44 protein-coding genes and 3 tRNA genes are annotated in these 44,129 nt (G+C 64.1%); 25 read left to right on the top strand and 22 right to left on the bottom strand.

Features of this window, described 5'->3' with window-relative positions; genetic code table 11:
- Nucleotides 1–663 precede the first annotated feature (663 nt).
- Nucleotides 664–1,617: a hypothetical protein gene (locus tag EWU68_RS11080; RefSeq protein WP_129316194.1), complete on the bottom strand. Its 954-nt coding sequence runs from the start codon at nt 1,615–1,617 to the stop codon at nt 664–666.
- A 549-nt stretch (nt 1,618–2,166) separates the two neighbouring features.
- Here EWU68_RS11080 and EWU68_RS11075 point away from each other — a divergent pair.
- The 3 genes from EWU68_RS11075 (at nt 2,167) to EWU68_RS11065 (ending at nt 5,830) form a co-directional block, all read left to right on the top strand.
- On the top strand, nt 2,167–2,934 hold the full coding sequence (locus EWU68_RS11075; protein WP_129316193.1) for a hypothetical protein: 768 nt from the start codon (nt 2,167–2,169) through the stop codon (nt 2,932–2,934).
- Nucleotides 2,935–3,011: 77 nt separating this feature from the next.
- The gene (locus EWU68_RS11070; RefSeq protein ID WP_129316192.1) at nt 3,012–4,562 is read left to right on the top strand and encodes a PepSY-associated TM helix domain-containing protein; all 1,551 of its coding nucleotides are present in this window, start codon (nt 3,012–3,014) and stop codon (nt 4,560–4,562) included.
- 209 nt (nt 4,563–4,771) lie between these two features.
- Nucleotides 4,772–5,830, top strand: a complete 1,059-nt coding sequence (locus tag EWU68_RS11065; RefSeq protein ID WP_129316191.1) for a Gfo/Idh/MocA family protein — start codon at nt 4,772–4,774, stop codon at nt 5,828–5,830.
- Between the two features lie 500 nt (nt 5,831–6,330).
- Here EWU68_RS11065 and EWU68_RS11060 read toward each other — a convergent pair whose 3' ends face one another.
- The 5 genes from EWU68_RS11060 to EWU68_RS11040 all read right to left on the bottom strand — a co-directional run bounded on the left by EWU68_RS11060 (nt 6,331) and on the right by EWU68_RS11040 (nt 11,819).
- On the bottom strand, nt 6,331–7,137 hold the full coding sequence (locus tag EWU68_RS11060) for an enoyl-CoA hydratase (protein WP_129316190.1): 807 nt from the start codon (nt 7,135–7,137) through the stop codon (nt 6,331–6,333).
- Nucleotides 7,134–8,030 (bottom strand): 3-hydroxyisobutyrate dehydrogenase, encoded by an 897-nt coding sequence (mmsB, locus tag EWU68_RS11055; protein ID WP_129316189.1) that lies wholly within the window; start codon nt 8,028–8,030, stop codon nt 7,134–7,136. The genes EWU68_RS11060 and mmsB overlap by 4 nt, the downstream gene beginning before the upstream one ends.
- 12 nt (nt 8,031–8,042) lie before the next feature.
- The gene (locus tag EWU68_RS11050; RefSeq protein ID WP_129316188.1) at nt 8,043–9,125 is read right to left on the bottom strand and encodes an enoyl-CoA hydratase/isomerase family protein; all 1,083 of its coding nucleotides are present in this window, start codon (nt 9,123–9,125) and stop codon (nt 8,043–8,045) included.
- Nucleotides 9,126–9,213: 88 nt separating this feature from the next.
- Nucleotides 9,214–10,725, bottom strand: a complete 1,512-nt coding sequence (locus tag EWU68_RS11045; protein WP_129316187.1) for a CoA-acylating methylmalonate-semialdehyde dehydrogenase — start codon at nt 10,723–10,725, stop codon at nt 9,214–9,216.
- 122 nt (nt 10,726–10,847) lie between these two features.
- Nucleotides 10,848–11,819: an SDR family oxidoreductase gene (locus tag EWU68_RS11040; RefSeq protein ID WP_129316186.1), complete on the bottom strand. Its 972-nt coding sequence runs from the start codon at nt 11,817–11,819 to the stop codon at nt 10,848–10,850.
- 146 nt (nt 11,820–11,965) lie between these two features.
- Between EWU68_RS11040 and EWU68_RS11035 the strand changes: the two genes are divergently transcribed.
- Nucleotides 11,966–12,772 (top strand): exodeoxyribonuclease III, encoded by an 807-nt coding sequence (locus EWU68_RS11035; protein WP_129316185.1) that lies wholly within the window; start codon nt 11,966–11,968, stop codon nt 12,770–12,772.
- Nucleotides 12,773–12,889: 117 nt separating this feature from the next.
- Here the strand turns inward: EWU68_RS11035 and EWU68_RS11030 are convergent, their stop codons facing one another.
- Nucleotides 12,890–13,576, bottom strand: coding sequence for a hypothetical protein (locus EWU68_RS11030; protein WP_129316184.1), 687 nt, complete (start codon nt 13,574–13,576; stop codon nt 12,890–12,892).
- Nucleotides 13,577–13,833: 257 nt separating this feature from the next.
- Here EWU68_RS11030 and EWU68_RS11025 point away from each other — a divergent pair, with 257 nt between their 5' ends.
- On the top strand, nt 13,834–14,556 hold the full coding sequence (locus EWU68_RS11025; RefSeq protein WP_129316183.1) for an ASCH domain-containing protein: 723 nt from the start codon (nt 13,834–13,836) through the stop codon (nt 14,554–14,556).
- On the opposite strand, the gene EWU68_RS11020 is transcribed toward EWU68_RS11025, so the two are convergent.
- Entirely contained in the window at nt 14,543–14,749 is a 207-nt protein-coding gene (locus EWU68_RS11020) for a hypothetical protein (RefSeq protein ID WP_129316182.1), read from the bottom strand. The genes EWU68_RS11025 and EWU68_RS11020 overlap by 14 nt on opposite strands.
- 1,258 nt (nt 14,750–16,007) lie before the next feature.
- Here EWU68_RS11020 and EWU68_RS11010 point away from each other — a divergent pair.
- Nucleotides 16,008–17,393, top strand: coding sequence for an NAD-dependent succinate-semialdehyde dehydrogenase (locus EWU68_RS11010; protein ID WP_129316180.1), 1,386 nt, complete (start codon nt 16,008–16,010; stop codon nt 17,391–17,393).
- A 30-nt stretch (nt 17,394–17,423) separates the two neighbouring features.
- Here the strand turns inward: EWU68_RS11010 and EWU68_RS11005 are convergent, their stop codons facing one another.
- A complete protein-coding gene (locus EWU68_RS11005) occupies nt 17,424–18,281 on the bottom strand; it encodes an aldo/keto reductase (protein WP_129316179.1) in 858 nt (285 codons plus the stop codon).
- A 320-nt stretch (nt 18,282–18,601) separates the two neighbouring features.
- On the opposite strand from EWU68_RS11005, the gene EWU68_RS11000 reads away from it, so the two are divergent.
- Genes EWU68_RS11000 through EWU68_RS10980 form a run of 5 tightly spaced genes read left to right on the top strand, consistent with a single transcriptional unit; the run spans nt 18,602 to nt 21,982 of the window.
- A complete protein-coding gene (locus EWU68_RS11000; RefSeq protein WP_129316178.1) occupies nt 18,602–19,315 on the top strand; it encodes a hypothetical protein in 714 nt (237 codons plus the stop codon).
- Nucleotides 19,316–19,337: 22 nt separating this feature from the next.
- Nucleotides 19,338–20,066: a hypothetical protein gene (locus EWU68_RS10995; protein ID WP_129316177.1), complete on the top strand. Its 729-nt coding sequence runs from the start codon at nt 19,338–19,340 to the stop codon at nt 20,064–20,066.
- A gap of 52 nt (nt 20,067–20,118) precedes the next feature.
- On the top strand, nt 20,119–20,832 hold the full coding sequence (locus EWU68_RS10990; protein WP_129316176.1) for a hypothetical protein: 714 nt from the start codon (nt 20,119–20,121) through the stop codon (nt 20,830–20,832).
- A gap of 51 nt (nt 20,833–20,883) precedes the next feature.
- Nucleotides 20,884–21,471, top strand: a complete 588-nt coding sequence (locus EWU68_RS10985; RefSeq protein WP_129316175.1) for a T6SS immunity protein Tdi1 domain-containing protein — start codon at nt 20,884–20,886, stop codon at nt 21,469–21,471.
- Nucleotides 21,472–21,499: 28 nt separating this feature from the next.
- Nucleotides 21,500–21,982 (top strand): SMI1/KNR4 family protein, encoded by a 483-nt coding sequence (locus EWU68_RS10980; protein ID WP_129316174.1) that lies wholly within the window; start codon nt 21,500–21,502, stop codon nt 21,980–21,982.
- 50 nt (nt 21,983–22,032) lie between these two features.
- On the opposite strand, the gene EWU68_RS10975 is transcribed toward EWU68_RS10980, so the two are convergent.
- A complete protein-coding gene (locus EWU68_RS10975; RefSeq protein ID WP_129316173.1) occupies nt 22,033–22,455 on the bottom strand; it encodes a VOC family protein in 423 nt (140 codons plus the stop codon).
- Nucleotides 22,456–22,827: 372 nt separating this feature from the next.
- Here EWU68_RS10975 and EWU68_RS10970 point away from each other — a divergent pair, with 372 nt between their 5' ends.
- Genes EWU68_RS10970 through EWU68_RS10955 form a run of 4 tightly spaced genes read left to right on the top strand, consistent with a single transcriptional unit; the run spans nt 22,828 to nt 27,236 of the window.
- Complete coding sequence (locus tag EWU68_RS10970) at nt 22,828–24,282, top strand: sugar porter family MFS transporter (RefSeq protein WP_129316172.1); 1,455 nt, start codon at nt 22,828–22,830, stop codon at nt 24,280–24,282.
- Nucleotides 24,283–24,337: 55 nt separating this feature from the next.
- Nucleotides 24,338–25,357, top strand: a complete 1,020-nt coding sequence (locus tag EWU68_RS10965) for a Gfo/Idh/MocA family oxidoreductase (RefSeq protein ID WP_129316171.1) — start codon at nt 24,338–24,340, stop codon at nt 25,355–25,357.
- Nucleotides 25,358–25,372: 15 nt separating this feature from the next.
- Nucleotides 25,373–26,152 carry a TIM barrel protein gene (locus EWU68_RS10960; protein ID WP_129316170.1) on the top strand — a complete coding sequence of 260 codons (780 nt, stop codon included), beginning with the start codon at nt 25,373–25,375 and terminating at the stop codon, nt 26,150–26,152.
- Between the two features lie 31 nt (nt 26,153–26,183).
- Nucleotides 26,184–27,236 carry a LacI family DNA-binding transcriptional regulator gene (locus EWU68_RS10955; RefSeq protein WP_162421498.1) on the top strand — a complete coding sequence of 351 codons (1,053 nt, stop codon included), beginning with the start codon at nt 26,184–26,186 and terminating at the stop codon, nt 27,234–27,236.
- A gap of 32 nt (nt 27,237–27,268) precedes the next feature.
- Here the strand turns inward: EWU68_RS10955 and EWU68_RS10950 are convergent, their stop codons facing one another.
- The gene (locus tag EWU68_RS10950) at nt 27,269–27,772 is read right to left on the bottom strand and encodes a GNAT family N-acetyltransferase (protein ID WP_129316168.1); all 504 of its coding nucleotides are present in this window, start codon (nt 27,770–27,772) and stop codon (nt 27,269–27,271) included.
- A 149-nt stretch (nt 27,773–27,921) separates the two neighbouring features.
- On the opposite strand from EWU68_RS10950, the gene EWU68_RS10945 reads away from it, so the two are divergent.
- Nucleotides 27,922–28,260, top strand: a complete 339-nt coding sequence (locus tag EWU68_RS10945; RefSeq protein ID WP_129316167.1) for an ArsR/SmtB family transcription factor — start codon at nt 27,922–27,924, stop codon at nt 28,258–28,260.
- 22 nt (nt 28,261–28,282) lie between these two features.
- Nucleotides 28,283–28,768 carry an SRPBCC family protein gene (locus EWU68_RS10940; RefSeq protein WP_129316166.1) on the top strand — a complete coding sequence of 162 codons (486 nt, stop codon included), beginning with the start codon at nt 28,283–28,285 and terminating at the stop codon, nt 28,766–28,768.
- A gap of 48 nt (nt 28,769–28,816) precedes the next feature.
- Here EWU68_RS10940 and EWU68_RS10935 read toward each other — a convergent pair whose 3' ends face one another.
- Nucleotides 28,817–30,334 (bottom strand): aromatic amino acid lyase, encoded by a 1,518-nt coding sequence (locus EWU68_RS10935; protein ID WP_129316165.1) that lies wholly within the window; start codon nt 30,332–30,334, stop codon nt 28,817–28,819.
- A 105-nt stretch (nt 30,335–30,439) separates the two neighbouring features.
- Here EWU68_RS10935 and EWU68_RS10930 point away from each other — a divergent pair, with 105 nt between their 5' ends.
- Nucleotides 30,440–31,096, top strand: a complete 657-nt coding sequence (locus EWU68_RS10930) for an IclR family transcriptional regulator (RefSeq protein WP_129316164.1) — start codon at nt 30,440–30,442, stop codon at nt 31,094–31,096.
- Nucleotides 31,097–31,163: 67 nt separating this feature from the next.
- Nucleotides 31,164–32,480 carry an MFS transporter gene (locus EWU68_RS10925; RefSeq protein ID WP_129316163.1) on the top strand — a complete coding sequence of 439 codons (1,317 nt, stop codon included), beginning with the start codon at nt 31,164–31,166 and terminating at the stop codon, nt 32,478–32,480.
- A gap of 40 nt (nt 32,481–32,520) precedes the next feature.
- On the opposite strand, the gene EWU68_RS10920 is transcribed toward EWU68_RS10925, so the two are convergent.
- Complete coding sequence (locus tag EWU68_RS10920; RefSeq protein ID WP_129316162.1) at nt 32,521–33,381, bottom strand: alpha/beta fold hydrolase; 861 nt, start codon at nt 33,379–33,381, stop codon at nt 32,521–32,523.
- Between the two features lie 68 nt (nt 33,382–33,449).
- Here EWU68_RS10920 and EWU68_RS10915 point away from each other — a divergent pair, with 68 nt between their 5' ends.
- From EWU68_RS10915 to EWU68_RS10905, 3 genes are all read left to right on the top strand, one after another.
- The gene (locus tag EWU68_RS10915) at nt 33,450–33,959 is read left to right on the top strand and encodes a CGNR zinc finger domain-containing protein (RefSeq protein WP_129316161.1); all 510 of its coding nucleotides are present in this window, start codon (nt 33,450–33,452) and stop codon (nt 33,957–33,959) included.
- Nucleotides 33,960–34,211: 252 nt separating this feature from the next.
- Complete coding sequence (locus EWU68_RS10910) at nt 34,212–35,453, top strand: MFS transporter (protein WP_129316160.1); 1,242 nt, start codon at nt 34,212–34,214, stop codon at nt 35,451–35,453.
- A 326-nt stretch (nt 35,454–35,779) separates the two neighbouring features.
- Nucleotides 35,780–36,853, top strand: coding sequence for a 2,3-butanediol dehydrogenase (locus EWU68_RS10905; protein ID WP_129316159.1), 1,074 nt, complete (start codon nt 35,780–35,782; stop codon nt 36,851–36,853).
- A gap of 136 nt (nt 36,854–36,989) precedes the next feature.
- Here EWU68_RS10905 and EWU68_RS10900 read toward each other — a convergent pair whose 3' ends face one another.
- The 3 genes from EWU68_RS10900 to EWU68_RS10890 all read right to left on the bottom strand — a co-directional run bounded on the left by EWU68_RS10900 (nt 36,990) and on the right by EWU68_RS10890 (nt 38,608).
- The gene (locus EWU68_RS10900; protein WP_129316158.1) at nt 36,990–37,481 is read right to left on the bottom strand and encodes a DinB family protein; all 492 of its coding nucleotides are present in this window, start codon (nt 37,479–37,481) and stop codon (nt 36,990–36,992) included.
- Nucleotides 37,482–37,522: 41 nt separating this feature from the next.
- Nucleotides 37,523–38,311, bottom strand: coding sequence for an NAD-dependent epimerase/dehydratase family protein (locus EWU68_RS10895; protein ID WP_129316157.1), 789 nt, complete (start codon nt 38,309–38,311; stop codon nt 37,523–37,525).
- A gap of 84 nt (nt 38,312–38,395) precedes the next feature.
- The gene (locus tag EWU68_RS10890; protein ID WP_129316156.1) at nt 38,396–38,608 is read right to left on the bottom strand and encodes a 2-hydroxymuconate tautomerase; all 213 of its coding nucleotides are present in this window, start codon (nt 38,606–38,608) and stop codon (nt 38,396–38,398) included.
- 115 nt (nt 38,609–38,723) lie between these two features.
- Here EWU68_RS10890 and EWU68_RS10885 point away from each other — a divergent pair, with 115 nt between their 5' ends.
- Entirely contained in the window at nt 38,724–39,050 is a 327-nt protein-coding gene (locus EWU68_RS10885; RefSeq protein WP_129316155.1) for a winged helix-turn-helix transcriptional regulator, read from the top strand.
- Between the two features lie 86 nt (nt 39,051–39,136).
- Here the strand turns inward: EWU68_RS10885 and EWU68_RS10880 are convergent, their stop codons facing one another.
- Nucleotides 39,137–39,415 (bottom strand): helix-turn-helix domain-containing protein, encoded by a 279-nt coding sequence (locus EWU68_RS10880; RefSeq protein ID WP_129316154.1) that lies wholly within the window; start codon nt 39,413–39,415, stop codon nt 39,137–39,139.
- A 183-nt stretch (nt 39,416–39,598) separates the two neighbouring features.
- On the opposite strand from EWU68_RS10880, the gene EWU68_RS10875 reads away from it, so the two are divergent.
- Nucleotides 39,599–39,850, top strand: coding sequence for a type II toxin-antitoxin system Phd/YefM family antitoxin (locus tag EWU68_RS10875; protein WP_129316153.1), 252 nt, complete (start codon nt 39,599–39,601; stop codon nt 39,848–39,850).
- Entirely contained in the window at nt 39,847–40,104 is a 258-nt protein-coding gene (locus tag EWU68_RS10870; protein ID WP_129316152.1) for a Txe/YoeB family addiction module toxin, read from the top strand. The genes EWU68_RS10875 and EWU68_RS10870 overlap by 4 nt, the downstream gene beginning before the upstream one ends.
- 584 nt (nt 40,105–40,688) lie before the next feature.
- Here EWU68_RS10870 and EWU68_RS10865 read toward each other — a convergent pair.
- The 5 genes from EWU68_RS10865 to EWU68_RS10845 form a co-directional block, all read right to left on the bottom strand.
- A tRNA-Phe gene (locus EWU68_RS10865) sits at nt 40,689–40,761 on the bottom strand.
- A 72-nt stretch (nt 40,762–40,833) separates the two neighbouring features.
- A tRNA-Asp gene (locus EWU68_RS10860) sits at nt 40,834–40,907 on the bottom strand.
- 69 nt (nt 40,908–40,976) lie between these two features.
- Nucleotides 40,977–41,049: transfer RNA gene (locus EWU68_RS10855), tRNA-Glu, on the bottom strand.
- A gap of 156 nt (nt 41,050–41,205) precedes the next feature.
- Nucleotides 41,206–42,231, bottom strand: a complete 1,026-nt coding sequence (locus EWU68_RS10850) for a universal stress protein (RefSeq protein WP_129316151.1) — start codon at nt 42,229–42,231, stop codon at nt 41,206–41,208.
- A 262-nt stretch (nt 42,232–42,493) separates the two neighbouring features.
- A complete protein-coding gene (locus EWU68_RS10845; protein WP_129316150.1) occupies nt 42,494–43,915 on the bottom strand; it encodes an FAD-dependent oxidoreductase in 1,422 nt (473 codons plus the stop codon).
- Between the last annotated feature and the right edge of the window lie 214 nt (nt 43,916–44,129).

The following is a 44,129-nucleotide window of genomic DNA, read 5'->3' as shown; positions in this document are numbered from 1 at the left end:
TGAGGGCGGTGAGGTGGCACTTTCGTGCGCCCGGCGTCGCGAGGTGGCAATCCTGAGCACCCCGCGCCGCGAGGTGGCACATTCGTGCGATTTTCGGCCCGATTTCGTCCCAAAACTGCCACCTCGCCACGAAATACGCACACCACTGCCACCTCGCCGGACGACAGGCCAATTCAGACCGACGAGGCGGCAATTTCGTGCAGCCGGACCCGACGAGGTGGCATCCCCGTGCGCCCGACCCCGCGAGGTGGCAATCCTGAGCGCCCGACCCCGCGAGGTGGCAATCCTGAGCGCCCGACCCCGCGAGGTGGCACTTTCGTGCGGTTCCCGGGCCGATTTCGTCCCAAAACTGCCACCTCGCGACGAAATACGCACACCACTGCCACCTCGCCGGACGACAGGCCAATTCAGACCGACGAGGCGGCAATTTCGTGCAGCCGGACCCGACGAGGTGGCAACCCCGTACGCCCGACCCCACGAGGTGGCAATCCTGAGCACCCGGCCCCGCGAGGCGGCAATCCTGAGCACCCGGCCCCGCGAGGTGGCACTTTCGTGCGATTCCCGGCCCGATTCCGTCCCAAAACTGCCACCTCGCGACGAAATACGCACACCACTGCCACCTCGCCGGACGACAGGCCCCGGACGCACCTCGGTCGCCGGTTTTCAGCCGACTCGCCCATGGAGGGCTTGATCGATGGCCTGCCGAAGGAGCGGGATCAGTCTCGGAGTCGTGTTCCGCCCGAACCGGTCCACCGTCACCAGGTCTTTCGCGTAGATCCGCAATTCGCGGTGGCCCGCTCTCTCGGTGCGTCTGAGCCGCTCGATATCCCGTTCGACTTGGAACGATTCGTTGTGATGAGCGCCTTCGTACTGGACGAACAGGCCGCTCCGCCGATGCCGCAAGTCCGGTTGCACCAGCCTTCCGTCCACCTCGACGGCGACATCCAAGTCCCACCCCTCAATCCCGTAGTCCTCAGCGATCAACCGCATCCGCGTTTCCATGACCGAGTCCGACCCCACTCGAACCCGGCTCAGAGCCCGACGGGCCAACGCGACCCCGCGGGCTCGCCGATGCGCGGAGAGAAGCGCTTCGATCTGCGGAATCGTGCTCATCGGCGGGCGGCCGGCGTAGATCCCGAATCGGTGGGAGCATACGATGCCGTCCCCGATCGCCACCAATTCCATGGGACTCACCATTCTCGCGAGATCGAAGAAGGTGCGTTCGGGGGTCGTGATCCGGACGCCGTCGTACTCTGCGACTTCGCCGGGAAGGAACGACGCCTTGGCACCTTTGACCATGACTCTTCGGATTCGGTCTTTGCCGCCGGTCGAGGCGAGGTGGACCCGTGGCGCGTGTAGCAGGCGAGTCGGCAGTCTCAACCCATGCCATTGCGCGGCCGAAACGCCGTAGACCACGACGTCGTCCAGGCCACGAGCGAGCTCCGTCGCTATGTCCACCGACGAGACTGCGTCGGGGTCCGTGGTGTACATGCCTGGTCGCAACCGGGTCATGTCCGCGGCGCGGAAACGAAACCGGGTCAGGTCGGTGTTCTCGAGCGTTCGTTCGGTCAGGACCCGACGTCGTAGGTGCGGCGGAATGCTCTTGCTGGGAGTCATGCAGAAGGTTTTAGCGAAGATCGGGCCGCAAGCCGGCTCGGCCCGACTGATAAACACACGATTTGTGGACGACCGCACGCGCGAGCTGAGGTACTCGGCGCCTCCCGCGAGGTGGCAGTGGTGTGCGTGTTTCGTCGCGAGGTGGCAATTTTGGGACGGAATCGGCCCGAGAATCGCACGAAAGTGCCACTTCGCGGCGCCGGGCACTCAGGATTGCCACCTCGTGGGCCATGGTTGCACGAATGTGCCGCCTCGTCGGTCTGGATTGTCGTGCTGTCCCGCGAGGTGGCAGTGGTGTGCGTATTTCGTCGCGAGGTGGCAGATTTGGGACGAAATCGGGCCGGGAACCGCACGAAATTGCCACTTCGCGGCGCCGGGCGCTCAGGATTGCCACTTCGCGGCGCCGGGCGCACGGGGTTGCCACCTCGCGGCGCCGGGCGCGGCGGGTGCGGCGCCGGGCGTGGGCGGGGCGGACGCCGCATCAGGGCGGGGCGCGGAACACGGGCTCGGCGTCGAACCGGATCACCCCGACGCATATAACCTAGTGGGGTGACCACGACGGAGACCGCTGCGGGCGTGGACTTTCGGTCCACAGGCTGGCGGCTCACGCGTACCTTCATGCTGGTTGGTGTGACCGCGTGGCTCGGTTCGGTCTCGCACGTCGTCGGCGGTGGCCATATCCCGCGCTCCGGGCTGGCCCTGGCGCTGTCCTTGCCTTTGATCGGCGTCGTCTTTGCGCTCACTCGTTTCCGGCTCGGTTTCTCGGCCTGCGTGCCTCTGCTCGGTGCCGGGCAGTTTGCCGTGCACCAGCTCCTCATGCTCGGGTCGGCCAGCCACGGCTCGCGTGCGTCGATCCTCGAGGGCGCTCCCGCCGGTTCCAGTTCGGCCCATCACGACGCCGCACTGCATTCGGGCCACGCCTCCGGCGGGGGAACCCCATCGATGCCGGCCGCAGCCTCACCCATGGACTCCCCGTCGATGGGCGACATGCCCATGGGCACCGTGGACATGGGCACCATGGACATGGATTCCATGCATATGGACTCCATGCACATGCACGACGGATCGTTGCCGATGCTCGTGGCGCACGTGGTCGGGACGCTGCTCGCGGCCGCCGTCGTCGGTGCCGTCGACGCCGTGCTCTGGGCCCTCACGGTCCTTCTGCTTCCGTGGGTGGCCCGTCTGCTCCGGGTTGCGCTCGGGATCCCGGAATCGACCGCGACCTGCCCGGAGGGCGAGCAGCTCGTCCCCCGCTGGCGGAAACCCCGAGCCAGGGAACCCGTCCGGGGCCCGCCCCGATACCTCGCATTCGACTGAACCCAACGCCGGTCCGACCCCAGGTCCCGGCGCCATTCTGCGTGCCCTTCGAGCGCGCATCGAACGTGAGGAACACAATGAAAACCTTGAATACACCGCACCCGACATCGGGTCACGAAACCACCTCTCCACCCCGACGTCGGACCGGCTGGTTCCGGGACATGACCCGTCGGCTTCATTTCTTCGCCGGGCTGATCGTCGGCCCGTTCATCCTGGTCGCCGCATTGTCGGGCGCCTTGTACGCGCTCGCTCCACAATTGGAGGGCATGGTCTACTCCCATGAGCTGCATGCCGGCTCGTCCGAGCAGAATCTGTCCCTGGACGAACAGGTTCGGCGCGCGACGGACCACGTCCGAACCGAGGTGAAGGATTCCGAGCCTCCGGCGCTCGTGGCCGTCCGGCCCGCGCCCGAACCGGGAGCTACGACCCGCGTGATGTTCGCCCCGCCCGAAGGGTCGTCCGAGTCCGACCAACGCGCGGTCTTCGTGAGTCCTGCGGACGGCGAAATACGGGGCGACCTGATCTCCTACGGTTCGTCGGGCGCGCTTCCACTCCGTACATGGATCGACCAGCTCCACCGCGACCTCCACCTGGGCGAGCCCGGACGTCTGTATTCCGAGTTCGCGGCGTCGTGGATGTGGGTGATCGCCGTCGGCGGCCTCATTCTTTGGGTACCGCAGCTGACGCGTCGTCTGCGCGCCGGTCACGCACGACGACGCGCGATCCGGGAAGCCGCCTTGCCGTTGCCCGACGCACGTGGGCGGACGCGGCTGCTGAGCTGGCACTATTCGGCCGGTTTGGGGCTCATGGTCGCCATGGTGTTCCTCTCGGCAACCGGTATCACGTGGTCGGCCCATGCGGGCGAGCACGTGACCCAGTTGCGGGCCGCGCTGAATTGGTCGACGCCGAAGGCCTCGACGTCGTTGTCGGGTGAGCAGGCCCCCACCGACGAACACGCTGGCCATGCGGGGCACGCTGGCCATGCGGGTCATGCGGGACATGCCGGCCACGCGGGTGCTTCTTCCCATGACGCCGCCGCGAGCATGCCCGTGGACTCCGGACACGACGCCATCCTGCGCGCCGCCCGTCGTCTCGGTATCGACTCGAACCGCGTCGAGATCCTGCCCTCGGCCTCCAAGGACACGGCGTGGACCGTCCAGGAGATCGACCGGCACTTCCCCACCCAGGTGGACAGCGTGACGATCGACCCGGTGACGTACAACCAGGTCGACAAGGTCTCCTTCCAGGACGACTACTCCCTGCCCGCGAAGTTGGCCCGGTGGGGAGTCGACATCCACATGGGCCTCTGGTTCGGTCTGCTCAATCAGGTGGTGCTGTTCGTGATCGCGATCGGCATCGTCGGCATGGTCGTGACCGGGTATTGGATGTGGTTCAAGCGGCGCCCGACGTGGCCCCGTCTCAAGACGCCGACTCCTGGTCTTCGGGATGCGCCCTGGTGGGGTTGGCTCGCCGTCGGTGTTCCGGCCGCCGTCGTCGGTTGGTTCCTGCCGCTGGTGGGGATCCCGCTGGTGGCATTCGTCGTCGTCGACGCCGTCCTTGCCCTTGTCGGCTCGCGGAGATCCGGCGGATCGGGCCGGACCCCTCGTGATCCGGCCGCCCGGTCCTGATCGGACAGCCGGGTCGCCCGCGGGACAGACCGGATCGCCCACACGGGCATCCGAGCTGTCCCACCAGCGGTCCGGGGCGGTCGCGTTGCGGCCGCCCCGGGCCACTGGCCCGTGGCCCCTGAGGCCACCTGTCGCGGCCAAAGCCGGGCCACCGACCGGCTGCCGGCCACCGCCCGACTCCGGATACGCGCTGTGCCTAGGATGGATGCATGGCAGAGACACGGAACCCCCTCGAAGCAACCGGCCGAACCCTCGGATGGGGCATCGTCGCGACGGGTGCCATCGCGCGAAAGGTCACCCCGGACATCGCCGCTTTGGAAGATGCCCGACTGGTCGGCGTCTCGTCCCGTTCCCAGGCCAGCGCCGACGAATTCGCGACGGACTTCGGCGTCGAACGGGCCTATGCCGACGACGACGCCCGCACCGGGTACGAGAAGCTCGTCGCCGACCCGGACGTCGACGTCGTCTACATCGCAACACCCCACGGCCAGCACCACGCCACCATGCTCGAGGCCATTCGCGCCGGCAAGAACATCGTGTGCGAAAAGGCCTTCACGATCACGGCCGACGAAGCCCGGGAAGTGCTCGAGGCCGCCCGCGAGAAGGGCGTCTTTGTGATGGAGGGGCTCTGGACACGCTTCCACCCTCTGCGTACCCGAGTGTCCGAGCTGCTGGAGGCCGGTGAAATCGGGATGCCCCGGTGGGTCCAGGCCGACCTGGGCTTCCGCGGTCCCGCCGACAAGTCGCACCGGTTGTGGCGCGAAGATGCCGGCGGGGGCGGGCTCCTGGACATGGCCTGCTACGTCCTGCATTGGCCGTGGCTGGCCCTCGGACGGCCCACAGGGTTCACGGCGCAGACGATCAAACGCGGAAACGTGGACGCCCTGACGCAGATCACGGGAACTTTCGAGAAGTCCGCCGCACAGATGACGATCTCGCTGGTCTCGCAGGGACCTCGGCAGGCGGTGATCTCAGGGCACGACGGCTTCATCACCATCGGATCTCCGATGCACCAGGCGCAGTCCTTCACCGTGACGGACGCCCGAGGTTCCGTGCGCGAAGAGTCGTGGCCGCTGGTCGGGCGGGGCTACTCGTACGAAATGCGCGAAGCGACGCGGTGCATCCAGGAAGGTGCTCTCGAGTCGCCGATCATGCCGTGGGAGGACACGATTGCGCAGATGGAGATGATCGACGAGATCCGCCGGCAGATCGGCGTCGTCTACCCCGATCACGACGACGTCGCCCGGGACCTGCCCGCGAAGTCGTAAGCCGGCCTGGCGGCGAGGTGGCGAGGTCTAGTCGGCGGTGGGCTGCGGTGGCGAGGCTCTGGGGCGCTGGGGCGCTGGGACGCTGGGGTGCCGAGGTGGCAACCACGTGCGATCGGCCCGCCGAGACGGCAATCCCGTGCACAAAACCACCCCAAAACCGCACAAAACCGCCACCTCGCGGAAAGAACCGCACCAGACTGCCACCTCACGGCCCGGAGCCGGCGGACCTGCACGAAACTGCCACCTCACGGCGCGGAGCCGGGCGGACCCGCACGAAACTGCCACCTCACGCCTTCAAAACCCAACTCCCCGCGGCGAAGTGGCAACCACGTGCGACCGGCCCGCCGAGACGGCAATCCCGTGCACAAAACCACCCCAAAACCGCACAAAACCGCCACCTCGCGGAAAAAACCGCACCAGACTGCCACCTCACGGCGCGGAGCCGGGCGGACCCGCACGAAACTGCCACCTCACGGCGGCGGCGCGGGCGCGGGCGCAGGCTACCTGTTCTTGAACGTCGGGTCGCGGCGTTCGGCGAAGGCCGCCATGCCTTCCTTCTGGTCCTCGGTCGCGAAGAGCGAGTGGAAGACCCGCCGCTCGAAGGTGAGTCCCTGGGCGAGGGGGGTTTCGAAGGCCGCCCCGACCGCTTCCTTCGCGAGCATGGCCGCGGGCCGGGACTTCTGCGCGATCGTGTCCGCGATCTGCAGGGCGGTGTCGACCACGGCGTCGTCCGCGACGACCCGCGACACCAGCCCCGCCCGTTCGGCCTCGTCGGCGCCGATGTTCCGGGCGGTCAGGATCATGTCCATGGCTTTGGCCTTGCCCACGGCACGGGTCAGTCGCTGGGACCCACCCATGCCGGGAATGACGCCGAGGTTGATCTCAGGCTGACCGAATTTCGCGCCCTCACCGGCAACGATGATGTCGCACATCATCGCGAGCTCGCAGCCGCCACCGAGCGCGTACCCGTTGACCGCGGCGACGATCGGGAGCCGCACTTGAGTGAGCCTCTGCCACTGGGCGAACCAGTCGCTCTGGTACATCTCGGTGTAGCTCTTGGAGGACATCTCCTTGATGTCCGCGCCCGCGGCAAAGGCCTTCTCGGACCCGGTCAGCACGATGGCCGAGATGCTCTCGTCCCGTTCCCAAGCCTCGGCGGCGTCCACGACGGCCACCATGGTGTCGTAGTTCAACGCATTGAGCGCCTTCGGCCGGTTGAGCCGAATGACGCCGACGCCGTCGCGCGTCTCGGTCCGGATCACGCCCTCGTGCTGTCCCGAATCCTGGGCTGCTGTCTGGTCGCTCATGCTTGGTTCTCTCCCATCGTTCGGATGATTGCGGAAAAGTCGAGGTCGCCGTGCCCCTCGTCCAGGAACTTCGTGTAGGCCTCGTGGGCGGCGCGGCCGAAGGAGGCCTCGGTCCCGGTCGACTCCAGGGCGGACACCGCGAGTCCCAGGTCCTTGGCCATCAGGGCCGTAGCGAACCCGGGTTTGTACTCGTTGCTGGCCGGATTGGTGGGAACCGGTCCGGGGACCGGGCAGTTCGTGGTCACGGACCAGCACTGCGCGGCGGACGTGGACATCACATCGAACAGGGCCTGGTCCGTCAGGCCGAGCCTCTCCCCCAGGGTGAAGGCTTCGCACGCACCGATCGTGGTGATCGCCAACAACATGTTGTTGCAGCATTTCGCCGCCTGGCCTGCCCCGTTGTCTCCGCAGTGGACCACCTTCTTGCCCATCGCGTCGAACAACGGGTGGGCGGCGTCGAAGTTCTCCTGGGGCCCACCGACCATGAACGTCAGCGTCCCGTTTTCGGCCCCCGCGGTTCCGCCCGAAACCGGGGCGTCCAGGGCACGGTGCCCGGCGTCGTGCACCAGGTCAGCGGCTTCTCGGGCTTCGTCCACGCTGATCGTCGAGCAGTCGATGAACAGGGTGTTCTCGGGTGCCGCCGAGAGCAAGCCGTCATTGTTCTCGCCCCGGTAGGCGGAGATGACGTGCTTGCCGGCGGGGAACATCGTGATGACGACGTCCGCTCCGGCCGCGGCTTCTTCGCCCGACGCGGAGATCTCGATCCCGTCGCGCTCCGTTGCGCGGCGCGCCTCGTCCACGAGGTCGTAGGCCACGACGTCGTAGCCCGCCTCCTTGAGGTTCCTCGCCATGTGGCCACCCATGTTTCCCAGGCCAAGAAATGCGATCTTCATGCCAATACTCCTTCAACGGGGCAGTTGCAGGTCCTCGTGTCCGGGCACGGGTCCGAAGAAACTCAGCACGAGCTCCCTGTCCACGTCCTCGAGCGCCTGCGGCTGCCACTGGGGGTTGCGATCCTTGTCGATCACTTGTGCGCGAATGCCCTCGGCCATGTCGTGGGCGAACAACGCGTTTCCGCTGGTGCGGAAGTCTTGAATGAGGGTCTCCGCGAGCGACTGGTCGGCGGCGCGAACGAGCCCCTCGAGCGCAGTTTTCATCCCGGTGGGACTGTTCCTCCGCAGTGCCTTGAGGGCCTTGGCCGCGAGGTCGTTCTCGGGCTCCTTCTCGACCCTGGTCTCGAGGTTGTGCAGGATCTCCTCGACCGTCTCGGCGGCGTAGTCCTCGTCGATCCACCGGCTCGCCGCCTCGAGCTCGGACTCCGGAGGCTCGATGCCGAAGCCCTGGATCGTGGTGGCCGCCTCCCCCGGGTTCTCGATGTTCTCGAGCGCCGCGAGCAGGTCGCCGATCGAGGCGTCGGGGACGTAGAAGTCGGCGAGGCCCGCGTGGACGGCGTCCGCCCCATCCACGTGGAGCCCCGTCAACGCCATGTGCCGGCCCGCGTGACCCGGCGCGTGGGAGAGGTAGTTGAGGCCCCCGACGTCGGGCGAGAAACCGATGCCGGTCTCCGGCATGCCGGTACGCGTCGTGTCGGTGGCGATCCTGTGCGACCCGGGGACGGACAGACCGATGCCTCCGCCCAGAACGAGCCCATTCATCACCGCGATGTAGGGCTTCGAGAGACGCGAGATCCGGTAGTCGAAGTCGTACTCCTGGCGGAAGAAGTCGATGCCCATGGCCTCGTCGCCACCGCTGGCCGCCTTGTAGAGGGCGACGACGTCGCCGCCGGCGCACAGCCCCCTGTCCCCCGAGCCGACAACGGCCACGCACGTGACGTTGGCGTCGGCCTCGAATTCGTCGAGTGCGCGGTTGATGAGCTGGATCATCTCGACGTTGAGCGCGTTGACCGCGCGGGGGCGGTTGAGGGTGACGAGCCCGAGGTGTCCCCGAATTTCGGTCAGGACACTGGGCTCCTGAGGCTGATCGGCCATGAATTCTCCTCCTGCAACGATTCAGTGGTGGGCAATTGTGCGCGGGGCCGGTTGTCCGACGTCGCCGGTCCACGACCCCGCCCGCACATCAGTTTCCGGTTGGCATGACGAAGCTGGCGCCTTCCTTGATCCCCGAAGGCCACCGCTGGGTCACCGTCTTGGTCTTGGTGTAGAAGCGGAAAGCATCGGGGCCGTGCTGGTTGAGATCGCCGAAGCCCGAAGCCTTCCAGCCACCGAAGGTGTAGTAGGCGATCGGAACCGGGATCGGCACGTTGACTCCGACCATGCCGACGTCGACCTGCCGGGCAAACTCGCGTGCGGTGTCCCCATCACGGGTGAAGATCGAGACGCCGTTTCCGTATTCGTGTCGGGTGGGAAGCTCGAGGGCCTCCTCGAAGTCGGCGGCCCGCAGTACGGACAGCACAGGCCCGAAGATTTCCTCACGGTAGACGTCCATGTCGGGGGTGACCCGGTCGAACAGGGTCGGGCCCACGAAGAACCCGTCCTCGTGGCCGTCCACCCGGGCGCCCCTGCCGTCGAGGACCAGTTCGGCGCCGGCCTCGACGCCCTGGGCGATGGCCGACTCGACCCGCTCCTTGGCCGCAGCCGAGACGAGTGGTCCGAAGTCCGAGGACTCCTCGAGGGACGGGCCGAAGCGGAGCTTCGAGGCCCTCTCCGTGAGCTTGTCCATCAGCGCGTCCGCGGTCTTCTCGCCGACCGGGACGGCCACGGAGATCGCCATGCAGCGCTCTCCCGCGGATCCGAAGGCCGCGCCGATCAGGGCGTCCGCGGCCTGGTCCAGGTCGGCGTCCGGCATGATGATCATGTGGTTCTTGGCCCCGCCGAAGCACTGGGCCCGTTTGCCCTTCCGAGCCGCGTGCTCGTAGATGCTCTGGGCGATCGGCGTCGAACCGACGAATCCCACGGCCTCGATGTCCGGGTGGTCGAGCAGGGCGTCGACGGATTCCTTGTCCCCGTTGACCACGGTGAAGATCCCGTCCGGCAGGCCGGCTTCCTTCCAGAGGCGCGCCAGGATCAGCGGGACGGATGGGTCGCGTTCGGAGGGCTTGAGCACGAAGGCGTTGCCCGCGGCAATCGCCGGTCCCGCCTTCCACAGGGGGATCATGGCCGGGAAATTGAAGGGAGTGATTCCTGCGACGACGCCGAGGGGCTGCCGCATCGAGTAGACGTCGATTCCCGTGCCCACCGAGTCGCTGAATTCCCCTTTGAGCAGGTGCGGTGCACCCATTGCGAACTCGACGACGTCCAGTCCCCGCTGCAGGTCGCCGTGGGAGTCCGGGACGGTCTTGCCGTGTTCGCGGGACAGCGCCTCCGCGATCTCGTCCGCGTGCTCATTCGCGAGGTTCACGAATTTCCCCAGGATGCGCGCCCGCTTCTGCGGGTTGGTCGCGGCCCAGGCCTTCTGCGCCTCCTTGGCGTTGCGGACGGCGGCGTCGACCTCGTCGGTTGTCGCGAGCGGAACCCTGGCCGTGACCCGGCCGGTGCTGGGATCGTACACGTCCCCGAATCGCCCCGAGGTTCCCGGTGTCTCGCGACCCCCGACGAAATGTGTGAGTTCCTGGACCTGTCCACCGGCCATGCTCGAGGACTCCTTCCCACGGGGGTCGACCCCGCACGCAATTCGTGTTCCACGTCACAGGTTATCGACCGGGTTCGGGCCGTGCCAGTGCGCAGCGCACCGGACGCGTAACATCGACGCGATCAGGTGTTCCGCTGCTTCTTGGATTCCGCGGCGGCCTTCTTGCCCTTGTCCGCGATTTCGGCCCAGTCGGCGTCGTCGAGATCGGTGAGCGCGGAGAACGTCGAGGGGCCGGCCAGCATCTGGCCGCCGTCCATCGTGATGGTTTGGCCCGTGATGTAGTCGCAGGACCCCGACAGCAGGAAAATGCCCAGGTTCCCCATCTCCTCGACGGTTCCGACGCGACGCGCAGGCACGGACTCGACGTCGGTCATGGCACCCTGGCCGTCCTTGTTGGAACTCAGCACAACCGAGGTGAATTCCGTCGGGATGGGGCCGGGAGCAATCGCGTTGAGACGGATCCCGTACTTGGCCCATTCGACCGCCAGGGACATGGTCATCGCATGCACTGCTGACTTGGCCATCGCCGAGGGGACCACGTAGGCGGAGCCTGTATAGACCCAGCTGACCAGGGTCGACAGAATATTGCCCGGGAGTCCCTGTTCGATCCACCGTCGCCCGACGGCGTGGGTCACGTTGTATGACCCCTTCATGACCGTGTCGGTGATGGCCTGGAATCCCCGAGGGCTCAGGTCCTTGGTCTGGGCAATGAAGTTCCCTGCCGCGTTGTTCATCGCGGCGGTGAGCGGCCCGTGCTGCGCCCAGATCTCTTGGACGGCGGCGTCGACGGCGTCCGGGTCCCGAACATCGACGGCCTGGAAGTGCACCGTGCCGCCGGCCTGGGCCGATTCCTCGATCTCCTGCGCCGCTTCCTTCAGGACGCTCTCGCGGCGACCCCAGATGTGGACCGTCGCCCCGTGCTCGGCGAAATGCTTCGCGACACCCTTGCCCAAGCCGCTTCCCCCGCCCGTGACGAGGATGCTCTGCCCGGCAAGGACATCCGGACGGAAAGGCGACGTCGGCGGCGTCGGGCTGTCACCGGAGGAGACCGGGCCGGACGAGGAGGGCTGGTGAGGATTCGACTGTTCGGACATGGTCCTGCTTTCCACGATGGGTCGCGGTCCGACGACGTCGCGCCGCCCAGACCAGAATGTGTTCACCATCACGCTAGCCTGGGCACCAGCTCACCCCAAACCCGCCGCTCCGGTTCGAGTCCGCTCAAGCCGGTAGCCTGGTGAGCATGAGAATTGCGACCTGGAATGTGAACTCGATCCGCGCCCGCGCCGACCGCGTCGAGGCCTGGCTGGATCGTTCGGACGTGGACGTTCTGGCGATCCAGGAGACCAAGGCCAAGGACGAGAACTTCCCGTTCACGGTGTTCGAGCGGCTCGGGTACGACGTCGCCCATTTCGGGCTCAACCAGTGGAACGGCGTCGCCATCGCCTCCCGGGTGGGTCTCGACGACGTCGAACGCACTTTCCCCGGCCAGCCCGCGTTCGGCAAACCGGGCAAGGAAGAGATCCAGGAGGCACGGGCGATCGCCGCGACGTGCGGCGGGGTCCGCGTCTGGAGCCTCTACGTCCCGAATGGTCGGGGCCTGGACGACCCGCACATGGCGTACAAGCTCGAGTGGCTCAAGGTCCTGCGGGAGAACACGCAAAAGTGGCTCGCAGAAGATCCCGAGGCACAGCTGGCACTGGTCGGGGACTGGAACGTCGCTCCCCAGGACGACGACGTCTGGGACATCGACTTCTTCCGCGAAAATCAGATGACCCACGTGACCGAACCGGAACGCGCCGCCTTCTCCTCATTCATGCAGGATGCGGGCATGACCGACGTCGCCCGCCCGTACACCCAGGGCGAGAAGGACTACACGTATTGGGACTACACGTCCCTGCGCTTCCCGAAGAACGAAGGCATGCGGATCGACTTCCAGCTCTATTCCCCCGCCCTGGCCGAACGGGTCACGGGTGCGCGTTACGACCGTGAGGAACGCAAGGGCAAGGGCGCATCGGACCACCTGCCCGTGGTGGTCGAGATCGAGTAGGCCCCTCCCCGGACGGGGTCAGGGGTTCCACGGTCCGGACGTGCAGAAACGCTGAAGGGCCCCCGCGGTGCATCGCGGGGGCCCTTCGCCGGCTGATCGTGATCAGCGCGCGTTCCCTTACTGCTCGACGGGGTACTGGATCCCGGCCAGCGGGTCGTATCCATCGGACAGTTCGCCGATGCCGTTGGAAGCGCAGTAGGACTTCACCAGGCGATCGGTCGAGAGGCTGTAGGGCTCGGACGAGGTCCAGTCGACGGTGCACTGACCACCGGTGCCCCAGTAATTGTCCAGCTGGGCGGCAGCCTCGGCGTTGGCGGCGTCTTCACCCGAAGCGGCCGAGCCGGACTGGTCGCCACCGGCGGCAGCGTCGTCACCGGCGGCGCCGTTCGCGCCGTCACCGGCAGCACCTTCGCCACCATTCGCGCCATCAGCACCGTTGGCGCCGTCTGCACCGTTGGCGGCGTCGCCACCATTGGCGCCTTCGCCGCCGTTCGCACCGTCGCCGCCATTAGCACCTTCGCCACCGTTGGCACCTTCGCCACCGTTGGCGGCGTCGCCGCCATTGGCACCGTCGCCGCCATTGGCGCCTTCGCCACCGTTGGCGCCCGCGGCGCCGTTGGCTCCGTCGCTACTCGACGAGTCGCCCGAGCCGCCCGACGACGAACCCGAGCTGCCGGCCGAACTCGACGATGATGCCGAGGCCGAGCCCGACGAATCGGATCCACCACCGTTGTCATCCTGGCCGCAACCGGCCAGCGCGAGAGCGACGACCGCCGCACTCAAAGTCAGAACACGCGCTTTCATGTGACCCTCCTCAAAAAATGTGTTTGCCAACACCTGAGTATAAACAGACTGACGGAATACTGTCGCCCATATGATCTGCGCAAATTCGCACCGTGACCCACGGTTCACTCGAATTACTTGCGTCGTTCAACACAACGTTCCGCAGAATGTACCAGATTGCCGTGCTACATATCAGCGGCGGAAATCTTTTCGGAAGGATCCCGTATCCATCATGGCCTTCCGCCATTTCGCACTGACGGTCAAGTTAAACTGGATGCATGATTTCCTCCGCCTTTCGAAACCTGGTGTCATCCGCTCGGGATCATGCCCGCCATTTTCACGACGACACCGATCACACCGTTTCCGCAGCTCTCCTGACGGCATCCGGTCGGACAGTACTGGGAATCAACGCCTTTCATTTTCTGGGAGGCCCGTGCGGGGAAATCTCCGCATTGGCCCAGCACGCCTCGACCGCCCCGGATGACCCCGTGGTCGGCGTCGTCGCGGTGTACGGGCCACGGGACGAGGTCATCCCGCCGTGCGGGAAATGCCGCCAGGTTTTCCACGACATCGATCCGCGCATTGAATTCGTGATCCGTGGGCACAACGGCCTGGAAACGCGCACCGCAGCCGAATTGCTGCCCCACGCCTTCGACCCGAGCCACCTCGAGAGCGCACAGACGATCTACATGTGGGAGGGCTACGAGGAGTCGATTCGTTCCGGAGACAAGACTCAGACGATCCGGGTCGACGACCCCTTCGCCGTCGGCCCGGCCCGGATTGTCTTCGAAAAAGAATCCGGAGAGACCACGTCACTCGATGGCACGGTCCGCGGGGTCAGGACGATCAGGCGACAAGAGCTCACCGAAGAGCATGCGCACAAGGACGGATTCGCGGACCTGCGCGAGCTTCACACGGCCCTGGACACCCACTACCCCGGTTTGGACGGCGACGACCCCGTGGACGTCGTCGATTTCGAGCTGATCGTCACCCCCGAATGAGGTGCACCCGGGCCTCGCCGACGTCGATCGGCTCGCCCGGATCCATGCGCTCCAGGCACCACACGAGGTGCCAGCGGGGCTCCCGGTCGGAATTCGCGAAGCCTCCGTCCAGCAAGTAGTCCGCGGCCGACGTCGTCCTGGCGAATTCGCGTTCGCCGTCCGGCGTCTCAATCACGTACGTCGCGTGGTGCATGGGACCCATCCTGCCCGATTCCTGCCGTTGCGTGCTGGGTGTCTGGTGCAGAGGTGCTTCCCTCCTCCTCGCGACCGACGCGGTGGTTGACGCGGTGGTTGACGCGGTGGTTGTGACCCATGCGACCGATGAGCAGGGGCAGAACCGCCAGGAGCACCATGATCCACCACCATCCGCGCCCGAGGGTGGTTTGGGTGGGGGTGTTGGCGGTGGCGGTGGTAACCAAGGTTCCGGCAACGCCCAACATCCCGGCGGCGAGCCCATTGAGTGTTCTCGTTCCGCGCGGGCGAACCGCGGGCCAGCCCCAGACCCACGGCAACTTTTCGTGAGGGTTCGCGGCACGGAGACGCCTATCGTTCCACGTCAAAATCACTGCGCCTGCGAGCCACAGCGCTATTGCGAACATGATGTCCATACTCACGAGTCCACAAGAGTATCGACTGGTGATCAAGCCCCGCGACCGGGCCGGCTTGCGAAGTCAGGCCGTGCTTCGAGGGCAGTTGTCCGGGCTCGGGCCTCCCCTCGGATCGTTGGCCTCTTCCTGGGCATCGGTTTTGGCTCGGACGGGCGTTGGCGGATGACGACGGAGGCACATTGGGAGGGGGTTACCCGATTCGGTGGCGTTCTCCGTCGTTAGGTGGCGGCTACAGCACCACCTAACGACGGAGAACGCCTCTCAACCGGGTAACCGCCACTCGACGGCGATCTGGACTCACCCCGAAAACGCCCCGATAGTGCCTCGAAGCGCCCCTGAGCCTCCCAGGCCGCACCAGAACGCGGCGTCGTCGGCGGGCTCCCCCACGAAGTGGCAATCCCGTGCGGATCCCGGCGCGAGGTGGCAATCCCGTGCGGATCCCGGCGCGAAGTGGCAATCCCGTGCAGATCCCGGCGCGAAGTGGCAGATTCGTGCGCTTTTACCCGCAAAAACCGCACAATACTGCCACCTCAACCGGCGGACCCGCACGGGATTGCCACCTCGGCGGTCGCAGACGCCTCATCCCACCTCATCCCACCTCAGCCCGCCGCACTCGCCCGCACTCGCCCGCCTCATCCCACCTCAGTCCGCCGCACCCGCCCGCGACCTCCGTTGACAGCCGACGCGACGGCCCGCCTACGATGAGGAATGTAGCCCAGGACACACCCCGACATTCCCCGCCCGACATACGCCCCAGACATACGCCCCGACACCCGCGCCGGCATCCGTGCCGTCGCCACGGCGATGCACGGCGCCCTCAGAATCTCGAAAGAGGCTTGAACGATGAACGATTCACCAGGTTTCCGGGTCCAGAACCCCACAACGAACGAGATCGCAGAGACCTTCGAGACCATCGGCGACGAAGAGGTCGAGCAGACCCTGAGCCGCGCCGAGACCGCATACCGGGACTGGCAGGCGAAGAGCCGTGAGGAGAGGGCCGACGTCGTCCGACGCGTGGGCGAGCTGTTCACCGAGCGGCGGGACGACCTTGCCGAGATCATTGCCGAAGAGATGGGCAAGCCCGTCAACGAAGGCCGTGAGGAAGCGGAGTACTGCGGCGAAATCTTCGGGTACTTCGCGGACAACGGCCCGCGCTTCGCCGCCGACCAGGAAATCCCGACGGAGTCCGAGGGCAAGGCCTACATCCAGCGGCTGCCGATCGGCGTCCTGCTCGGCATCATGCCGTGGAACTTCCCCTACTACCAGGTGGCGCGGTTCGCTGCTCCCAACCTGGTGCTGGGCAACGCGATTCTTCTCAAGCACGCCGAGATCTGCCCGCGGTCCGCCCGGGCCATCCAGCAGATCATGGACGACGCCGGAATCCCCGAAGGGGTCTACAACAACGTCTTCATCACCCACGATCAGGCCTCCGAGATCATCGGCGATCCGCGCGTCCAGGGGGTCTCTCTGACCGGGTCCGAACGAGCCGGCAGCACGGTCGCCGCCACGGCGGGCCAGCACCTCAAGAAAGCGGTTCTGGAACTGGGAGGATCCGACCCGTACATCATCCTGGACACCGACGACGTCAAAGAGGCCGCCCAGACCGCGTGGGAAACCCGCATGTACAACACGGGCCAAGCGTGCGATTCGAACAAACGCATGATCGTCGCGGGCGAGGTCTACGACGAGTTCGTGGAGGAACTCGTCTCCCTGGCGTCGGCCATGGAGCCGGGCGATCCCAGAGACGAGTCTCCCCAGGTCTATTCGCCCCTGTCCTCGCGAGGTGCTGCGGAGAAACTCGAGCAGCAAGTCGGAAAGGCGGTCTCCGAAGGGGCGACCCTCCACGTGGGCGGGAAGCTGCGGGACGATTCCTCGGCCTACTTCTCCCCCGCCGTCATCACCGGAATCACCCCGGGCTCCGAGACGTACTACGAGGAGCTTTTCGGCCCGGTGGCCGTGGTCTACCAGGCCGACTCGGACGACGACGCCGTCCGCCTCGCCAACGATTCCCGCTACGGCCTGGGTGGATGCGTGTTCTCCACCGACTCCCAACGGGCCCAGGCCGTGGCTCAGCGACTCGAAGTCGGCATGGCCAGCGTGAATGTCCCGGGCGGCGAAGGCGCGGAGCTCCCGTTCGGCGGGGTCAAGAACTCCGGCTACGGCCGCGAACTCGGGCCCCTCGGAATGGACGAGTTCGTCAACAAGAGGATGTACTTCGTGGCCAGTTGACGGCCCGAGTTCGCGGGATCCGCTCGGGCGTCACTTCCCGCTGTAGACGGGGAATTCGCTCGATTCGCCGTAGTCCTGGTCGTGCAGTTCCTTGAGTGCCTGCATGTCTTCCGCGGAGATCTCGAAGTCCACCTCCGCGTTGGAGCGCATGTGGTCCGGGTTGGCGGTTTTCGGCAACGAGACGGTACCCAGCTGAAGGGTGTAGCGGATGCACAGCTGCGGGACCGACACCCCGTATGTCTCGGCCATCGCCGTGACCTCCGGATTGTTCAGGATCTCACCGTGCGCGATGGGCGAATACGCCTCAACGACGATCCCCTTGCTCTCGCAGTAGTCCAACAGATCCACCGGGGTGTTGCCCGCGTGCACGAGCAACTGGTTGACGTGCGGGACGACGTTTGCGCCTTCGAGCAAATTGTCCAGATCCTCCTGGAGGAAATTCGAGACGCCGATCGAGCGCAGTTTCCCGGCTTCGTACGCCTCTTCCATGGCACGCCATGCCAGGCGGTTTCCCTCGGCGTAGTCGCCGCCTCGGAAGTCGTCCCAGGGTTGCGGGCTGTGGATGAGCATCAGGTCGATCGTGTCCAGTCCCAGCTTTTCCAACGAACCGTCGATCGCCGCGACGGCGTCGTCGTAATCCTTGATTTCCGCGGCAAGCTTGGTCGAGACGAACAATTCGTCGCGGGGCACGGACGCGGTGCGAACGCCCTCGCCGACTCCGGCCTCATTGCCGTAGGCCTGGGCCGTATCGATGTTGCGGTACCCGATCTCCACCGCGTCGCGCACGGCTTGCGCCGCGGCGTCGTCCGGGATGAACCAGGTGCCCAGCCCCAGTTGCGGGATGGCGACGTCGTTCGAGAGTGCGTAGGTTTCGTTCAGGACAGTCATGCTTGCACTTCCGTTCCGCGGCGGACCACTCGGCGCCGTGAGGCGTCAGGGCCCGTACCGCTCGTTGATGACCAGTGTTCCCACGCTCGATTCTTCTCCCGTCGGCCTCGGTCGCACAACCACGGCGGGCTGAGGGGCCCGAATCCGCAATGACTGCAGAAATCCGCCAACTGGAGCGTTAGTGCTCAACTGCGGAACCAGCGTATAAAGGGAGAGATCGTCCGTGGCGACGCCGCTGCCCGCAAGACCGCAAAGATTTCGAGCTTCAACATAGACCCACCTCGATGGACCTCTGCACCTGTTGATCGCTACAAGGAGATATGGACATTTCCACCCTCGCCCCTGAACCATCAGCCTACGTCGATCAGGCCCTAGCCGTCTGGGACAAGAAGCGATCCAAACTGGCCACCAAATACCTCGGGCGCGGTATCCGGAAAGAACTCAACAACCGCAAACTCATGAACCGGATGTTCCCTCGCGTTGCGGTCCTTGCCACCTTGACTGAGCAACCCGAGGTCGTCATCAGCCTCTTCCGTGCGTTCATCATCGATGTCAGCGACCTCAGGGAAATGAACTTTCTCGGCTGGGAAATCGTCGGGCCCTTCCGCTGGTGCGCCGAACAACTCAACCTCACCGGCTACCACGACTTCTTCGACGAAACCATCGAATACAACGGCTTCCGACGCCTGCCCGCATCAAGAGAGATCACCCGACCAGTCACCCGCGAAGACCGGATGACTATGGGCTGGGTCGGCACCGTCGAAGAACCAAAAGCATCAATGCTTATGGACCCGGTACCGCTAGTCAACATCATGCTTCAAGAAATATGCATTACGGCTACCTACCGGCAATACCCTTATTTCAACGATCTCGGTCGGAGTCTGGATGATTTCGATGCCGAACTGCGTGAAGACGCTCGCTACCTCCGAGCCCGCCTCGGGTTCACACCCGATATGCCCACCTTCCCCGAAAACCCAGAAATCCACCTCCCCGAAGGCATGACGCGCATGCCGCCTTTGAAATGGTTCACCTGAACCGAAACCCGACGTTTGACCGTTGACACAAGGAAACACTGACATCTCCACCCTCGCTGCTGAACCATCAGCCTACGTCGACCAGGCCCTAGCCGCCTGGGACAAGAAGCGATCCAAACTGGCCACCAAATACCTCGGGCGCGGCATCCGCAAAGAGCTCAACAACCGCAAACTCATGAACCGGATGTTCCCCCAGGTCGCTGTCTTGGCAACCGTCACCGAACAACCCGAGGTCGTCGTCAACCTCTTCCGTGCCTTTGTGATCGATATCAGCCGGTTCAAGGTGCTGAACTTCTTTGGCTGGGAAATCGTCGGACCCTTCCGCTGGTGCGCCGAACAACTCAACCTGACCAGCTATCACGACTTCTTCGACGAAACCATCGAATACAACGGCGCCCGAAGACATCCCGCTTCACGAGCCATCACCCGGCACATCACTGGGTTTCCCTACATGAACATGGACTGGTTAGGAACCGTCGAAGAACCAGCACCCACCTGGGTGGGTTCTCCCGTGCCCCGACTCGACCATCTCCTCAGGGACATGTGTCTTACAGCCACCTACCGGCAATACCCCTATTTCAACGATCTCGGCTGGAGTCTGGATGACTTCGATGCCGAACTGCGCGAAGACGCCCGTTTCGCACGAGCCCGCCTCGGCTTCACACCCGATATGCCCACCTTCCCCGAAAACCCAGAAATCCACCTCCCCGAAGGCATGACGCGCATGCCGCCTTTGTTGTGGGACAGCTGAGTCGGCACACTCCATGCCATCAGCAACACAAGGAAGAATTACCTGAAAGGCCATGAGCAAAGACCGCATCTGCCCAGCAGCATCAGCCTACGTCGACCAGGCCCTAGCAGCCTGGGACAAGAAGCGATCCAAACTGGCCACCAAATACCTCGGGCGCGGTATCCGCAAAGAACTCAACAACCAGTTCACAATCCCCACAATGTTCCCCCAGGTCGCTGTCTTGGCAACCGTCACGGAACAACCCGACGTCACCATCAGCTTGTTCCACGCCTTCCTCGAAGAGATCAAGCACCTCCGCGAAATCACCTTCATGGGCTACGAAACAGCCGGGCCCTTCCGCTGGTGCGCCGAACAACTCAACCTCACCGGCTACCAAAACTTCTTCGACGAAACCATCGAATACAACGGCTTCGGCCGCCTCCCCGCATCAGAAAACATCACCCGGCACATCACTGGCGATCCCTACATGAACATGGACTGGCTGGGAACCGTCGAAGAACCAGCACCCACCTGGGTGCGTTCTCCCGTGCCCCGGCTAGACCATCTCCTCAGAGACATGTGTATTACAGCCACCTACCGGCAATACCCTTATTTCAACGATCTCGGATGGAGTCTGGATGACTACGACGCCGAACTGCGCGAAGACGCCCGCTTCGCACGAGCCCGCCTCGGATTCACACCCGACATGCCCACCTTCCCCGAAAACCCAGAAATCCACCTCCCCGAAGGCATGACGCGCATGCCGCGCCTGTCGTGGAACACGTAGATCGTCGTCGGTAATGTTGCATTCGCTAGGAAACCTTTGGAATGGCCGACCATGCCCCTGAATCTCAGCGCGACCCACCCGGACACCAGGCCGTACCAGCCCGAGGTGCTTGGACCGGTCATCGAGGACAACCGACTCCCCGGGACCACCTTCAACAACGGCCTTCTTCGGTTTCACAATGCGGAGTCCGGCGCGTTGGCCCAGGAGAATCTCCATGAATTCTTCGGCGATCGAGCCGCCGAGCTGACCCCGTTCGCCGTCGACTGGAGAGGCCGTCACTTCTGCCGCGTCCAGATGGATGGAAACGACATGGCGCTACGAACCGACTCTGCCTTCGCCGAAGCCAGCCCATTGACCTCCTACGAGGACACGATCGCCTTCCTCCTCCAGAGCCCGGACGCCCCGGAATTTCTGGAGGAAGACACCATGAATGCCGCCTTCCAGCGCTTCGACATGTTCGGCATCGAGTTCGATCGGTGCATCGGCCTCAAAATCCCCGCGTTCCTGGGCGGCGAAGAAACCCTGGAGAACCTCGACCCCTCCGACATGGACGTCTATTGGTCGTTCAACGCGCAGATCTACAACCAGGTCAAGGATCTTCCGCCCGGAACCCCCATTTCCGACATCAAACTCGGCTGACTCCCGACCCGTTCAAGGAAGGAAACAAATGAACAAGGAAGCGCTGCTGCTCTTCGCCGCGGAACAAGACCTCGAGTGGAACGAGCCCGCAACCACCGAAGAAATCGCCGAACTCGAAGAACAACTGGGCGTCGAACTGCCCCAGGACTACAAAGAGTTCCTCGAGTGGCACAACGGAACCGACGACCGTGAATTCTGCTCCACGGAAGAAGCGGCGGACAACGCCGATGAGTTCCTCGAAATCGCCGAAGAAATGGACGAGGTCGAAACCTTCCTTGAGGAGGACTACCAGGCCGGCCGCGTCGGCAAGGGAACCTTCGTCAAGGGCTGGGTCCCCTTCTACGATGACGGAACCGGTGCCGTCGACGTCGTCGACTGCGCCCCTGGGCCCAACGGCACGCACGGTCAGGTCATCCACTACGACCCGGACGGGGACATGAGCATCACCCACACGTCCTTCACCGACTGGGTCGAAAGCCTGGACGACGACGAAGAGATCGAGTTCGACTAGCCCCTACCGCCCGGCGGACCAACCCTCCGCCGGACCGCAAACATGCTCGGCTAAGCGTCCGACGTGGAGAAGGCCCACATCACGCCGAACCGGTCGAAGACCTGGCCGTACCAGTCTCCCCACGGGGCCTTCTCGAAAGGCATGTTGGTGGTGCCGCCCGCGTCAAGGAACCCATCAATGTAGCCGCGGGCCTCGTCTGCGGTATCGGTGGTGACCAGCAGGGAATACGCGGTTCCCCGAATCGGATAGTCGGTGCCGTCACCCATGGAGTCGCCGGCCGCGATTGCGCCGTTCGGCAGCGTCAGCGTCGAGTGGGCGACTGCTTCCGGGTCCGGCGTGAACGGCAACCCCTCCATTCCGGTGTCGCCGTACCGGAGGATCGTCAATTCACCGCCGAATATCTCGTGCCAGTGCGTCATCGCCTCGGCCGTATGACCCGGAAGCGAAATGTACGTTGCGATGGACGAAACCATGGTGTTCCCCCCTGCCCGAAGTCGGCCTTGGGACCAATATCGCACGTTTCTCCCCGACCCGACAGGCCTGAACGGCGACTGGTGAAGATTTTTAGCTGAGGGGCGACGACGTCGCGCCGGTCGCCGATACCCCAAAGCGTCGGCGGCTTCCAGCAGTGGGTAGGGGCATAGTCCCTCTCCCATCCCGACCATCCCCGTCGAATGGGGCACGTGCCAGGCAACAAGCCAACCGGTGGTCTCCGAGAAAAGTCGAGGGGGAGCTATACAAATCCACTAGCGCGCGCTAGATTGTATGGACATTCATACTAGCGCGCGCTAGTTGTTGCCGCTTTCACCCGATCGTCCCGTGTGCAGCCCGACGAAGGAGTCGCTATGACACACCCATCCACTGACACTGCTACGAGCGCTCTTCCGCCACTGATCAAAGGACCGCACGAGCGCCGTCTCGGTGTCGTCGCCCTGGTTGCCACCTTGGGTGGCTTGCTCTTCGGCTACGACACGGGAGTCATCAATGGCGCACTCCTGCCAATGACCCAGGAACTGGGTCTCACCTCAATCACCGAAGGCGTTGTCACCAGCTCTCTCTTGTTCGGCGCTGCACTCGGAGCCGTGACCATCGGCCGCCTCTCCGACGCGTGGGGCCGGCGTCGAACCATTCTTCTGTTGGCAGTCCTCTTCTTCGTGGGGACGATCAACTGTGTTTCCGCGCCGTCCTTCGAGGTTCTCGTCATTGGGCGGGTACTGCTCGGGTTGGCAGTCGGAGGCGCATCGGCGGTGGTCCCGGTGTTTCTGGCCGAACTGGCTCCCTACGAGATCCGCGGCTCGCTCTCCGGCCGCAATGAAGTCATGATCGTCTCGGGCCAACTCGCGGCATTCGTCGTCAACGCGATCATCGGCAATGTGCTGGGCCACGTCGACGGAGTCTGGCGCATCATGCTGGCCGTCGCCGCGCTACCCGCCATCGCCCTGTTCTTCGGAATGCTGCGCATGCCGGAATCTCCCCGCTGGCTTCTGTCCAAGGAACGCAACGAGGACGCTGTCAGGGTTTTGTCCACGATCCGCTCACCCGAACGCGCCGAGGCCGAGGCCCGGGATATCCGCGCGACAGTCGCCCTGGAGGAAAGGACGACGACGGCGGGGCTGGGAGAAGTGCTTCGGAACAAGTGGCTGGTTCGGATTGTCGTGATCGGCATCGGAGTCGCCGTCTTCCAGCAACTGACAGGCATCAACTCGATCTTGTACTACGGGCAAGTGGTTCTCGCGGAGTCAGGTTTCGGTGCACAAGCCGCCCTGATCGCAAACATTGCGCCTGGAATCATCGGCGTGGTCGGCGCTTTCGTCGCCCTGTGGATGATGGAAAGGGTCAACCGACGAACGACCTTCATCACGGGCTACGCCCTCACCGCAATCTGCCATTTCCTTATCGGATTTGCATCGGTCTCGGTCCCCACCGATAGCGCCGCCCGCCCGTACATCCTGTTGATCCTGATCGTCGCATTCGTGGGCTCGATGCAAACTTTCCTCAACGTCGCCACGTGGGTGTTGTTGAGCGAGATTTTCCCGCTGCGCATCCGAGCTCTCGGCATGGGCATCTCGGTCTTCTGCCTGTGGGTCACCAATGCCTTACTGAGCCTGTACTTTCCCACGATCATCGGCACTTTCGGCATCACTGGTTCCTTTTTCGGATTCGCCGCTGTCAACGCATTGGCTTTAGTGGCCATGATCCGATTCCTGCCCGAGACACGGGGGCGAACCCTCGAAGCCGTCGAAGAAGGCGTCACCACGGGTGCAATTTTCACCATCAGATCTCGGTCACGACACCGGTGACTCGCTGATCCGACGGCAGTTCTTGTCATCAATCCCAACACATAAGGAATACTCCATGACACTCTCTTCACATCCCTCGTCCCCGGTGCGATTGGGCCTGATCGGCTCCGGTTGGATCGGCAGCTTTCACGCCGAATCCATCGCCCGGCGCATCCCCGGGGCCACCCTCGAGGCCGTGGCTGACCCGCAACCCGGTGCGGCAGAACGCGTTGCGGCTCCGCTGGGAGTCGACAAAACATACCTGGATACGGACGAACTGCTCGCGGACAGTCGCGTCGATGGCGTGGTCATCGCATCTCCTGCGTTCACACACACCGACTTGGTGGTCGCCGCCGCAAGAGCTGGCAAGGCAGTCTTCGTTGAGAAGCCGATGGCATTGACGCTCGACGACGCCGACCGAGCGATTTCTGCGGCCTCGGCAGCCGGAGTTCCCCTCCAGGTGGGTTTCAACCGCCGATTCGACCCTGATTTCCTGGCTGCCAAGAAACTTGTGGATGAGGAGCGCGTTGGCACTCCGCAGTTGATGCGTTCTCTCACCAGGGATCCGGGATTGGCAGACCCCGGTGCGGTCAAACCGTGGACGGTATTCCTGGAGACTCTCATTCACGACTTCGACACGCTGAACTGGTTCAACGACGAGTCCGAACCAGTCGAGGTATATGCGGTTGCGGATGCACTCGTAGCCCCGGATTTCAAGGACCAAGGATTGTTGGACACCTCCTCGGTCACTATTCGGTATGACAACGGAGCCATCGCAACGGCGGAGGCCAGCTTCTCCGCAACCTATGGCTACGACGTCAGGGGCGAAGTCTTCGGCTCCCGAGGCATGGTCACGGTCGGTGACGTCCGGACCACCAGTGCACGGTACTTCGGACCCGACGGAAACTCCGCAGAAACGACGCGCGTCAACGTGGAACTGTTCCGGCAGGCTTACACCGATGAGTTGGCCGCCTTCGTGGAAGCCGTTCGTGCCGGCGCCCCGGACGGCCCCACAGGTGAGGACGCTCGCCGAGCCTTGTCCATTGCTCTGGCCTGTATCGACTCGTATCGCCAGAATCGCCCCGTCCAGCTCTGACCCGATTGGATTCTTATGACTTTCACGTTGGCGGCCAACGCCGAAATGCTATTCCTCGATCAACCTTTTAGGCACAGAGTCGAATTGATCCGCGATGCGGGCTTCGACGTCGAGATCTGGAATTGGACTACCAAGGACGTGGAAGAGCTCCGCTCCACGGGTGCGAGGTTCTCTTCCATGACCGGCTATGTCACGGGAGATCTGGTCGATGAGCAGGGCGCGGCCGAGTTGCTGGACTCCGCCCGGCACTCCTTGGACGTGGCGGAACGACTGGGCTGTCCTCGACTCAATCTTCATGGAACGGGCCTCGACACGCAGGGGCTACCAGTCACGCCGAAACACGCTGTCGAAGACCAGGAATGGTCAAGCGCGGTGGAAACCCTCCGGAAAATCGCTGATTTGGGGGAGGCAGCCGGCAAGGTCTTCACCATAGAGAATCTCAATACTCGTGTCGACCACCCGGGCACCCCTTTCGCGTCGTCAGAGGCAACCGCCTACCTTGTGCAAGCAGTCGACAGCCCGGGACTGAAGATGAATTTCGATCTCTACCATTGCCAAGTCGATGAGGGGAACCTCATTGAACGGACCCGTCAGGTTCTGCCTTGGGTAGGAGAGATCCAGGTCGCCGATGTACCCGGCCGCAGAGAGCCGGGCACGGGCGAGATTAACTACCCCGGCGTCGCGGACGCTCTCAGACACATGGGCTTCAGCGGCACCATTGCGTTGGAGGCTTGGGCTTCCGAGGAGGATTCCGTGAGGGCGCTCGAGAGATTCCGCGAGGCCTTCTCACTCTGAAAGTTGTTCTTGTCATGTCAAGATGAGAGCCATGAGTCCAGAGCCCAGAGTTCCGCACAGCTCATCCGTCCATGCCTCCGCGGGTGGGCCTCCCACGATGCAGTCGATTGCGGACAAGCTGGGAGTTTCACGCCAACTCGTCTCCTTGGTTTTGCGGAATCAGCCCGGGGCCAGCCAGGAAACGCGCCGACGAGTCGCCGAGATGGCCGAGCAACTCGGGTATCACCCGAACGCTTCGGCCCGTGCCCTCAGCGGGAAACGGTCTCGGCGCCTCGGCGTCGTCTTTACCATGCGCCAGCCCTTCGAAGTGGACCTGGTGGAAGCTCTGTTCGACGCGGCTAAAGAGCGGGAATTCACGCTCGTTCTCGCTCCGATCACGCCCCAACGCGGGCAGGGCAGCGTGTTCGCCGAGCTTCTGGGACAACGTGTGGAAGGCGTTCTGGTCCTCGGCACTGATAATGGGGCCGCTCGGATCCGCGATCTGCCCAAGGAGGTGCCGAGTGTGATGCTGGGTGGTCCCAAGTCTGACGAATCGGCGGACGACGTGCGTGTGGACGATACAACAGGGATTGCGCTGGTCATGGACCACTTGTTCGGCCTAGGGCACCGTCGGATCAGCCACATCACCGGCGGTGCCGGCCCGAACAGTCATGACCGGGCAGTGGCCTACGAATCGGCTATGACCGCGCAAGGCCTCGAAGTGTTCGTGGATGTGATTGAAGCCGATTACTCCGAAACCGGTGGAGGACATGCAACGAGTCGCCTCATTGATCGGCCGAACAGGCCCACGGCGATTGTGGGCGGCAATGATCGGGTCGCCATGGGGACCCTCGGGACCCTTCTGCGCCGTGGAATTCGCGTACCGGAGGACATGTCAGTCACGGGATTCGACAACGCGAGCTTGGCCCAAGTTCCGTATTTGGATTTGACGACCGTGGCGTACGACCCGACCTCATTGGCCGAACGAGCCGTTGATGCCCTCGTTGCTCGGATACAGGACCCCAACGCCGAACCTGTCCTCCATCGTCAGGAGCCGGTCCTCGTCGTGCGTTCGAGTACCGCCCCTCCCCCGGAAACCAGGTGAGACTGTGGTGCACTTGTCCCAGTCATTCACGCTCAATGCCTCGACCCGCCACGCACCATACGAATCTCCCTCACCCCGTGGCTGCCCTCTTCCTTGACGCATCCATCGGGGGCGAATCCCTGTTTTCTGTAAAACGCCTGCGCCCGTGGATTTGCGTCCGCAACCCAGAGGGACGCTGGCCGGCCAGGTTCGATCACGGCGTCGAGAAGACGAGCCCCGACCCCGCTTCCGTGGACGAATTGGTACGCATACAGCACGAATAACTGCTGCCCTCGGCGATCTTCGTCTGACGCCGGTCCGGCCATGGAGATGCCGACGATCCGGCCATCCAACTCGGCCACCGCGGCCTTGCGCCCCTCCTGCGCGCTCTGTGTGAAGAAAGACCTCCACATCTGCGTTCGACGCTCCCACCGGTCAGGAGCATAGAGAACTTCGCGAGGCATGATCTGGCTATAGGTCTCCTGCCACGATTCCACGTGGACTCTGGCCATCCCCTCGACGTCGTCAACAGCGGCGTCACGCACAACAAGGCTCATGCGGGCAGGGTACAACAGTGAAGCGCGGACAGCTCCGGGGTCTCAGATCTCGACCTAAAATACGCAACCGTCTCGGCCGTCCCTCCGCCCCCTTGACACACGAACAGGCTTCCGTATTGTAGGGGTTACTTAATGAAGGGATGGCTTAAATGAACCTTGACAGGGCCTTCGCAGCGCTGGCCGACCCCACCCGACGAGCGATCATTGATCGGCTCCGCGGCGGGGATCTCAGCTCCGGAGAGCTCGCCGAGCCCCTGCCGATCAGCCGGCCCGCGGTCTCCCAGCACCTGAGAGTGCTCGAGGAGGCCAGGCTCATCACACGGTCCAAGAGCGCACAGAAACGAATTGTCTCGCTCTCCACCGACGAGCTGACGTCGGTCGCCGAATGGTTGATGGCAACACACGATGAATGGCAGCAGAAGTTCGACAACCTCGATCGCGCCCTGGCCAGTGAATCGCGAGAGGAAACTCCACCGGACAAAGCATGATCACCCGCAGAGGAGAAACATCATGAACTCGGACGCCACCCACACCGACGCCGTCGCACCCCGCGACGAAGAACCTGGATTCACGATCGTCCGCGATTTCGCGGCGAGCCGCGACCGAGTCTGGGACGCCTGGACCAATCCCGACATCATGGCCCTCTGGTACCACCCGAAGGGCCTGCACACACCGCGAGAATCCGTCAGCGTGGACCTGCGAGAGGGCGGGCTCTACACGTACACCATGGTCGACAACGACACCGGGGAAGAGTTCCCCACCGGAGGCAAGTACCACCGCGTCGAACGGCCCTTCCGCCTGGATTTCAGCTGGGGGAATCAGGGCGAAGAGGACACGTCTCCCCTCGTGCGCATCGTATTCGAGGAGATCGACGCGGCGACGACCCGCATGACTTTCACCCTGACGGGTCTGCCGCAGGATTCCGGCGTCCTCAACGGCATCACCGAGGGCTGGAACTCGGCCTTCGACGTCCTCGAGGCCACCATCACCGAGTGAGCGGACGCGGCGTCGACCCGCAAACAGCCGCGCCCGACGTCGTCCGGCTCAAGCCTCCGGAAGAACCCCGCGAGCCAGTCCCGGAAGCACACGACCGGCCGCCTCGATGTCGGGGCGCAGATCGTGGTCGGCCGCGACGATGGGGAGCACCTCCCGCAGGCTGGCCACCACCCGGCGGAGCGACGACGACGTCGGCCGCCCCAGCACGCTGATGGCCCGGTGCGCCGACAGCAGCTCAATGGACAGCATCGTCTGGTAGCTGTCGACCGCCCGGTCGAGCTGCTCGACCGCCTGGGTCGCGAAACTCGCATCCTCCTCGGCACCCTGCGACAGGACCACGGTGTTGAGCGACGCCGGCTGAGCGGCATTCCGCAGCTGGGCCATGGCACTGGCCGCAATGTACTCGACCATCATGTGCCCGGAGGAGCCGTCGGTTCCGTCGGCCAGAAACGGGGGCGCGCCCGTGTACGCCGGATCGTGGAGCATGGTGATGCGTGAAATCACCAGGGGTGCGCTTTGGGCCAGGGCGAGGTTCAGCCCGTCGATGGCGAGGCCGAGTGAAGCCTGGTGGAACCCACCGTGGTGCACGGCTCTCTGCGATTCGAAGTCGAAGAGCGGATTCTCCTGGGCCGTCGCGGTCAACGATTCGACCAGGCGCCCAAGTCGATCCATGGCGTCGACCACGGCGCCCTGGGCCTGAATGTACGCGCGCAGACCGAAGGGATCCTGGATGCGGGCCGGCTCCGATTCATCCTGCAGGAGACCGCGCATTTCTTCCGCGACTCGAGCAGCTGCGGGAATCACGGCGGCCCGACCCGCCTGCGGCGAAAATGCTTGCCGATTGGCTCCGACGGCCGTGGCCGAGAGGGCCGTGACAATTCGCGACGAGCCCTCGAGGTCTCGGAGTCGGGTCACGGCCCGGGCGGCCCGCGCCAGGGTCAACGCGCTGCTGCTCATGAACGGCAAGGCACTGTCCTTGCCGAAGGAGACGGGCGTGGGCCACGGATTCGTGGTCGGGCGCTCCCCTGCCATCGCCAGAGCAGTGGATGCCAACGCCGCCAAATCCGCCGTCCCGATGCCTCCCATCGTCCTGATGCTGGGCAAGGCATCGTCCCGGAGCATTCGCTCCAGGCCCTGAACCACGTCCGGACTGATCCCGCTCCCGGAGGCCGCCAGCTGCGAGAGACGGATCGCCAGCATGACTCGGACCGTCTCTTCGGGAACGTGGGGGCCGGCGTCGGCGGCGTGGCTCCGAAGCAAACGCAGTCCGTGTTCGTCGTCGTGCTCGTCGACCTCGACGAACCGGTTGGCACCCACGCCCGTGGACTGGCCGTACACGGGTTGGCGCGCGCTGATCCCTCGAGCCTCTCGATACTGACGGCGAAGCCGGTCGAGCACCCCCGGCGCGAGGCGGGCCCCTGCACCACGGGCAACCTTGTCGAGATCGGTGAGTGTCAGCCCGGCCCCGTCCACCTCGATCGGCGGCTCCGCTTGAACGGGCTGGTGAGCATCTCGGGGGCGGTCGCTCCGAGAGTGGTGACGATCGTGCTGCTCATGTTCTCGCATGCGGCCCAGTCTTCCTCAAATTTATGGTTTTCACTAGGCGGTTTTAATGTTTCACTAGATAAAACTGTTACCTGGCTCACCCCCATCCAATACCCGGAGGCTCCTTTGGCCGAGACGTCGACCCGAACCGTTGAGCGAGCGCTCGATCTCATGGGGATCGTCTGCGACCAAGGCGCCATGACGCTGGCGGAAGCCGCCCGCGAAGCGGACCTGCCGGTCAGCACGACCCTGCGTTTGCTCCGGACCGTGGAAGCGAGCAAGTGGCTCACGCGCGACGACGCCGGAATCTATCGGCCCGGCACCCGTCTGATCCAGGTCGGTGCCCAGGCTTTCAGCAACGATTCCCTGGCCGATCTGTCCAGGCAGCCGATGCAGGACCTCGCGGCAGAGACCGGGGAGTCCGTGTACCTGAGCGTCGAGGCGCACGGTGACACGGTCCTGTACATCAGCATCGTCGAGGGCAACCATTCGGTCCGACACGTCAGCTGGGTCGGCCACACGATCCCGGCAACCGGATCCGCGGCGGGACGAGTCCTCCAGGGGCACACCCCGGACGAGGGCTATCTGGTTTCGGAGAACATCGTCGAGGAGGACGTCACCGCCATCTCGGCACCCGTCCACGGCGGAAACGGGCCCATCGCGGCCATGAGCATTCTGGTGCCCACCTACAGGGCGACCCGGCAGAAGAACCGAAGCGACGGGGCGCTCCTGCGCCATGCCGCATCCGAAGTCTCCAGGAAATTGCGCACGACGTCGCACTAGGACTGGCCAGCACCACACAGCATCCCGCCGATTTGTCGCGGGAGCGCACGAACGATCAGGAATTCGAATGGTAAAAACATCGGACTCGCCCACGACGCAGGCCATCGACGAGATCCCCTTCAACCGGTTTCACCTGCGAGTCACCGTCATGACCTTCGGTGCCAATTTCACGGACGGTTACATCCTCGGCATGATCGGGGCGCTCCTGCCGGCGCTGACGGCGGGATGGTCGCTCACCGGTCTCGAATCGGGGCTGCTGGCCAGTTCGGCGCTCATTGGGTTGTTCTTCGGGAGCCTGGTGCTCGGACGCGTGGGGGACCTCATCGGGCGCCAGCGCGTCTTCGTCCTCAATTTCGTGATCATTACCGTCGCCTCGGTCCTGCAGTTCTGGGCCGACGGGTTTCTGAGCCTGTTCATTCTGCGGCTTGTGATCGGCTTCGGGCTCGGCGCGGACTACGCCGTCGGACCGACGCTGCTCTCGGAGTTCTCCCCGAGGAAGTCCCGCGGCACCATGCTGTCCTCCCTGACCGTCATGTGGACCGTCGGATACGTCGTCGCCAATATTCTGGGAAGCCTGTTCCTCGCGGGGGAGGAATCGTGGCGATTGCTGCTGGCCAGCGGGGCCATTCCCGCGCTCGTGGTTCTGGCGGTGCGGATCGGCGCCCCGGAATCGCCGGGGTGGCTCATCAGCAAGGGCCGCGTCGAGGAGGCCCAGAAGATCGTGGGGAAATACCTCAAGGCAGATATCTCGACGGCGGACCTGGCCACGAACTCCAGCCCCGAGGACGGCGGCGGATTCCGCGAGGTCTTTGCTTCAGGGCAGGCGAAGTACACCTGGTTCGGCATCGTGTTCTACAGCGCCCTCGTGCTCCCCTACTTCGCCATCTACACGTTCATGCCGACCATCTTCGAGAGCCTGGACGTCTCGGGCGGGCACCTGCAGGAAATTGTCCTGAACATTTTCCTCCTCCTTGGAGGAATCGCAGGGTTGTGGTTCGTCCAGAAATTATCGCGACGCAGTGCCAGCATCATCTCCTTCCTGATCCTCACGGCATCGCTGATCCTGCTGGGCCTGCTGGTCGACAGCTCCATCGGCGTCCTCATGATCCCGTTCGTCGTGTACACCTTCGTGATGTCCGCCGCGTCGAACCTGACGCAGGTATATCCGGCCGAACTGTTCCCCACGAGATTGCGCGCGACCGGCGTGGGGCTCCTCAATGCCTTGAGCAGGATCGCTTCGGCCGCGGGGACATTCATTCTTCCCCTCATGCTTTCCGCGTGGGGAATCTCGTGGTCAATGTTCGCGCTGGCCCTTGTGCTGCTGGTTGGCCTGCTCTTCACCATCAGGTATGCCCCGGAGACCTCGACCAAGCATCTGGTGTAGCGAGCGCAGTGGGGGCCTGCGGACCCCCACCGTGTGCGAGCTAGAAGGAAGCCCTCCAGTCTCGGACAGCGGCCACGACGTCGTCCAGGTGTGATTCGAGCAGGAAGTGGCCACCGTCCAGAAGCTCGATCCGCGGATCAGTAGCATCTCGGCGGAAGGCTTCGGCCCCGGCCGGTCCGAAGATCTGGTCGTTGCGACCCCAGATGGCCAGGACCGGAACCTGGGAAGTGCGCAGCCACTCGTGGAACCGCGGATAGAGGGCGCGGTTGGTGTGGTAGTCGGCGAAGAGGGCCAGCTGAACGAGGTCGTTGCCCGGGCGCCCCAGAAGGGCAATGTCGTGCTCCCAGGCATCCGGATCCACCACGGACGGGTCCGGGACTCCGTGCAGGTACTGCCATTCCACCGCTTCCCTGGCCAACGCGGGACGAAGGGCCTCCTCGTTCTCCCGCGAAGGGTCCTGCCCGTAGGCCCAGATGGGTGCCCAAAAATCGGGAACGAATCCCTCGTCGTAGGCATTGCCGTTCTGTGAGATCACGCCTTCCACAGCGCCCGGGTTCTCGAGGGCGAGTCGCCATGCGATGGGCGCCCCGTAGTCCTGCGCGTAGACGGTGAAGCGATCCACGCTCACTGACGTGAGGAAGGCACGCGTGATCCGAGCCAGCTCCCGGAAGGTGTACTCGAATTCTTCCACGCCCGGGGCGGAGGACCTTCCGAAGCCGATATGGTCCGGCGCGATCACGCGATAACGGTCCGCGAGAGCGGGAATGAGGTGCCGGAACATGTGCGAACTGGTGGGGTATCCGTGCAGGAGCAGCATCACCGGCGCGTCGGCAGGACCGGCCTCGCGGTAGAAGACTTTCCAGCCATCAACGATGGATTCGCGGTGGTGAACAGCGACCATGACTAACCTCCTAAATTAGCTTTACTGGTTACGGTCACGGTAGCATGGGTCCGCGAAGGAGGGCACACGTGATCGAAGACGAGGAACTTCTGCTGGACGTTCTCAACTCCGCGCCGCGGGACGGTGGGGAGCCCATGGAGTATCTGCACGGTCAGCGCGGCGTCGACCTGGCTCGCGCCCACGGCGGGTCCGGCGACGACGCGGAATTGCGCTGCCTGCGGATCGCCCGGGACGGGTTGCAGGACCTGATCCGTGGCAACGAGGTTGCCGTTGAATCGCTCCAGGAGCTGATGAGCGAGGCGACGATGCGGGCAGACGTCACGCCATCTGGGGTCGAGTGGAAGCTGTCCGCACCTTCGGACGTGCAGCTCGCGGCTCGCGTCCTGCAGGCATGGTCGCGGGTCAACGAGCACCTACCGGGGCGGCTCAGAGCCTGCGCGAACACGGAGTGCAATCTCTACCTCATTGATCACACGCGCCCAGGGACCGCCAAGTGGTGTTCCATGGCGACGTGCGGCAACCGCATGAAGGCCCGAGCCCATGCGGCACGCACTCGCCGCTCCGGGTCCCGGAACTGAGCATGCCAGGATCCCCCGATCACGGCCTCCTCCGCGTTGTGCATCGCGAGGGCCGATCAACGGAGGCCTTGGACCGGTGTACGCACGACGACCGGTATGTGCGCTTGTGAACCTGTGCGATGACCCGTCAGGTCATATATAGCAACGGACAGCATCGCAGTCGACACTCCTGCGAGGAACGGGCTAGCCTAGTCTGCGCTCGAGCAGGGCGACTGCCTCGCACCCATCCCCCTCCACTCAGGAAGGTCACCTTTGACCAGTCTCACATCCACCCGCCGGAGCATTGCCCTCCTTGCCATCGCCCTCGGTGGGTTTGGCATCGGAGTGACCGAGTTCGCCTCCATGGGCCTCCTTCCGGATATCGCGCGGGATCTCCTGCCGAAATTCAGCGAATCCCCGGAGACCGAAATCGCCAGGGCCGGAACGCTCATCACGATGTATGCGTTGGGTGTGGTGGTGGGAGCCCCGACCATCGCGGCTCTCGGTGCGAAAGCATCCCAAACGCGGCTGGCGTTTCTGCTCCTTGCCCTGTTCATCCTCGGGACACTCGCATCCGCGTTCGCGCTGACCTTCGAACTGCTCTCCCTGTTCCGATTCATCGCGGCACTCCCCCACGGCGCCTTTTTCGCCGTCGGCTCCTTGTTGGCGGCCCGTCTCATGGGCCCGGGCAACCAGGGGAAAGGAATTGCCCTGGCACTGTCCGGACTCACTATTGCGAACATTGTGGGCGTTCCGATCGCGACGTGGCTCGGTCAGAACTTCGGGTGGCGCTCGGCCTACCTGATGGTCGCGGTGATTTTCGCCGTAGCACTCGTTCTCGCGTTCTTTTCCTTCCCACGCCACGCCGGAGACGGAACTCGCACTGCAGGCTCCGAATTGCGAGCGTTCAAGAACGTCCGCATCTGGATCATGATCGCCGTCGGCTCCATCGGATTCGGTGGGTTCTTCGCGGTCTATTCCTACATCACCGAGGTCTCGACCCAGGTGGCGGGCCTGTCGACGTCGACCGTTCCGTGGGTTCTGGCGGTCCTGGGCATCGGCATGACGATCGGCAATATGATCGGTGGCTGGGCCAGCGACCGCAATCTGACCAAGACGGTCCTGTTCGGCTTCAGCGCGTTCATCGTCTCTCTGGTCCTGTACACGCTGCTCGCCTCATCCAAGGTCGGCCTCTTCGCCTCGGTATTCCTCATCGGCATCACCCAGTCGATTCTGATCCCGTCCATTCAGGCCCGGCTGATCCGCATCGCGGGCAAGGCCGCGCTCCTCGGCGCGGCGGTCAACCATTCGGCATTCAATATCGGCAACGCCCTCGGGGCGGCCCTCGGCGGCGCTTCGATTGCCGCCGGTTTCGGCTATCTGTCCCCCGGGTGGATCGGCATCGGACTCGCCGCATCGGGCTTGGTGCTGGCTCTCGTCAGCCTGATGGTCACCCGGTGGGACAAACGCGCGGACCGGGACACCGTGGGCATCGATATCGTCAACAGGTACTGATGCGCCTCCGCTCGTTCATGCCCTGGCGCGCCACGAGCCATCTCAGTCGCACGCGCTGATTCTGTACAGACCAACCGGTCCGGACGTGTACACGGGATCGACCACTCCCTCGTGCTCCCTGGTCTCTCACGTCTTGGAAGACTGTGGGGTCGGATCGCGCCTGGTTGAGGTGTTGGGCAATAGCCGCGGCCCCGGGAGGACGACGACCGAACCACAGACGCCGCCCATCCCCGAGGTGGATTCTCACTCGGTGAGTCTGGACGTTCGACGTAGTGACCCAGGCCACTAGACTGATCGTGCACTGACTCCGAACGGAAGAAGAAACCATGCGCGCCGCCCGTTATTACCAGAACCACGACATCCGAATTGACGACGTCGAACCGCCGACAGCAGGTCCCGGCGAGGTTCTCATCGACGTCGCGTGGTCCGGTATCTGCGGCACCGACCTCCACGAGTACCTGGACGGGCCGATCTTCGTTCCGCCGAAGGGCCAGCCCCACCCGATTTCCGGTGAAGAAGCGCCCGTCACGCTCGGACACGAAATGAGCGGCACCGTCGCCGCCCTCGGTGAGGGCGTTGACGATCTCCAGGTCGGACAGAAGGTCGTCGTCGAGCCCCTTCTCGTCCGCGAGCGCGATTGGGAGGACCCCCATTATCAGCTCAGCCCTGACATGAACTTCATCGGCTTGGGCGGTGGAGGCGGCGGCCTCGGGGAGCAGATTGCCGTCAACCGCCACTGGGTCCACCCGATTGCGGACTCGGTGGGGCTCGATGAAGCGGCCCTGATCGAGCCCCTCTCCATCACACACCACGCTTTCATGCGGTCCGGAGCCACTCGGGGAGATACCGCCATTATCGGCGGCGCCGGGCCCATCGGCTTGCTGACCGCCGCCGTGGCCAAGACGGAAGGCCTGACCGTTGTCGTCTCGGAACTGTCGGATCTGCGTCGCCAGAAGGCCCTGGACGCAGGGGTGGCCGATTATGCCTTTGATCCCCGGGAAGTGGACGTGGCCGAGGAGGTCCGCGGGCTCACCGAGGGGAAGGGGGCGGACGTCGGCTTCGAGTGCAGCTCGGTCGACGTCGTGCTGGATATGCTTCTCGACGCCGTTCGCCCGGCCGGCGTGATCGTCAACGTATCGATTTGGGGGCACGAGCCCAAGGTCGCGCTGCACAAACTGGTCATGAAGGAGATCGATCTCCGGGGCACCATCGGGTACTCGTACGACCACCCCGCGACCATCAAGCTCGTTGAAGAAGGCCGAGTGGATCTCCGTCCGTTCATCACGGGGAAGATCGGCCTCGACGACCTGATCGACAAGGGCTTCGACACGTTGATCAACCACAACGAGACGGCCGTGAAGATTCTGGTGTCCCCGACCGGGCAGGGGCTCGAGAGCTGACACCCGGCCTCGGGAAGCTCGAGTTGAGCGCTTGCCGCCTACGCCTCACGCGGCCAGGGAAGTGCCGACGACGTCGACCCCGTCGCCCGCTCACGCCCGAACGTGGTTGATCGTGGCCATGGTCCGGTCGGTTTGGCTACCTCGCGTCGAGAATCTGCTCGCGCAGAATATCCGCGTGTCCGCAATGCTGTGCGTGCTCCCGCAGGATCTGCATCGTGATCCAGTGCAACGTCAGGGGCCCTCGCCGGTTACCGGACCAGATGTCCTTGCCATGCGTTGAACGCACCGCCGCGCGCGAGGCCTCGCACGCGGTTTCGAACGCGGACCTGACAGACTCGATCGTGTCATCCGGCGCGAGGACAAAGGACTCGTCGGGCCCTGCCGGGAGGCCCGACTCTGCCCGCGATATGCCGGTGCGAGCTTCCTCGAACCAAACCCGCTCGACGAAAGTGGCGTGCTTGACCAGGCCAAGGAGCGTCGTCTTCGAAGACACGAGTTGTCTCCGCGCTTCGGATTCGCTCAGGCCGTCAAGGCTCGAGGCGATCATCTCGCGATGCTCCTCGACGAAGGCCCTGAGCTGGGCGTCGACGTCGGCGTCGTAAAAATCCGGATGGTCTGGAGTCGTCATGCACCCAGTGTGCACCCGTCGACCGCGCAGCCGGTATGGGTTCAGAGGTATGGCAGCGTGAATTCGGGGCTCGCCATATCGCCGGCTTGAGGGCTTTCCTCCGGGGGCCGGACGTCGGCGCCGAGGACTGCGCTTGCGTCGTCGTTCGGCACGTACCCAATAGCCCGCCCCGGCTCGAGCGACCAGAACCGGTGCCGGTTGGCCGAGACCGCGTAGAAGACGCTGTACGGCACGTGTGTGGTCATGGCCGCCTCGAAGGCGAGGTTGGCGTCGCCAGGGCTGAGCCAGGTGGCCGCGTCACGATCCGTCGTGGGCCGCTCTTTGTACGTACCGATGCGAATATTGCACACCTGGATGCCGAACTTGTCCGCATACAGCCGGGTCAAAGCTTCGACCGCAGCTTTGCTGGCACCGTACAGGCCGTCTGGCCGTATGGTTGAGTGATCATCGAGCAGCTCACTCGTGGCGTGAAATCCTGTGAGCCGATTGCTCGACGCATAGACGAGACGCGGGACCCCGGCACTGCGCATCGCTTCCAACACGTGGTAAGTTCCCAGCGCATTGACGCGCATCAGGTCAGCGTACGGCGCTTCGTCAGGAATGCCCGCCAGATGAACGACGCCGTCGCAACCAGGCAACAATGCGGCAACCGAGTGCGGGTCATCGAGATCGAATGCCATCGCCGACTCATTGGAAGCGGGGTCGGATGGGGCTTCCAGGTCGGCGATGACGAGATGCGCCACCCGCTCACGCAGACAACTGCGCAATTGCCTGCCGATTCTGCCGCTCGCCCCGGTCAACAACCAGGTCTCGCTCGAAAGATCCGTCATGACCTCGATGCTAGTGGCCGCGATCACGCGCCGTGGGAAATGACCTCGTCAACGAGTCTTCACCGTGCACCCGCGCTGGTCCAGTCAGTCATGCTGCGTCATGGCCTGCTGAAGCATGGTGCCGCCCACGGAGTACATGTCAGAGTGGACCTCCTCGATCAGCACGTGCACCGACTCTTCCGGGGCTCCGGTGACCTTGGAGATGGCATCAGTAATACCCTGGACCACATCACGGTATTGGGCCTTTCGGTCACCGTTCATCATCTCCGGAACGATGGCGAGATTGACGATAGGCATAAGAGTTCCTCCTCGATGTGATTGCCCTCAGTCTCAAGGATGCGCGTGACCATCACGTTCCGGAAGACAGCACTTGAAATTCAGGACCTTACCCAGAAGTAGGAGATGGCCGAGAATGACAGAACGTACCCCGGAGGATTTTTGTGGATCTACCGTGCACCGAACGATCAGCCTGATCGGCGGCAAGTGGACCATGCTGATCCTCTGGCGACTCCTGGAGCGCGAACACCGCTACGCCGACCTGCAACGCCAGGTTGGTGACGTCTCCCAGAAAGTGCTCTCGGCCGAGCTGAAAACACTCGTCCAAGCCGGCCTGGTCGAGCGAGAAGTCAATCCGACCGTTCCGCCGCAGGTCACCTACCGGATCACTCCCAAAGGGCAGTCTCTTGACACCGTTTTCACAAGCCTCTCGCGCTGGGGAGAGGCTCATCTGCAAGAATGACGCCGAAGCGCGCCGGAAGGCCCATGGAGAATCGTCGGCCTTCGAACAAAGAAAACCGCCCCGCATAGAAGCCTACGGGGCGGTTTTCAGTGGCTCCGACCGGCGTCGATCCGGTGACCTGACGATTTGGATTTCGTGACAATCACGGGTTTCCCCGGGGCCTCGGCGGCGTCGGTGCCTGCTGTGATCAGTTCCCGTACGGCAGCCCATCCGGCTTTCAACGCATCCAGGTTGCGGGCGATGAGCATGTTGCAGGAGACCCGGGCCGCCCCGGCCGCTTGGGACAGGGCACGGATCTGGTCAGCGTTCGGATCCAGTCGGTATTTGTAGGCCCGCAGATCGGGTTCTGCCTGTTCCGTGTCCATGCTCCACCTCCGTGCCTGTCCATTGAGTCCGTGTTCTGGTCTCCACTGTAGGGAGGGGGTCTGACAACTTAAGGGCCTGTCCTCAAGGCGGCACCCCAACCACGCAGGAGCGCCAACGACGACGATTGACCCCGCAACGTGTGGAAACGTACAATATTCTGTACGTTAGAAAGGTGTAGAGGCATGAGAACGATGTCGTACTCAGAGTCACGGGCGCGGTACGCCGAAACCCTGGATGCAGTCACCGACGACCGGGAAGAGGTCATCATTACCCGCGCCGGCCACGACCCGGTAGTCATGGTCTCCCTCGATGACTACGAATCGCTGAAGGAGACCGCCTATCTCCTCCGGAACCCGGCAAATGCTCGTCGACTCCTGGCTTCCATCGACCGCCTGGAGAACGGGGGCGGGACTCGGCAGGAGCTGGCTGAATGAGTCTGGTCTGGGACGAGGCCGCCTGGGCGGATTATCTCTGGTGGCAGGCCCAGGACCGCAAAACCCTCAAGCGCATCAACGCGCTTATTAAAGACATTCAACGCAACGGCAACGAGGGTATCGGCAAGCCCGAACCCCTCAAGCACGGCTTCTCCGGGTACTGGTCCCGCCGCATCACCGACGAGCACAGACTCGTCTACAAGATCAGCGACGACGACATACGGATTGCAGCCTGCCGGTATCACTACGAATAATCCACGCTCGGTTCACCCGAGGGACCCCACCTCCGTTTCCGATCGTCGTTTTCGTGTTCTGATCACCGCTGCGGCAGAGGTGGGCTGACTACTTGAGGGCTAGTTCTACGTGTCAGCTTCGGAGAGTTTGTCAGGAAATTTGGTGGCCCATCGCCTGCAGGTGGCCGGCGGCCACCGATGGTTGATAGGTCCAGGATTCGGTAAGGTGGCCAGCACAAGCATTACGGCAGTGTGATGATCCCTGTGGTTGGTCCTTGTAGGTCTTCCCACCGTTCCACGATCTCGTCGGGCTTGGAGTCAGCGAAACGTTGGTTGGGGTCTGCATGATCGTGGCTCCCCAATCTCCAACGCGCATTCCGATGCAGCTGAAATTCTTGGTATTGCGTCGGTATCGTCCGAGATCGACCGAACTCGGTCCGATGATGCAGCTCGATGTCAGCTCCTTATAGTCGCGAAACGGGACCTCTACGCTGGTCCTCTGTCTTGAGCTTCCGAGATGCCCCGAATGCCTTGTCCACGGCTCGATCGAGCGACTGTTAACAAAGAAAACCGCCCCGCATAGAAGCCTACGGGGCGGTTTTCAGTGGCTCCGACCGGCGTCGATCCGGTGACCTTACGATTTTCAGTCGTACGCTCTACCAACTGAGCTACAGAGCCAGGCACATCTTCTGCAGATATGCCACGACGGCGTCTCGCCTGACTTTCATCAGAAGAAATACGCCGCCAGAGCGACCCTGACGGGACTTGAACCCGCGACCTCCGCCGTGACAGGGCGGCGCGCTAACCAACTGCGCTACAGGGCCTAGAAGTTTTTTCCAACGAGCTAAAACCTTATTGGAACAAACTCAGGTGTGCAAATCGGTGATTTGCAGTACCCCCAACGGGATTCGAACCCGTGCCGCCGCCGTGAAAGGGCGGTGTCCTAGGCCGCTAGACGATGGGGGCTTAGGCCAGCTCGGGAGTTTCCTCGCTTGGACCTCCATAAGCATAATCGCCTTCGGAGCCTGAGCACAAATCGAATCGGCGAAAAGCGTCCCGAATCACAACCGGCGGCCGATCCGGGGACTTCCGAACCGGCCGCCGTCCTGCGTTTCGGACCAATCAGCCCCAGACGACGCCCGGGCGCGGGGCGGAATCGATGCGTTCGTCCTCGAGCTCGGGGACGATCATGACCGGGTTGTCGGAGCTGTGCAGCACGCCTTGGGAGGTCGAACCGAGGATCATGCCGGTCAGACCACCGCGACCACGAGTACCGACCACGATCATGTCGGCCTCCTGGCCCGCCTCGATCAGAACCTTGACCGGGGAGCCGTCAATGAGCTCCGCGCTGACCTCGAGCTTCGGGTAGAAGCCGCTGATCCATTCCTTGGCCTGATTCTGCAGATCCTCGACCTCGCGGTACATGGCCTCGAAGTCGACGGCCGCCGGAACCCAGTTCACCGCGCCCGTGAAGGGGGCGAGAGCGTTCACCAGCTTCAGCCCCACACCCATGCGCTCCGCCTGCTCCGCGGCCTTGAGGATCGCGATACGGGCCTGGTCGGAACCGTCCGAACCCACGGCGACGCCGTGGCTCGGTTGCAGAATCGTGGCATCCTCCGCGTGCCTCTTGGCCCAGTTGAGGGGAACGACGACGACAGGGCAGTGCGACTTGGCGGGCAGCGCCGTCGAGACCGTACCGAGCAACCGTCCGAGGAATCCTTTGGCCGACCGGGACCCGACCACGATCAGTTCGGCCCTCTTGGACAATTCGAGCAGGATTCCGGATGCGTCGCCCGTCTCCACGGTGGCGCGCAGCTCGACGTCGTCGCCCTCGACACGACGGTGGGCCTCATCGAGAATCTGGGTGACGCCGTCCTCGAGGGCTTTGTCGTCGATGACCGAATAGCCTGAGTCGAAGCCCGTCCCCGTGAACACCGGCAGGGAGTAAGCGGTGACGAGCCGTACCGGCACTTTCCGCCGTTTCGCTTCGGCGACCGCCCAGGTCAGGGCGCCATAGCTCTGGTCGGAACCGTCGATCCCGACGACGACCTCGCCGTGTATGTGCCCCAGGTCCTGATGACCGGAGCCTTCCGCGACGGCGCGGGCTCCGAACGTACTGTTGGAATTCGAACCATTCGTGTCTGACATGGCGTCCCTCCTCGGGTAGTACCTACCCTCATTCTAGGACGTCCCTCACACTTTGTCCCTGGCCAGGGGCCAATTACGCGGCAAGTCCGGCGCACCATCGAGCGCGACCGGCCGGGACCGGCTGCCGCCGCCGACCCCGGAACCCGAGAGGCGCGGAACCCGAGAGGCCCGGGCCCCGAGGAACCCAGGCCCCGAGGTCCGAGCGACGGCCCCGGAGCCGGGGCCAGGCGGCGTCGGAGCCGGGGCCGGGCGGCGTCGGCCGCTACTGTCCGCTGCGGGAAATCTGCACCATGTCTTCCCGGGGCACGACCTTGACGCGCTTGCGGGGGTTGCCCTCGGCGTCGGTCGCTTCCTGCCCGAGCGACTGTTCGTGCTCGTCGAGGGTGTGCCAGCCTTCCCACGTCGTGTACTCGATGCCCTTGGACTCGAGGAATCCGGGGATGCTGTCGGCGTCGGCGTCGCTCGCAGTGAATTCGCGCTCCTCCAGGAGGTGCGTGATGGTCTCGAGCGCATCGGACTTGGTCGAGCCGATCAGCCCCACGGGGCCGCGCTTGATCCAGCCGGTCGCGTACAGGCCGGGGATCGGGGACTCGGTCTCGTCGAGAACTCGGCCTTCCTCATTGGGGATGACGCCGCGGGTCACGTCGTAGCCGATCTCCGGGAGCTCCGAACCGTGGTAACCGATCGCGCGGTACACGGCCTGGACCGGGTACTCGACCGTCTCGCCCGTGGGCCGGATTCCGCCGGCACCGTCGAGTTCGTTGCGCTCCATGCGGATCGCGCGGACCTTGCCGTTCTCGTCGCCCACGATCTCCGCCGGGGACTGCAGGAAGTGCAGGTGGAGCCTGCGGGAAGCGGTTCCCGGGTTCTCCTTCTGCTCCTCCCGCCACTTGTCCAGGGTCTTGATGAGGGCCTTGATCTGGTTGTTGGACTCGATCGCGGCCTCGGAGGCTTCGTCGTACTGGAATTCCTCCTCGTGGAGGACGATGTCGACGTCGCGGGACTTCGCCAGTTCCCGGAGCTCGAGCGGGGTGAACTTCATCTGCGCCGGACCACGACGACCGAAAATGTGGACGTCGGTCACCGGAGACTTCTTGAGTCCCTCGTACACGTTGTCGGGAATCTCGGTCACCAGGAGGTCCTCGGCGTGCTTGGAGAGGACACGGGCGACGTCGAGCGCGACGTTCCCGTTCCCGAGAACCGCGATCTCCTTCGCGTCGAGGGTCCATTCGCGGGACACGTCCGGGTGGCCGTCGTACCAGGCCACGAAGTCGGCGGCGCCGTAGGACCCTTCGAGCTCGATGCCCGGAATGTGCAGGGACGCGTCGTAGTACGCCCCCGTCGCGAAGATGACGGCGTCGTAGTGCTCGCGCAGCTCGGCCAGAGTCACGTCCGTGCCGTATTCGACATTGCCGAAGAACCGCAGCTTCGGGTTCTCCATGATCTTGTGCAACGAGGTGATGATGCCCTTGATGCGCGGGTGGTCGGGGGCGACACCGTAGCGGATCAGGCCGAACGGAGCGGGGTAGCGATCGAAGATGTCGATGCTGACATCCACCTCGCCGTCGGCGACGGCGTCGGACTTGGTCAGCAGGTCCGAGGCATACACGCCGGCGGGACCCGATCCGATCACGGCGACGCGCAGCGGACGAGCGGGGTTTTCAGACACAGAGATTCCTTTCATTGCCGATGTCAGGGCTGGGCCCGGACACGGAGCAGTACGGAGACACTGTCTTTCAGTCTAACGAGATGACGTGGGACAGGTCAGGGTGACCTTAGTAATTCTTCGTGGAACTTCATCTCCGGACCCACAGTCGCGCACGCCGCGGAAAGGTGCGGCGGATTGGGGGTGTCGGGTTCCCGCGGGGGCTCCCGCGGGGTTCCCCGCAGGGTGGGGT

It is taken from the genome of Rothia koreensis (assembly GCF_004136575.1).
Taxonomy (GTDB): Bacteria; Actinomycetota; Actinomycetes; order Actinomycetales; family Micrococcaceae; genus Rothia; species Rothia koreensis.
This window is presented reverse-complemented; position numbering and strand designations above follow the sequence as displayed.

What these genes read in the sequence shown, in the direction of transcription:
- EWU68_RS10850 (WP_129316151.1), bottom strand. Translation starts at nt 42,231, where the DNA reads ATGTCAGACACGAATGGTTCGAATTCCAACAGTACGTTCGGAGCCCGC.
- EWU68_RS10940 (WP_129316166.1), top strand. Translation starts at nt 28,283, where the DNA reads ATGAACTCGGACGCCACCCACACCGACGCCGTCGCACCCCGCGACGAA.
- EWU68_RS10880 (WP_129316154.1), bottom strand. Translation starts at nt 39,415, where the DNA reads ATGGACACGGAACAGGCAGAACCCGATCTGCGGGCCTACAAATACCGA.
- EWU68_RS10970 (WP_129316172.1), top strand. Translation starts at nt 22,828, where the DNA reads ATGACACACCCATCCACTGACACTGCTACGAGCGCTCTTCCGCCACTG.
- EWU68_RS11070 (WP_129316192.1), top strand. Translation starts at nt 3,012, where the DNA reads ATGAAAACCTTGAATACACCGCACCCGACATCGGGTCACGAAACCACC.
- EWU68_RS10975 (WP_129316173.1), bottom strand. Translation starts at nt 22,455, where the DNA reads ATGGTTTCGTCCATCGCAACGTACATTTCGCTTCCGGGTCATACGGCC.
- EWU68_RS10950 (WP_129316168.1), bottom strand. Translation starts at nt 27,772, where the DNA reads ATGAGCCTTGTTGTGCGTGACGCCGCTGTTGACGACGTCGAGGGGATG.
- EWU68_RS10990 (WP_129316176.1), top strand. Translation starts at nt 20,119, where the DNA reads ATGAGCAAAGACCGCATCTGCCCAGCAGCATCAGCCTACGTCGACCAG.
- EWU68_RS10980 (WP_129316174.1), top strand. Translation starts at nt 21,500, where the DNA reads ATGAACAAGGAAGCGCTGCTGCTCTTCGCCGCGGAACAAGACCTCGAG.
- EWU68_RS10920 (WP_129316162.1), bottom strand. Translation starts at nt 33,381, where the DNA reads ATGGTCGCTGTTCACCACCGCGAATCCATCGTTGATGGCTGGAAAGTC.
- EWU68_RS10965 (WP_129316171.1), top strand. Translation starts at nt 24,338, where the DNA reads ATGACACTCTCTTCACATCCCTCGTCCCCGGTGCGATTGGGCCTGATC.
- EWU68_RS11050 (WP_129316188.1), bottom strand. Translation starts at nt 9,125, where the DNA reads ATGGCCGATCAGCCTCAGGAGCCCAGTGTCCTGACCGAAATTCGGGGA.
- EWU68_RS10955 (WP_162421498.1), top strand. Translation starts at nt 26,184, where the DNA reads ATGAGTCCAGAGCCCAGAGTTCCGCACAGCTCATCCGTCCATGCCTCC.
- EWU68_RS10935 (WP_129316165.1), bottom strand. Translation starts at nt 30,334, where the DNA reads ATGCGAGAACATGAGCAGCACGATCGTCACCACTCTCGGAGCGACCGC.
- EWU68_RS11000 (WP_129316178.1), top strand. Translation starts at nt 18,602, where the DNA reads ATGGACATTTCCACCCTCGCCCCTGAACCATCAGCCTACGTCGATCAG.
- EWU68_RS11080 (WP_129316194.1), bottom strand. Translation starts at nt 1,617, where the DNA reads ATGACTCCCAGCAAGAGCATTCCGCCGCACCTACGACGTCGGGTCCTG.
- mmsB (WP_129316189.1), bottom strand. Translation starts at nt 8,030, where the DNA reads ATGAAGATCGCATTTCTTGGCCTGGGAAACATGGGTGGCCACATGGCG.
- EWU68_RS10870 (WP_129316152.1), top strand. Translation starts at nt 39,847, where the DNA reads ATGAGTCTGGTCTGGGACGAGGCCGCCTGGGCGGATTATCTCTGGTGG.
- EWU68_RS10890 (WP_129316156.1), bottom strand. Translation starts at nt 38,608, where the DNA reads ATGCCTATCGTCAATCTCGCCATCGTTCCGGAGATGATGAACGGTGAC.
- EWU68_RS10895 (WP_129316157.1), bottom strand. Translation starts at nt 38,311, where the DNA reads ATGACGGATCTTTCGAGCGAGACCTGGTTGTTGACCGGGGCGAGCGGC.
- EWU68_RS11020 (WP_129316182.1), bottom strand. Translation starts at nt 14,749, where the DNA reads ATGCACCACGCGACGTACGTGATTGAGACGCCGGACGGCGAACGCGAA.
- EWU68_RS10905 (WP_129316159.1), top strand. Translation starts at nt 35,780, where the DNA reads ATGCGCGCCGCCCGTTATTACCAGAACCACGACATCCGAATTGACGAC.
- EWU68_RS10875 (WP_129316153.1), top strand. Translation starts at nt 39,599, where the DNA reads ATGAGAACGATGTCGTACTCAGAGTCACGGGCGCGGTACGCCGAAACC.
- EWU68_RS11030 (WP_129316184.1), bottom strand. Translation starts at nt 13,576, where the DNA reads ATGAAAGCGCGTGTTCTGACTTTGAGTGCGGCGGTCGTCGCTCTCGCG.
- EWU68_RS10960 (WP_129316170.1), top strand. Translation starts at nt 25,373, where the DNA reads ATGACTTTCACGTTGGCGGCCAACGCCGAAATGCTATTCCTCGATCAA.
- EWU68_RS11025 (WP_129316183.1), top strand. Translation starts at nt 13,834, where the DNA reads ATGATTTCCTCCGCCTTTCGAAACCTGGTGTCATCCGCTCGGGATCAT.
- EWU68_RS11035 (WP_129316185.1), top strand. Translation starts at nt 11,966, where the DNA reads ATGAGAATTGCGACCTGGAATGTGAACTCGATCCGCGCCCGCGCCGAC.
- EWU68_RS10985 (WP_129316175.1), top strand. Translation starts at nt 20,884, where the DNA reads ATGCCCCTGAATCTCAGCGCGACCCACCCGGACACCAGGCCGTACCAG.
- EWU68_RS11065 (WP_129316191.1), top strand. Translation starts at nt 4,772, where the DNA reads ATGGCAGAGACACGGAACCCCCTCGAAGCAACCGGCCGAACCCTCGGA.
- EWU68_RS10945 (WP_129316167.1), top strand. Translation starts at nt 27,922, where the DNA reads ATGAACCTTGACAGGGCCTTCGCAGCGCTGGCCGACCCCACCCGACGA.
- EWU68_RS10900 (WP_129316158.1), bottom strand. Translation starts at nt 37,481, where the DNA reads ATGACGACTCCAGACCATCCGGATTTTTACGACGCCGACGTCGACGCC.
- EWU68_RS11005 (WP_129316179.1), bottom strand. Translation starts at nt 18,281, where the DNA reads ATGACTGTCCTGAACGAAACCTACGCACTCTCGAACGACGTCGCCATC.
- EWU68_RS11045 (WP_129316187.1), bottom strand. Translation starts at nt 10,725, where the DNA reads ATGGCCGGTGGACAGGTCCAGGAACTCACACATTTCGTCGGGGGTCGC.
- EWU68_RS10925 (WP_129316163.1), top strand. Translation starts at nt 31,164, where the DNA reads ATGGTAAAAACATCGGACTCGCCCACGACGCAGGCCATCGACGAGATC.
- EWU68_RS10885 (WP_129316155.1), top strand. Translation starts at nt 38,724, where the DNA reads ATGACAGAACGTACCCCGGAGGATTTTTGTGGATCTACCGTGCACCGA.
- EWU68_RS11060 (WP_129316190.1), bottom strand. Translation starts at nt 7,137, where the DNA reads ATGAGCGACCAGACAGCAGCCCAGGATTCGGGACAGCACGAGGGCGTG.
- EWU68_RS11040 (WP_129316186.1), bottom strand. Translation starts at nt 11,819, where the DNA reads ATGTCCGAACAGTCGAATCCTCACCAGCCCTCCTCGTCCGGCCCGGTC.
- EWU68_RS11010 (WP_129316180.1), top strand. Translation starts at nt 16,008, where the DNA reads ATGAACGATTCACCAGGTTTCCGGGTCCAGAACCCCACAACGAACGAG.
- EWU68_RS10845 (WP_129316150.1), bottom strand. Translation starts at nt 43,915, where the DNA reads ATGAAAGGAATCTCTGTGTCTGAAAACCCCGCTCGTCCGCTGCGCGTC.